Source organism: Cellulosilyticum sp. (genome assembly GCF_982396655.1).
In genome coordinates, this window is sequence record NZ_CEVXFV010000020.1 from 1 (window position 1) to 57,671 (window position 57,671).

Annotated in this window: 59 protein-coding genes, 1 pseudogene, 2 riboswitches and 1 other annotated feature; of the genes and pseudogenes, 9 read left to right on the top strand and 51 right to left on the bottom strand. The window is 34.9% G+C overall.

Going from position 1 to position 57,671, the window contains the following annotated elements:
• Nucleotides 1–79: 79 nt before the first annotated feature.
• The 39 genes from yhbY to AC1VAQ_RS10310 form a co-directional block, all read right to left on the bottom strand.
• A complete protein-coding gene (gene yhbY / locus AC1VAQ_RS10120; RefSeq protein ID WP_479903876.1) occupies nt 80–364 on the bottom strand; it encodes a ribosome assembly RNA-binding protein YhbY in 285 nt (94 codons plus the stop codon).
• A 23-nt stretch (nt 365–387) separates the two neighbouring features.
• On the bottom strand, nt 388–1,665 hold the full coding sequence (gene obgE, locus AC1VAQ_RS10125; RefSeq protein WP_302599288.1) for a GTPase ObgE: 1,278 nt from the start codon (nt 1,663–1,665) through the stop codon (nt 388–390).
• A 171-nt stretch (nt 1,666–1,836) separates the two neighbouring features.
• On the bottom strand, nt 1,837–2,127 hold the full coding sequence (gene rpmA / locus AC1VAQ_RS10130; RefSeq protein ID WP_054742381.1) for a 50S ribosomal protein L27: 291 nt from the start codon (nt 2,125–2,127) through the stop codon (nt 1,837–1,839).
• 12 nt (nt 2,128–2,139) lie between these two features.
• On the bottom strand, nt 2,140–2,475 hold the full coding sequence (locus AC1VAQ_RS10135) for a ribosomal-processing cysteine protease Prp (protein ID WP_302599291.1): 336 nt from the start codon (nt 2,473–2,475) through the stop codon (nt 2,140–2,142).
• A 9-nt stretch (nt 2,476–2,484) separates the two neighbouring features.
• On the bottom strand, nt 2,485–2,796 hold the full coding sequence (gene rplU, locus AC1VAQ_RS10140; RefSeq protein ID WP_054742383.1) for a 50S ribosomal protein L21: 312 nt from the start codon (nt 2,794–2,796) through the stop codon (nt 2,485–2,487).
• A gap of 117 nt (nt 2,797–2,913) precedes the next feature.
• Entirely contained in the window at nt 2,914–4,350 is a 1,437-nt protein-coding gene (locus tag AC1VAQ_RS10145) for a ribonuclease E/G (RefSeq protein WP_302599292.1), read from the bottom strand.
• Nucleotides 4,350–5,030 (bottom strand): TIGR03936 family radical SAM-associated protein, encoded by a 681-nt coding sequence (locus AC1VAQ_RS10150; protein ID WP_302599294.1) that lies wholly within the window; start codon nt 5,028–5,030, stop codon nt 4,350–4,352. The genes AC1VAQ_RS10145 and AC1VAQ_RS10150 overlap by 1 nt, the downstream gene beginning before the upstream one ends.
• Entirely contained in the window at nt 5,020–6,867 is a 1,848-nt protein-coding gene (locus tag AC1VAQ_RS10155) for a TIGR03960 family B12-binding radical SAM protein (protein WP_302599296.1), read from the bottom strand. Before AC1VAQ_RS10155 ends, AC1VAQ_RS10150 begins: the two co-directional genes overlap by 11 nt.
• A gap of 24 nt (nt 6,868–6,891) precedes the next feature.
• The gene (locus AC1VAQ_RS10160) at nt 6,892–7,350 is read right to left on the bottom strand and encodes a hypothetical protein (protein ID WP_302599297.1); all 459 of its coding nucleotides are present in this window, start codon (nt 7,348–7,350) and stop codon (nt 6,892–6,894) included.
• A 159-nt stretch (nt 7,351–7,509) separates the two neighbouring features.
• A complete protein-coding gene (gene mgsA / locus AC1VAQ_RS10165; RefSeq protein WP_054742393.1) occupies nt 7,510–7,905 on the bottom strand; it encodes a methylglyoxal synthase in 396 nt (131 codons plus the stop codon).
• A gap of 13 nt (nt 7,906–7,918) precedes the next feature.
• Complete coding sequence (gene rodA, locus AC1VAQ_RS10170) at nt 7,919–9,037, bottom strand: rod shape-determining protein RodA (protein ID WP_479903867.1); 1,119 nt, start codon at nt 9,035–9,037, stop codon at nt 7,919–7,921.
• 43 nt (nt 9,038–9,080) lie between these two features.
• A complete protein-coding gene (gene minE, locus AC1VAQ_RS10175; protein ID WP_302599300.1) occupies nt 9,081–9,368 on the bottom strand; it encodes a cell division topological specificity factor MinE in 288 nt (95 codons plus the stop codon).
• Between the two features lie 18 nt (nt 9,369–9,386).
• Nucleotides 9,387–10,184 carry a septum site-determining protein MinD gene (gene minD / locus AC1VAQ_RS10180; RefSeq protein WP_302599301.1) on the bottom strand — a complete coding sequence of 266 codons (798 nt, stop codon included), beginning with the start codon at nt 10,182–10,184 and terminating at the stop codon, nt 9,387–9,389.
• A gap of 27 nt (nt 10,185–10,211) precedes the next feature.
• Nucleotides 10,212–10,904 (bottom strand): septum site-determining protein MinC, encoded by a 693-nt coding sequence (locus AC1VAQ_RS10185; RefSeq protein WP_302599302.1) that lies wholly within the window; start codon nt 10,902–10,904, stop codon nt 10,212–10,214.
• A gap of 10 nt (nt 10,905–10,914) precedes the next feature.
• Nucleotides 10,915–14,007 (bottom strand): penicillin-binding transpeptidase domain-containing protein, encoded by a 3,093-nt coding sequence (locus AC1VAQ_RS10190; protein ID WP_303244130.1) that lies wholly within the window; start codon nt 14,005–14,007, stop codon nt 10,915–10,917.
• 14 nt (nt 14,008–14,021) lie between these two features.
• Complete coding sequence (mreD, locus tag AC1VAQ_RS10195) at nt 14,022–14,531, bottom strand: rod shape-determining protein MreD (RefSeq protein ID WP_302599305.1); 510 nt, start codon at nt 14,529–14,531, stop codon at nt 14,022–14,024.
• Between the two features lie 3 nt (nt 14,532–14,534).
• Nucleotides 14,535–15,380, bottom strand: coding sequence for a rod shape-determining protein MreC (gene mreC / locus AC1VAQ_RS10200; RefSeq protein ID WP_302599306.1), 846 nt, complete (start codon nt 15,378–15,380; stop codon nt 14,535–14,537).
• Nucleotides 15,381–15,397: 17 nt separating this feature from the next.
• Nucleotides 15,398–16,408 carry a rod shape-determining protein gene (locus tag AC1VAQ_RS10205; protein ID WP_302599307.1) on the bottom strand — a complete coding sequence of 337 codons (1,011 nt, stop codon included), beginning with the start codon at nt 16,406–16,408 and terminating at the stop codon, nt 15,398–15,400.
• A gap of 99 nt (nt 16,409–16,507) precedes the next feature.
• On the bottom strand, nt 16,508–17,209 hold the full coding sequence (radC, locus tag AC1VAQ_RS10210; RefSeq protein ID WP_302599308.1) for a RadC family protein: 702 nt from the start codon (nt 17,207–17,209) through the stop codon (nt 16,508–16,510).
• A 213-nt stretch (nt 17,210–17,422) separates the two neighbouring features.
• Complete coding sequence (locus AC1VAQ_RS10215; RefSeq protein WP_302599309.1) at nt 17,423–17,980, bottom strand: Maf family protein; 558 nt, start codon at nt 17,978–17,980, stop codon at nt 17,423–17,425.
• A gap of 11 nt (nt 17,981–17,991) precedes the next feature.
• The gene (locus AC1VAQ_RS10220; protein WP_302599310.1) at nt 17,992–18,255 is read right to left on the bottom strand and encodes a DUF4321 domain-containing protein; all 264 of its coding nucleotides are present in this window, start codon (nt 18,253–18,255) and stop codon (nt 17,992–17,994) included.
• Between the two features lie 326 nt (nt 18,256–18,581).
• Entirely contained in the window at nt 18,582–19,439 is an 858-nt protein-coding gene (locus tag AC1VAQ_RS10225) for an RnfABCDGE type electron transport complex subunit B (RefSeq protein WP_302599490.1), read from the bottom strand.
• A 12-nt stretch (nt 19,440–19,451) separates the two neighbouring features.
• A complete protein-coding gene (gene rsxA / locus AC1VAQ_RS10230; protein WP_302599489.1) occupies nt 19,452–20,027 on the bottom strand; it encodes an electron transport complex subunit RsxA in 576 nt (191 codons plus the stop codon).
• 11 nt (nt 20,028–20,038) lie between these two features.
• Complete coding sequence (gene rsxE / locus AC1VAQ_RS10235; protein WP_302599486.1) at nt 20,039–20,635, bottom strand: electron transport complex subunit RsxE; 597 nt, start codon at nt 20,633–20,635, stop codon at nt 20,039–20,041.
• Nucleotides 20,635–21,195: an RnfABCDGE type electron transport complex subunit G gene (locus AC1VAQ_RS10240; RefSeq protein ID WP_302599484.1), complete on the bottom strand. Its 561-nt coding sequence runs from the start codon at nt 21,193–21,195 to the stop codon at nt 20,635–20,637. The genes rsxE and AC1VAQ_RS10240 overlap by 1 nt, the downstream gene beginning before the upstream one ends.
• Nucleotides 21,192–22,148 carry an RnfABCDGE type electron transport complex subunit D gene (locus tag AC1VAQ_RS10245; RefSeq protein WP_302599482.1) on the bottom strand — a complete coding sequence of 319 codons (957 nt, stop codon included), beginning with the start codon at nt 22,146–22,148 and terminating at the stop codon, nt 21,192–21,194. The genes AC1VAQ_RS10240 and AC1VAQ_RS10245 overlap by 4 nt, the downstream gene beginning before the upstream one ends.
• 15 nt (nt 22,149–22,163) lie before the next feature.
• A complete protein-coding gene (rsxC, locus tag AC1VAQ_RS10250) occupies nt 22,164–23,483 on the bottom strand; it encodes an electron transport complex subunit RsxC (protein WP_302599481.1) in 1,320 nt (439 codons plus the stop codon).
• Between the two features lie 140 nt (nt 23,484–23,623).
• Entirely contained in the window at nt 23,624–24,178 is a 555-nt protein-coding gene (locus AC1VAQ_RS10255) for an ATP-binding protein (protein WP_302599480.1), read from the bottom strand.
• Nucleotides 24,179–24,273: 95 nt separating this feature from the next.
• Nucleotides 24,274–25,431: a phosphoglycerate dehydrogenase gene (locus AC1VAQ_RS10260; protein ID WP_302599479.1), complete on the bottom strand. Its 1,158-nt coding sequence runs from the start codon at nt 25,429–25,431 to the stop codon at nt 24,274–24,276.
• A gap of 3 nt (nt 25,432–25,434) precedes the next feature.
• The gene (gene serC / locus AC1VAQ_RS10265) at nt 25,435–26,523 is read right to left on the bottom strand and encodes a 3-phosphoserine/phosphohydroxythreonine transaminase (protein ID WP_479903868.1); all 1,089 of its coding nucleotides are present in this window, start codon (nt 26,521–26,523) and stop codon (nt 25,435–25,437) included.
• Between the two features lie 128 nt (nt 26,524–26,651).
• Nucleotides 26,652–27,587, bottom strand: a complete 936-nt coding sequence (gene argF / locus AC1VAQ_RS10270) for an ornithine carbamoyltransferase (protein WP_302599477.1) — start codon at nt 27,585–27,587, stop codon at nt 26,652–26,654.
• A 456-nt stretch (nt 27,588–28,043) separates the two neighbouring features.
• Entirely contained in the window at nt 28,044–28,535 is a 492-nt protein-coding gene (locus AC1VAQ_RS10275) for a GNAT family N-acetyltransferase (RefSeq protein ID WP_479903877.1), read from the bottom strand.
• A 140-nt stretch (nt 28,536–28,675) separates the two neighbouring features.
• The gene (locus AC1VAQ_RS10280; RefSeq protein WP_479903869.1) at nt 28,676–29,887 is read right to left on the bottom strand and encodes a YARHG domain-containing protein; all 1,212 of its coding nucleotides are present in this window, start codon (nt 29,885–29,887) and stop codon (nt 28,676–28,678) included.
• Between the two features lie 194 nt (nt 29,888–30,081).
• Complete coding sequence (locus tag AC1VAQ_RS10285; RefSeq protein ID WP_479903870.1) at nt 30,082–30,741, bottom strand: HAD family hydrolase; 660 nt, start codon at nt 30,739–30,741, stop codon at nt 30,082–30,084.
• 2 nt (nt 30,742–30,743) lie between these two features.
• On the bottom strand, nt 30,744–31,466 hold the full coding sequence (locus AC1VAQ_RS10290; RefSeq protein ID WP_302599471.1) for a 16S rRNA pseudouridine(516) synthase: 723 nt from the start codon (nt 31,464–31,466) through the stop codon (nt 30,744–30,746).
• Between the two features lie 35 nt (nt 31,467–31,501).
• Complete coding sequence (locus tag AC1VAQ_RS10295) at nt 31,502–32,872, bottom strand: RsmF rRNA methyltransferase first C-terminal domain-containing protein (protein ID WP_479903871.1); 1,371 nt, start codon at nt 32,870–32,872, stop codon at nt 31,502–31,504.
• Nucleotides 32,869–33,588 (bottom strand): metallophosphoesterase, encoded by a 720-nt coding sequence (locus tag AC1VAQ_RS10300; RefSeq protein ID WP_302599469.1) that lies wholly within the window; start codon nt 33,586–33,588, stop codon nt 32,869–32,871. The genes AC1VAQ_RS10295 and AC1VAQ_RS10300 overlap by 4 nt, the downstream gene beginning before the upstream one ends.
• A 48-nt stretch (nt 33,589–33,636) precedes the next feature.
• Nucleotides 33,637–34,593, bottom strand: coding sequence for a tRNA modification radical SAM protein MnmL/YtqA (gene mnmL, locus AC1VAQ_RS10305; RefSeq protein ID WP_302599468.1), 957 nt, complete (start codon nt 34,591–34,593; stop codon nt 33,637–33,639).
• On the bottom strand, nt 34,594–35,517 hold the full coding sequence (locus AC1VAQ_RS10310) for a M14 family metallopeptidase (protein WP_302599467.1): 924 nt from the start codon (nt 35,515–35,517) through the stop codon (nt 34,594–34,596).
• A 182-nt stretch (nt 35,518–35,699) separates the two neighbouring features.
• Here AC1VAQ_RS10310 and AC1VAQ_RS10315 point away from each other — a divergent pair, with 182 nt between their 5' ends.
• The 5 genes from AC1VAQ_RS10315 to AC1VAQ_RS10335 all read left to right on the top strand — a co-directional run bounded on the left by AC1VAQ_RS10315 (nt 35,700) and on the right by AC1VAQ_RS10335 (nt 37,977).
• The gene (locus AC1VAQ_RS10315; protein WP_302599466.1) at nt 35,700–35,921 is read left to right on the top strand and encodes a DUF378 domain-containing protein; all 222 of its coding nucleotides are present in this window, start codon (nt 35,700–35,702) and stop codon (nt 35,919–35,921) included.
• Between the two features lie 161 nt (nt 35,922–36,082).
• Nucleotides 36,083–36,496, top strand: coding sequence for a hypothetical protein (locus tag AC1VAQ_RS10320; RefSeq protein ID WP_302599965.1), 414 nt, complete (start codon nt 36,083–36,085; stop codon nt 36,494–36,496).
• A 162-nt stretch (nt 36,497–36,658) separates the two neighbouring features.
• Entirely contained in the window at nt 36,659–37,078 is a 420-nt protein-coding gene (locus tag AC1VAQ_RS10325) for an HTH domain-containing protein (protein WP_303244356.1), read from the top strand.
• 264 nt (nt 37,079–37,342) lie between these two features.
• A complete protein-coding gene (locus AC1VAQ_RS10330; RefSeq protein WP_479903872.1) occupies nt 37,343–37,726 on the top strand; it encodes a hypothetical protein in 384 nt (127 codons plus the stop codon).
• Nucleotides 37,727–37,749: 23 nt separating this feature from the next.
• Nucleotides 37,750–37,977 (top strand): IS3 family transposase, encoded by a 228-nt coding sequence (locus AC1VAQ_RS10335; protein ID WP_302599962.1) that lies wholly within the window; start codon nt 37,750–37,752, stop codon nt 37,975–37,977.
• On the opposite strand, the gene AC1VAQ_RS10340 is transcribed toward AC1VAQ_RS10335, so the two are convergent.
• Nucleotides 37,967–39,964: a glycogen debranching protein gene (locus tag AC1VAQ_RS10340; RefSeq protein WP_302599961.1), complete on the bottom strand. Its 1,998-nt coding sequence runs from the start codon at nt 39,962–39,964 to the stop codon at nt 37,967–37,969. The two genes, AC1VAQ_RS10335 and AC1VAQ_RS10340, sit on opposite strands and share 11 nt — an antisense overlap.
• Nucleotides 39,965–40,128: 164 nt before the next feature.
• Nucleotides 40,129–40,322 (top strand) — a binding site (T-box leader).
• A 62-nt stretch (nt 40,323–40,384) separates the two neighbouring features.
• On the opposite strand from AC1VAQ_RS10340, the gene tyrS reads away from it, so the two are divergent.
• Entirely contained in the window at nt 40,385–41,611 is a 1,227-nt protein-coding gene (tyrS, locus tag AC1VAQ_RS10345; protein ID WP_302599960.1) for a tyrosine--tRNA ligase, read from the top strand.
• Between the two features lie 199 nt (nt 41,612–41,810).
• Here the strand turns inward: tyrS and AC1VAQ_RS10350 are convergent, their stop codons facing one another.
• Complete coding sequence (locus AC1VAQ_RS10350) at nt 41,811–42,641, bottom strand: CvfB family protein (protein ID WP_479903873.1); 831 nt, start codon at nt 42,639–42,641, stop codon at nt 41,811–41,813.
• A gap of 151 nt (nt 42,642–42,792) precedes the next feature.
• On the opposite strand from AC1VAQ_RS10350, the gene AC1VAQ_RS10355 reads away from it, so the two are divergent.
• Entirely contained in the window at nt 42,793–44,514 is a 1,722-nt protein-coding gene (locus AC1VAQ_RS10355; RefSeq protein ID WP_302599957.1) for a putative bifunctional diguanylate cyclase/phosphodiesterase, read from the top strand.
• 45 nt (nt 44,515–44,559) lie between these two features.
• Here AC1VAQ_RS10355 and AC1VAQ_RS10360 read toward each other — a convergent pair whose 3' ends face one another.
• The 7 genes and pseudogenes from AC1VAQ_RS10360 to uppS form a co-directional block, all read right to left on the bottom strand.
• Complete coding sequence (locus AC1VAQ_RS10360) at nt 44,560–45,009, bottom strand: YaiI/YqxD family protein (RefSeq protein ID WP_302599956.1); 450 nt, start codon at nt 45,007–45,009, stop codon at nt 44,560–44,562.
• A 165-nt stretch (nt 45,010–45,174) separates the two neighbouring features.
• Entirely contained in the window at nt 45,175–46,188 is a 1,014-nt protein-coding gene (locus AC1VAQ_RS10365) for a PTS sugar transporter subunit IIC (RefSeq protein WP_302599955.1), read from the bottom strand.
• A 59-nt stretch (nt 46,189–46,247) separates the two neighbouring features.
• Nucleotides 46,248–47,129, bottom strand: a complete 882-nt coding sequence (gene sdaAA, locus AC1VAQ_RS10370; RefSeq protein WP_302599953.1) for an L-serine ammonia-lyase, iron-sulfur-dependent, subunit alpha — start codon at nt 47,127–47,129, stop codon at nt 46,248–46,250.
• Nucleotides 47,116–47,808: an L-serine ammonia-lyase, iron-sulfur-dependent subunit beta gene (gene sdaAB, locus AC1VAQ_RS10375; protein WP_302599952.1), complete on the bottom strand. Its 693-nt coding sequence runs from the start codon at nt 47,806–47,808 to the stop codon at nt 47,116–47,118. Before sdaAB ends, sdaAA begins: the two co-directional genes overlap by 14 nt.
• A gap of 245 nt (nt 47,809–48,053) precedes the next feature.
• Entirely contained in the window at nt 48,054–48,212 is a 159-nt protein-coding gene (locus AC1VAQ_RS10380) for a cation transporter dimerization domain-containing protein (protein ID WP_479903878.1), read from the bottom strand.
• Between the two features lie 15 nt (nt 48,213–48,227).
• Nucleotides 48,228–48,949: pseudogene (locus AC1VAQ_RS10385) on the bottom strand (cation diffusion facilitator family transporter).
• A 103-nt stretch (nt 48,950–49,052) separates the two neighbouring features.
• A riboswitch (NiCo riboswitch) is annotated at nt 49,053–49,156 on the bottom strand.
• Between the two features lie 114 nt (nt 49,157–49,270).
• Nucleotides 49,271–49,915, bottom strand: a complete 645-nt coding sequence (gene uppS / locus AC1VAQ_RS10390; RefSeq protein WP_302598756.1) for a polyprenyl diphosphate synthase — start codon at nt 49,913–49,915, stop codon at nt 49,271–49,273.
• A gap of 232 nt (nt 49,916–50,147) precedes the next feature.
• Between uppS and AC1VAQ_RS10395 the strand changes: the two genes are divergently transcribed.
• Entirely contained in the window at nt 50,148–52,064 is a 1,917-nt protein-coding gene (locus AC1VAQ_RS10395) for a pectate lyase family protein (RefSeq protein WP_302598755.1), read from the top strand.
• Between the two features lie 145 nt (nt 52,065–52,209).
• Here AC1VAQ_RS10395 and AC1VAQ_RS10400 read toward each other — a convergent pair whose 3' ends face one another.
• The gene (locus tag AC1VAQ_RS10400; protein ID WP_302598754.1) at nt 52,210–54,414 is read right to left on the bottom strand and encodes a PTS sugar transporter subunit IIABC; all 2,205 of its coding nucleotides are present in this window, start codon (nt 54,412–54,414) and stop codon (nt 52,210–52,212) included.
• A 526-nt stretch (nt 54,415–54,940) separates the two neighbouring features.
• Here AC1VAQ_RS10400 and AC1VAQ_RS10405 point away from each other — a divergent pair.
• On the top strand, nt 54,941–56,125 hold the full coding sequence (locus tag AC1VAQ_RS10405; RefSeq protein ID WP_302598753.1) for a chloride channel protein: 1,185 nt from the start codon (nt 54,941–54,943) through the stop codon (nt 56,123–56,125).
• An 8-nt stretch (nt 56,126–56,133) separates the two neighbouring features.
• Here the strand turns inward: AC1VAQ_RS10405 and AC1VAQ_RS10410 are convergent, their stop codons facing one another.
• Both AC1VAQ_RS10410 and AC1VAQ_RS10415 read right to left on the bottom strand, forming a co-directional pair.
• Nucleotides 56,134–57,312 carry a cation:proton antiporter gene (locus AC1VAQ_RS10410; protein WP_302598752.1) on the bottom strand — a complete coding sequence of 393 codons (1,179 nt, stop codon included), beginning with the start codon at nt 57,310–57,312 and terminating at the stop codon, nt 56,134–56,136.
• 50 nt (nt 57,313–57,362) lie between these two features.
• Nucleotides 57,363–57,445: riboswitch (Fluoride riboswitch) on the bottom strand.
• 34 nt (nt 57,446–57,479) lie between these two features.
• A complete protein-coding gene (locus AC1VAQ_RS10415; protein WP_302598750.1) occupies nt 57,480–57,641 on the bottom strand; it encodes a hypothetical protein in 162 nt (53 codons plus the stop codon).
• Nucleotides 57,642–57,671: the final 30 nt, after the last annotated feature.

The following is a 57,671-nucleotide window of genomic DNA, read 5'->3' on the forward strand; positions in this document are numbered from 1 at the left end:
AGTCAATTCTACTTATTATCTAGGAAAGTAGAACTTTCCTAGATAATAAAAAAAGGGGCTAGGCCCCTTTTCACTTTTATTAAAGTGTAATTTTTGGATTCTTTTTAGAAGGTCTATAAAGTACAATCTTTTTCCCAATAATTTGTACTGTGATAGATTTAGTACGTTCACTTAACATACCCGCCATATCTCTTGGGTCTTCTAAACAGTTTTGAAGCACACTGATTTTAACAATTTCTCTTGCTTCTAAAGCTAAGTCAATTGCTTCTGTAATTTCTGGTGTTAAACCATTTTTCCCAATTTGGAAGATTGGTTCAATTTTTTGAGCTAACGATTTTAAATAAGCTCTTTGTTTACTTGTAATGGTCATAAGTCCATTCCTTTCTGCTATTTATAATAGTCAAATTCAAGATCATAAATGTTAACTGTATCGCCTTCTGCAATACCAGCTTCTTCTAATGCATCAATAATGCCTTTTTCACGTAAGTATTTTTGGAAGAATGCAAATCCTTGTTCTGTATCCATAGCTGTGTAACCAAGCATACGCTGAATAGCTGTACCTTCTACAGTATAGTAACCATCAAAGAGTTTTTTAACTTCAAATGGACCATCTGGCATTGTACTTACTTCTTCAAACTCAGGTTCGAAGACAATATTCTGTTCTGGTACTGTTGCAAGGAGCTCTGCTACATCTTTTAATAAGTCTTGTAAGTTATCATTCGCAGCTGCTGAAATAGGAACAACTTTAATTCCTTGTGGTTCAAACTCTGCTTTTAGACGTGCAAGATTTTCTTCACATCCCCCTACATCAATTTTATTTGCCGCAATAATTTGTGGTTTATCTTCTAAAATACTTGGATTATAAAGCGCGATTTCTTTTTGAATAGTGTAAATATCTTCTACTGGATCTCTGCCTTCTGTTCCTGCTGCATCTACAACATGTAAAAGTACTTTTGTGCGTTCTACGTGTCTTAAGAAGTCATGTCCTAAACCAACACCTTCTGCAGCCCCTTCAATAAGTCCTGGAATATCTGCCATAACAAACTGTTTACCATATTGATTTGTGACAACACCAAGATTAGGTGCAAGTGTTGTAAAATGGTAGTTTGCAATTTTGGGTTGTGCATTACTTACCATAGATAAAAGTGTAGATTTTCCTACGTTTGGATAACCTACAAGTCCTACATCCGCAATCATCTTAAGTTCTAAAGTAATCCAGTATTCTTTAGCTGGCATTCCTTTTTCTGCATAACGAGGTGCTTGTCTTGTAGCTGTGGCAAAGTGTTGATTTCCTCTACCTCCACGACCACCTCTGAAAAGAATTTCTCTTTGTCCTGTGGCATGTAAGTCTGTAATAACGTGTCCTGTTTCAGCTTCTCGAATAACCGTTCCTTGTGGTACTTTTATCACAAGATCTTCTGCATCTTTACCATGACAACGTTTTTTACCACCTTCTTCACCATCTTTTGCTTTAAAGTGACGTTGGTGTCTAAATTTCATTAATGTATTTAACCCTGAATCTACTTCAAAAATAATGTGGCCACCACGACCACCATCGCCGCCATCTGGCCCCCCATTGGGTACATATTTCTCTCTTCTAAAAGAAACGTGTCCATCGCCGCCTTTTCCCGATCTAACAAATATCTTCACTTTATCTACAAACATTTATTTCACTCCCTTCATGATGATAGTTTGTACATTTTCTAGCTATTTCATCATGCCATGCCATGTATTCTTATGAAATAAAAATCTATATATATAGTTATATATAGATTTCAATATAAATATATAAAAAAGAAGGTTTCAAACCAATCGTTGAAACCTTCCTCTAGTCAATTATGCTTCTTGTGCAACTGGATATACAGAAACTTGTTTTTTGTCTCTGCCTTTGCGTTCGAACTTAACTGTACCATCAACTAATGCGAATAAAGTGTCGTCTCCGCCACGTCCTACATTAAGTCCTGGATGAATTTTAGTTCCTCTTTGACGGTATAAAATGTTACCAGCTTTAACAAATTGTCCATCTGCTCTTTTAGCACCAAGACGTTTTGATTCTGAGTCACGACCGTTTTTAGTAGATCCTACCCCTTTTTTATGAGCAAAGAACTGAAGGTCTAAACGTAACATATATTTCACCTCCTAGTGTTTTTGGATTTGAATGTATTTTTCTCCGTACATTTCTCTAACAGTCTCAAGACCGTTAATCATGCTTTTAATTAAAAGCTCAGCATCTGGGTTAAACTCTCCTGACTTACGCCCTGGGAATTCAATATCCATCAAACCTCGCTCATTATCTACCTGGCGTGCCTTAATAGGTTCGCTTGTAAATAGTTCTATTGAGTTGACTGTGTTTATGACGAGCATACTAACTGCTGCACAAACAATGTCCTCTCCATGTTCAGCATAACCTGCATGTCCATCAAGCATAATTCGATAAACATGTAAATCACGCTGATAAAGTTTCACCTTTATCATAGCTAGGAATTAAGCTTCAATAGCTGTGATTGTAACTTTTGTAAATGGTTGACGATGACCACGTTTTTTGTGGTAACCTTTTTTAGCTTTGTATTTGTAAACGATGATTTTTTTAGCTTTACCGTCACCTACAACGTCAGCTTTTACTGTTGCCCCATTAACGAATGGCGCACCAACTGTGAAAGAATCTTCTTTACCAACAGCTAAAACTTTGTCAAAAACAACTGTTTCACCAGCAGCAACGTTTAATTTTTCAACTACAACGCTGTCACCAACTTTAACATTATATTGTTTTCCACCTGTTTCAATAATTGCGTACATGTGTACACCTCCTTATTCCGAAAACTCGCCGAATACGGTACTGCAAGCAGTTTAAAACCTCTTCGTGCGGCTTAAGCACTTAAGTATTCTAACATGGGGCATACGGGTTGTCAACACCTATTTAGAATAAAATTGACATAAAAACATGTCTTTTGATATTTTTTCCATTTTTTCAAAGGTTAATTGAATATTATAAGCAGATTCCAACTTGTTTTTCAGGCTATATTTTCCTATTTCATGAAGGAGCTGACTTGTGCACTGAATCACCAATTGCTTTTGAATCGTATGCGTTACCACATGTTTAATCTGTTTCTCCATTAAGAAGAGCTCATACATCATATTATTTTGACTATAAGGATGTCCACATACATCGCATGGCGCTAAGAGCTTATGGTGCAAACTTGCATATTTACCTGTACGTGAAAATTGCAAAAGTCCTAATTCTGTAAGGGGATAAACCTTTGTACGGCTATCACCATACATTTTTAAAAGCTTCTTAGCCATTTCATAAACAGCTATTTTATCTTCTTCTTCCTTCATTTCTACTAAATCAATAATAATAATACCTGCTAAGTTTCTTCTTAAAATCTGTAAAACACTTTCTTTTGTCGCTAATAGATTAAGATCAAGCACTGCCTTTCGTGGATTTTTAGTTAAAACAGCTTTTGCACTATTTACATCAATAATCGTCATAGCTTCTGTATAGTCCACTACAAGATTTCCACCATTTTTAAGCCATATTTTACGGCTTGTTAAATGCGTCAACTGTTTTTGTATATCATAATTAATAAACATCTCATCCTTTTCGTCCACTAAAATCAGTTTCACCTGCTGCGTTACACCGTATTCTTCAAGTAAGCTTTCAATTTCTGTTAAAAGCTTTTGATGATTACAGACAATCTCAATTTCATCTTCACTGTTTAGCTCATCATTTATGACTTGTGCATATAATGGTGGTTCCTTATAAAGCACACTACCTCTTGAAAGAAAATCTTTGGTAGCCATAAACTGATTTGCCTTTTCTATCAGCTGTTTAGCATCGCGCTCTATTTGCTCTTTAGTGGCTTCCTGTGCCCCAGTGCGTACAATAAAACCATAATCAGACTTTTGAGCTTTACTGACTTCTCCTAAAACTTCTTTAAGCTGTGTTCTTTTAGCATTGTCTCTAATCTTTTTAGAAATATTGATACCTGTTTCAAAAGGGAGACACACAAGGAATCTCCCTTTCAAACTAATCTTACCTGTTAATTTATGGCCCTTTTTACCTACATTTTGTTTAACAACCTGTACAGGCAATCTACTGCCTGGGTGAAGTTTTGTATGATAACACTCTGGAATTTGTTTGATGTGTAAAAGTCCATTTTTATCACTGCCATAATTTACAAACACAGCTTTTAAATTTTTAACCACTTGTTCAATTTGTCCGATGACAACTTGATTTTGCATATCTTCTTCTAAATGAGATTCTACATAAAAGTTTGTCCACTCACCTTCTTGAAGCACTGCAATACGTGTCATTAAAAGTTGTTGTTCAATAAGTATCTGTTTTTTCATTACTCTCGCCCAAATGTATCAAGTGGAATGTAAGTATCGCCGTCTGCTGTATACATTTCCTTTCTTGTCACTCGTATTTCATACTCAGCTACTTCACCTTCTAAAAGTGCTTTTACGAAAAGATCTGGATTTAAGTTACTACTGCTTCCAGCTAAAACATGCATATCAATTAAGATACCTTCTTCTTTTTCACACACATTACACTCTAAAAGCATGGGTTTAAGATCTACAGGACGAATACCTGCTTTTCCTTTTTTCATGATTACAAGACTATCCGCTGCAAGTTTATTTTGAATAAGTTCTAAAGTAACTCCTTCTGTTTTTTGAATAAGTACTTCGTAATCTGCTGCTTGCACAAGGCTCATAAGTGAATCACTTTTATCTCCTATCTTAAAAGCATCTTCAATATGAATGCCATTAACAAGTACTGCATTAAGATTATCTTTCACTACTGTAGGGTCAACATCTATAGCTGTCACAATTTCCATATAATCTCCCATACTTTGTACACCAACACCAAGTGGTAATGCAAAGTATACTAGAGAGTGTGGGCTAAATCCTTGTGAGTAGGCTACAGGTACATTTGCTACCTTTACCGCTCTTTGGAATAAACGCATTGTATCTAAATGTCCTACAAACTTAACTGGACCTGTTTTGCTAAACTTTAATCTAATTCTCATGACAAATTCCCTTTCCAAATCGACTTGCGCCACAACCTGAACATTTTTCCGCACAGTTTGGTGTTGTTGCTGCTTGTTTTGCTAATTCGTTTTCACGCATTAAGAAACGTTTTGTAACACCAATATCAATGTGGTCCCAAGGCAATACTTCATCATAGCTACGTTCTCTTGCTGCATAAAAATCAAAGCTTACCCCTGTTTCACGAGCTGCTTCACACCATGCTTCATAGCTAAAATGTTCACTCCAGCTATCAAATGTACAACCTTTTTTAAAGGCACTATAAATAAAGTCACCTACACGTCTATCCCCTCTTGCAATAACAGCTTCTAATACACTTGTTTCTGCATCATGGTGATTGTATTTGATTTGTTTACGTTTGATCGTATTTTTGAGTAAGTTGTGTTTTCTCTTAAAGCTTTCTTCTGTATCTTGTGGTGCCCATTGGAATGGTGTAAATGGTTTTGGAACGAAGCAAGATGTACTTACCACAAGTTGAAGGCCACCTTGTCTCTTTTCTTTAGGTACTTCATAGTATGTTTGTGCAATTTTTTCCGCAAGTTCTGCAATAGCTGTTACATCACTATCCTCTTCATTAGGAAGTCCTAGCATAAAGTAAAGTTTTACACGGTTCCAACCACCTTCAAAGGCAAGTTTGCAACCATTTAAGATTTCTTCTTCTGTGATATTTTTATTAATTACATCACGCTGTTTTTGTGATCCTGCTTCTGGCGCAAATGTTAAACTGCTTTTACGTACTTCTTGTACTTTTTGCATTAAATCTACTGAGAAGGCATCAACACGTAGTGATGGTAACGATACGTTAACATACTCACTATTGCAAAGATCTAAAAGTTCATTTGAGAAGTTTTCTAAATCTTTATAATCACTTGTACTTAAAGAAGCTAATGAAATTTCTTCATAACCTGTTGATTTTAATAATTTTTTAGCATGTCCAATTAATACTTCTTTGCTTTTTTGTCTAACAGGTCGATAAATCATACCTGCTTGGCAGAAACGACATCCTCGAATGCATCCTCTAAACATTTCAAGTGTCACACGGTCATGTACCGCACGAATCCATGGTACTACTTGTGCACTTGGATAAAAAACATTATCTACATCTTCTACGATTACTTTTTTAATCGTTGCTGGTGCTTCTTGGTGAAGGCTTACGCGCTCTTTTATTGTACCGTCTTCGTTGTAAACAATATCATAGAATTTAGGTACATAAATCCCTGGCATTTTTAAGATTTCCACCAAGAATTCTTCTTTTGACTTGCCACTTGCACGCCATGCTTTATAACGGTCCATAAGTTCATCATACATTACTTCACCTTCCCCAATGTAGAAGATATCTACAAAAGGCGCTAATGGCTCTGGATTATACGCACAAGGACCACCGGCAATAATAAATGGATCTTCTTCTGTTCTATCTTTAGCAAATACAGGAATATTGCTAAGTTCTAACATATTTAAAATATTTGTATAGCTCATCTCATATTGAAGTGTGAACATAACAAAGTCAAACTCTTTTAATGGACTTTTAGACTCAAGGCCATAAAGCGGTATGTTTTTCTCACGCATGATTTTTTCCATATCAAGCCATGGTGCAAATACACGTTCACACCATAAGTCTTCACGTCTATTAAAGAAATGATATAAAATCTGCATACCTAAATGGCTCATCCCTACTTCATAAACATCTGGGAAGCAAAAAGCAATACGTACCATTTCTTCTGTCACTTCTTTATTATAACTATTAAGCTCACCACCAATATAACGGGCTGGCTTATCTACCTTATTTAATATTGAATCTGATAAATCTATTTTTGTCATTAGTTCCTCCGGTATTGCAAGCCCCTAAGGGGTTACATTTTTATATTTTTGCATCATGCTCTCTAAATTCTCTCCCACCTCTACAAGCTCCTCGGCAGTTAAGTCATGGCGAATCTCCTGACGCAATTTCAACTGTAATTCTTCTGTATTTTTGACATTTTGTATAATTAAAATACCTAATAATATAATCGCACAAAAAAAAGCTTCTATCCAAATATAACTGACTTGCCGTCTTTGTTTGCTTTCTGAGGTTGTATCTAACTTATCAGCTTCACTTAGTATCCCTTGTGCTTTGTCCTCTAAGCTTGCCTCCAAATATGGGCTTACATCTATTTCATCATTGTTACTATGGGCTTCATTATACCTACGTTCATCTTCTTCATGCCTTATACTTAGTTCTTCTTTATTATAATTCACAAGCGGCATCTCATAAGAATTACTCTCTTCTTGTGCCTGCTTATTTCTTATTTTCACATGTTCCATATTAATCACTCCATTATTCTTAGGGTATAGATTTTAATTTGATTAATTGTTTCTATAATATATGGGACAAGTTACTACTTTATGCCAAACTTACATAATGATTTTAAAAATTTAGATGCTTAACTTGCAAAATAAAAAAGACTTTTTAAAAAGTCTTTTTTATCTCATAACCTCACGCCAGCTTAAGTCACCACGTTCAAGAGCTTTAACTAATAGCTCTGCAGTTGCTAAGTTTGTAGCAATTGGTATATTATGAATATCACATAAACGTTCAATACTACCTAAATCAGGTTCATGTGGTTTTTGTGATACAGGATCTCTTAAGAAAATAACCATATCAATTTGGTTATGTGCAATTTGTGCACCAAGTTGCTGTGCACCGCCTAAATGACCTGCTAAATACTTATAAATATTTAAATTTGTAGCCTCTTCTACAAGTCGCCCTGTAGTTCCAGTAGCATATAAAGTATGTTTCGTTAAGATATGTCTATATGCTATTGTAAAATTTTCCATTAATTTTTTCTTTGCATCATGTGCAATTAATGCTACGTTCACTTTACAACCTCCCTTAAAACAAAGTTTCTTCTCTGCTCATCGCAACATTCAAAACTAGTCCCATTCCAATCATATTTGCCCATAAAGCGCTACCACCATAACTAATAAATGGAATAGGTACACCTGTATTTGGTAATAAGTCTGTTACAACGCCAATGTTTACAAAAGCCTGTACTGCAATCATTCCAAAATAACCTACTACAATAAATTTGCCTAAATCATCAGGTGCCCGCATTGCAATAAACAGTCCTCGTCCTATAAAGAGTAATAATAACGTAATTAAACCAAGGACTCCTATAAATCCAAACTCCTCGCCTATAACTGCCATAATAAAGTCATTATGTGATTCAGGTAAATAATTCAGCTGACTAATAGATCCATTATATAAACCTTTACCCTTAAGTCCTCCTGACCCTATAGCATGTACAGCACGGTCTGTTTGATAACTATCTGACTGACTGTCACCACCATTAACCATATTTACAATACGTTTACGTTGATAATCTTCAATAAGTTTCTGATCTGGATTATTTACAATATATACGAAAGCTGTTGTTACTACTAAGATGCCTACCACCACCGTTGTGGCAATATATTTGAAGTTTAACTTTGTTACAAATAATTGTATCACTAAAATAGCTAATATGACAAGACTAGTCGACAAATTTGGCTGCCTATTTACCAAAATAAATGGTACAAAAGCAACGCCTCCAATCACTAAAACTGGCCATAATAAATTAATACGTTTATTATACTTTGCAATAAGCTTTGCATTGCATAATATAACTGTAATCTTAGCAAACTCAGAGGGTTGAAGCTGAATAGGTCCAATTTTAATCCATCTTGCAGCCCCATTTACTTCATGTCCAAACAAAATAACTGCTAACAGTAAGACTATCGTTACACCATAAATAATCATATACCAATTACCTATAAAGTGATAGTCAAACGACATAACAATAATCATGAGGATGAACCCTACAGCAAAATATATAATTTGCATCCGCACAACATCTATATTTCCTGAATAGGCCGTGGCACTATTAATTGCTAAAATCCCTACGCCAACGAGAGACATCAGCAGCAAAATCAGATACCAATCTATTCTTTTAAACAGCTCTTTAATTTGCATTTTTAGTTAATGTTATCCTTTCTTTAAGCAAATAAGGCATCCCTTATTTAACCTTTTTAAGATTCTTAATTGGAATATTGGCAGATAAAATTGGTGCTTTCTTACCACCTTCTTCATATTCCATATTTGAAATCTGTATATTGAGTTCCTCTGTGTCAATATCCACATATTTAGAAATCACCTCTAAAATATCGGCACGCATCATTTCTAATAACTCTGTGGAACAGTTCATACGGTCATGGATTAAAACCAACTTTAGTCGGTCTTTTGCCACATCACTTGATTTATTATTCTTTTTTCCAAACAAACTACTCAAATCTAGCCTCCCCACTGCCTTCACCCTCTTTTTTTAGTTTCCAAATCCGAAAACTCTTTTGATTTTATCCACAAAGTTATGACTTGTATTTAAGTCAATATAAGCAACTTCTTCTCCTAAAACACGCCTTGCAATATTTCTAAAGGCTTTCCCGGCTAGTGATGTACCTTCAGCTGTAGCTGGTTCACCCTTATTAGTGGTAATAACAATATTTTCATCATCTGGCACAACGCCAATAAGCTCAATCGCTAGGAATCCGACAACATCTTCTACTGCCATCATATCTCCGCGTTTTACCATATGCATACGCACACGGTTAATAATAAGATGCATATGTGAAACACCATTAGATTCTAAAAGTCCAATAATACGGTCCGCATCTCTTACAGCTGATACCTCTGGTGTTGTTACAATAAGGGCACGATCTGCTCCTGCTATAGCATTTTTAAAACCTTGTTCAATACCTGCTGGGCAGTCTACTAAAATATAATCAAAATCTTCTCTTAAAGTATCACAGAGTTTTTTCATCTGTTCTGGACTTACTGCATTTTTATCTCTTGTTTGTGCAGCGGGTAATAAGTACAATCCATCAAAACGCTTATCTTTAATTAACGCTTGATTTAGTCTACATCTTCCTTCTACAACATCTACAAGATCACATACAATGCGATTTTCAAGTCCCATAACAACATCTAAATTTCTAAGCCCGATATCTGCATCAATTAATACTACACGTTTACCTTGTAATGCTAACGCTGTTCCAACATTGGCTGAGGTTGTCGTTTTTCCAACCCCGCCTTTACCTGAGGTAATTACAATTACTTCACTCATCTTAAGTCCCCCGTTACGTTTTTAATTTTATTTTAACATATGATTCAATGTTTTTGAATCTATTTGATTCATATAAATTTGATTATCTTGTAAATAAGCAATAAGCGGACCATTTTGGCCTTCTCTATAAAGATTTTCGATTTCACCTTCAGGTGCCTTTGCAATCACATCTCTTATGCCAATTTGAATAGGTGTCATTGCATTACTTACGATAAAAGGATGCGGTACCTTCTTGTCAAGTCCTGCACATACTTTGCCTTTAAGTGCACCAAGTATAATGACATTTCCACCTGCACTAATAAGCCCACCAGGGTTTACATCGCCCACAACAACTACATTGCCTTTATATTCAATATGATGTCCTGAACGTACAATACCATAATGGAAGTGTGTCATCGAGCCCTCAAAGCTTCGTAGCTGCTCCCTTACCCACATCATTTCTGTTTGTTCCTTTTCTTCCTCACCTTCAAAAGGGTGAATAAAAGAAATATGAATACTTTCTTGGCGCGTTAAAATACTTAAAAGTTGTTCTTGTTCTCGTTCATTTAACCTTCTTCCCTTGAAACGTATACTCACCTTTGAACCCTTAAAAAATCTCTTTGATTCTTCTAGTTTCATTATAAAATGTTGTAACACTGTTTCAAAGTCTGCTAAATGGTCAATATAAACGATAATACCATCTGCAGTTCCTTTAAAAACAACAAGATTTTCCTCCCTCATGTCTTCCCCCTCATTCCATCCATGTATTTGCTAAGGTGATACTCTCTTGTTTGTTTTGTAATCCAAAATAGCTAAGTAACATATCATTAGCAATTAGCGAACTATATCTACCTAGTCCATCTGCATTATAAATTGCCACAATGAGCGCAACCTCTGGTTTTTCATACGGTGCAAATGCCACGATATAACTATGCTCATGACTTCCTTCCTCTGCCGTTCCTGTTTTAGCAGCTACTTGCATTGGAAGATTATCAAATTGCCCTTTTGCGGTTCCCTTTTCACCGACTGTAACAGATAGCATACCTTCTTGCACAGCCTGAATATTAGAAGATGCAATGCCTAATGGCTCACCTTTTTTTGCAGTTTCATTTTTAACAACTTTAAGTGATTCCAACGTTTCGCCATTTCCTAATGCTGCTACATAACGTAGCACCTGTAATGGTGAAAAGGCATTATACCCTTGACCAATAGCTGTTCGAACAGTTATACCTTCTGTCCAATCTAATTCTACACCATTTAGTAAGTTACTGACAATTATATTTAACAATTTTTGTCTAAGTTTTAATAGAAGTTTTTCGCGCAGTTCATTTTCTTGACGATTTAGACTCTTTATTGTCTCATTTAGTCTATTTACCTCTTCACTTTTATCGCTCATTCGTATCATCTTACGATATGCCTTTGTCAATGCTTTTTCATATGCATCTAACAATGTATCGCTAGAAATTTTTGAAAGGCTCTCATTTAGTGCTATATCTAGATTTTTTCCCGTAGCTTCATCAATAATATTTAAAAACACAGCATTTGCCTTTTCTGCACGTTTTGTAAGGTCTTCTTCTCCTAAAATTTCTGAGATACATCTTTCACTTATTGCTGACCTCTCACTTCCAATATATTGAGACAAACTGGTATAAACTTCATTTAACAACGCTTCATCCTCTGCTTCCAAGATTTCTTGAATTACAGGTACTAAATCCTCATTTAAACTCTCCTCATAAGCCTTATTAACTTCTTCGGAAGAAGTTAGCTCTTCCTCACCTATTTGCAGCTGCTTTCTTAAGTTTATTATATCTTGTTCAACATATTGTCTCTTAGTCGTTTCATCTAATTGTGCTAAGTTATTTATAAGCCCACTTATTTTAGTTGTGACAACCACTTCTGGAATAGAGGCACAAGGCATTTCTTCTTCTAACTCAATACCCGTCTTTTCAGTAAGTCCTAATTTTTTCATATACTTACTAAGCAACACTATACCATCTGATGTATTTCCTAGTCGATGTGCTACTTCATAAAAATAATAATTACATGACATTCCTATAGCATCTACTAAGTTTAATGGACCATGTCCTACGCCATAATTTGTATAATACCAGCACTTAGGATAAGGTTTTCCTGCTTCCTTATAAATCCCTGTGTCTTCAATAATAGTATCCTTTGTAATACAACCTTCTTCTAAACCTGCTAATGCCGTTAACATCTTAAAAGTAGAACCTGGTGCTTTCAAAGTTTTAAGAGAACGTTGCCATAATAAACTTCTAGCATCATTACTTACTTCATTCCAGTAATCATTAAATCCTTGAACCATTTTATTGTTATCATAGGAAGGATAATCAACTAAACTTAATACCTCTCCGCTTTTTACATCTACCATAGCTGCCACTACACTAAATGGGTCTATCGCCATTTGACCTGGTGTAATCACACCCTCTTCAAGCTGATTGATAAATAGCTGCGTAAGATCCAATGTGCCTTCTTCTTCTAGCTGTTTCACAGTCTCTTCATTTAATTGCAGTACCCCTTGTTCCGCTAAAGCTAAAATTACTTCATGTATTACTTCATCTTCATTTGAAGCATCATTTAACCAGTCTACTAGCAATTCTTCTTCCTTGACCTTAGTACGCATTAGTGGATCTATCTCATTATATGCCTTTTGTAAACGTTGTTTAATTTTATTTAAATAAAGCGTTTGTTCACCTTGAAAATCCAAATCCAATCCGTGACATGTCACTAGCGATATTAAAAGATCTTTCCCACTAAGATTATAAGTGTCAGTACTTTCTAATTTATAGATTAGTGCCTCACTCAAGCGCGACGCAACTGCCTGATATATATCCTTTTGCAAACTAGCATCAATCGTTAGATAGACATCTTGTCCCTTTACACTCTCGGTTTCACTTATGGTACATATTTCACGTCCCATATTATCAACTTCTATTGTCCGAGTTCCATTTATTCCTCTAAGCTTTTCTTCAAGGCTTTTTTCAATACCCACTTGCCCCATAACATCAGATAAACCATAACCTTTATCTTTTAACGCTTTATACTGACTACCTGTTAAAGGTTTTGTATAACCTAAAATATTACTTGTTATACTTCCTAAAGGATAATAACGCTCAGGCTTAGTATACACAACTAAATTAGGTAAGCTTTCATCATTCTCTTTCAAAAAACTTATTGTTTGATCTGATAAGTTTCTTGCTAAAACAACATCTTCATATTGCTTATAGCTAGAGCTATAAATTTGGCTACGTAAAGCAATGAGTTGACGCACCTTAGTAGCTTTTAAATTACTTGGTATCTGAAAAGCTTCTTTCAAATAATTAATCAGTTCTTCTGCTGTATAAGTGAGTAGTACTTTACGCTCGGCTTCATTGGTATATGGAATTTGATAAGTATATTGATTTAAACTAGTTTGATCTTCTGTATATTCAAAGGGTTCATTTAAGGAAATAGGGACTTCGTCTACTAAAGTATCTCCATTTTTTTCAAGTAGGTCTATAAGTTGTAATAAAAGTGTATTCAGTTGCTTGTCACTAAGTTTAATGTTAGATGTGTAATATAAATTATTTGTCGTTTGATTCACCGCAAGCGGCTCACCATATCGGTCATAAACTTCTCCTCGCTGTGCAGTTGTTTCTATTGTGCGCTGCGTACTTGCCCGTACATTCTCTGCATACGTTTCATATTCAATAATTTGCAGCTTATAAAATCTAGCAATAAGTCCACCAAAACTTATCATGCAAACTATTCCAATGCCCAAAATTCGCAGGTTATTTCCTGCTCTTTGAGAGCAAAAAGGGAGTAGCTTGCTTAACTTATTATGCATGGCTACTCCTCCTTTTAAAATATATTTCTTGTTTTACGCTCGCTCATTTCTAGCTTTTCATTAATTAAGTATGTGATTTGATAAGCAATCAAAGATAAAGTAATTGTATAAATCATTTCTGGTATCGCAATAGACTTCATAAAGAAAATAATATTTAGTTTACCACGAAGCATTAAGGAAAATATGCAAGTTAAGCTATAAAATAAACTACTAAATAAAGTACAAACAAAAGGTAAAATGAAATTCTCACGATAAAAGTTTTTGTTAAATGTACCACACACATAACCAATAAGGCCATAAATTATAGCTGTTGGTCCTATGGACATACCAAAACTTAAATCGTGTAACAGTCCTGCTGCTATACCGATTACACTGCCTTCTTTGCTCCCTCTAAGTAAGGCAAAAGAAACGATAAGCATAATCATAAAATTAGGTGCAACATTGCCAATTTTTAAGTACTGAAATAACGTGGCACTTAAGGTATGTACCACAACAAGTAAGGTACCAATTACAAATGGACGCATAATCTACTCCCCTTGTTCATAGTTAATGACTAAAACATTTTTTAAATGTTTAAAATCTACATAAGGCTTGACATAAGCATATCTAGTTAAACCATTTTTACCGTCTACAACTTCTTCTACTGTTCCAATTGGAATACCTGGTGGATAAATAGAACTAAGATGTGAGGTCACAATTTGATCACCTTTAATAACTTCTGATTCCACATTAATTTCAAGTACACATAAACCTTCATTTACAAGTTCAATATCACCATTAACGATTCCTACATCACCTGTACGCACGACCTCGGCACTTACTGAACTACGGTCATCAATAATAGATAATACCTTAGCACTATTAGGTGTGGTACTTGCAGAAGTTAAATCTGAAGCCTCCCATACATGACCTACAAGGCCACCACTTGCTAAAATGACACTATTTTCCTTGACACCATCCTTTGTTCCTTTATCAATGGTAATCACTTTATACCAATTACTCGAATCTTTTCCAATGACATTAGCGCCGATTCCTTCGTAATCCTGGTATAAACTTTTCATTTCTAAAAGTTGTTTCAAGTTTTTGTTTTCTTCTTCATACTGAGATAAAATCGTATTCTCATAAAATAGCTTTTCATTAGTTTCTTTTAAGGTCTTATTTTCGGTGCGCAAGGTGTCAATTTCCTCAAAGTACTTAAAGAAATTAGTGGTTTTGTCAGAGACGAAAGTAATTCCTTTTTGAATAGGGATAAGTACATAGTTCACACCTGTACTTATCACTGGAATATGAAAGGTCTTGCCTACAATAAGCACTGCAATGACAACTCCACCTACGATGATTCCTACTTTTTTAACTTTTTTATCAAGTTTCAAGGCACTCTCTCCTTGTTTTATTTGTCATCAGCAAAAATAGCTGACCATTTTTCAATGTCCTCTAATGCGTAACCTGTTCCTTTAGCAACACAGTCAAGAGGATCTTCTGCAATTTTAACAGGCATACCTGTTTCAAGGCTAATAAGTGTATCAAGACCTGTTAAAAGTGCCCCACCACCTGTAAGCATAATACCGCTTTCCATAATATCTGCAGCAAGTTCTGGTGGTGTTTTTTCAAGTGTCATCTTAATCGCATCAATAATAGCGTTAACTGGCTCTTTGATAGCTTCTGTTACTTCTGTAGAAGTGATTGTTAACACTTTTGGAAGACCAGTTACGAGGTCACGTCCTCTGATTTCCATTGTTTCGTCTTCACCTGTTGGGTAAGCTGCACCAATATTAATTTTAATTTGCTCTGCTGTTCTTTCACCAATCATTAAGTTGTACTCACGTTTAATGTAAGACACAATATATTCATCAAATTCATCACCAGCAATACGAAGTGATTTACTTGCTACAATACCTCCGAGTGAAATAACTGCAACATCTGTTGTACCACCACCGATATCAACTACCATGTTACCCGTTGGTTCTTCAACACGAAGGTGTGCACCAATAGCAGCTGCCATAGGCTCTTCCATAATAAGTGCTTTTTTAGCCCCTGCTTTTTCTGTTGCTTCTTCAACGGCACGTTTTTCTACAGATGTAACTCCTGAAGGGACACAAACAATTACACGTGGCTTTGAAGAGAATAATGATTGTTTGTATGCTTTACCAATGAAGTAACGAAGCATCGCTGATGTTGTTGCAAAGTCTGCAATTACACCATCTTTAAGTGGTCTAATCGCTACAATGTTACCTGGTGTTCTACCGATCATTTGTTTGGCTTCATCACCTACTGCAAGTACCTCATTTGTTTTTTCTTTTATCGCAACAACAGATGGCTCGTTTACAACAATACCTTTTCCTTTAACAAAAACAAGCGTGTTGGCTGTTCCAAGGTCAATACCCATATCTTTTCCAAACATTATATAATCCTCCTACATTCAATCTATATCATAGTCTATGGTTTTTTAATAAAATCTCATATCTACCATCATAACCTTTTTTTGTTTCCTTTTCAACAATTACAGATAACTTTCTTCTTTTAAACTGCGATAAATCCCATCACCTATAATAATATGATCTAAAAGTGGAATGCCCATAATATCTCCTGCCTGTTTGAGCCGTTTTGTGATTTGAATATCTTCTTCGCTAGGTGATGGATCACCACTCGGATGATTATGAAGAGCTATAATGCTATGGGCTGATTTTTGTACCGCTTTTTTATATACTTCTCTTGGGTGAACAATAGATGCAGTTAGACTACCTGTAGAAACCACCTCATTTCCCAACATTCTGCACTTTGCATCTAAGAAAATAACCACAAAGCACTCCTCTCTTTTATGCCTAAGTTCTTCCATAAAATAATCTGCAATCATTTGAGGTGAATTTACCTTTTCACCTTCTGTATATTTAGCCTTTACCATACGTTTACACAAACTCACTAAAGCAAGTATTTGAATGGCTTTTACTTTGCCAATGCCCTCTATCTTCTGTAACTCTTCATAAGAGAATTGATAAAGCGTGAGCAATGAAGGATACCTTGCAACAATAGTATCCTCTTGAAAATGCGTTAAAAGTTCCCGTGATAATTCCATCACATTGCACTTAGCTGTTCCTGTTCGTAATAAAATTGCTAATAACTCTGTATCTGTTAACGCTTCACTACCATAGTGCTGAAATTTTTCATAGGGCCGTTCTTCAATTGGACAATCTCGCATCCTCATTTATGCTCATCCCCTCTATACATATTAACCAACTAGTCATTTCATAACTCATTTAAATACTTGCCTTACTTATTTAATTTTATACATTACTTTTGTCACATTATTTAAATTATTCCAAAACACCTTATAAACATTTCTGTAATAAATAGTATTTCCATCAATAAAAAAGCAATCCCATATATATGGTGATTGCTTTTTTATTCTTCCCATTTATTACTTTTTTATTTCACATAGTGTTTCATAAAGTTTGTGCACTGGTAATCCCATGACATTATAATAGTCTCCATTAATATGTGAAATATATAGAGCCCCCTTGCCTTGAATGCCATAACTTCCTGCCTTATCCATCGGCTCCTTCGTACTTACATAATAATCAATTTCTTCATCACTTAAATCTTTCATCGTCACATAAGTAATTTCAACGAAAGTTCTCTCAATGCCTTTACTCTTTCCAATCAACGCAACCCCTGTACAAACCTCATGCGTCTTGCCTGCTAGCTTTCTGAGCATCGCCTTTGCTTCTTCTTCATCTTTAGGTTTTCCCATAATATGCCCATCTAGACAAACAACTGTGTCTGCACCTATCACAATTTCATCTTCATGTGCCTCAGCTACTGACATAGCCTTTTTCCATGCCAAAGCCTGTACATTTTTCTGCGGAGAAGCTTTTTGATCAATCACTTCTTCTACTTCTTTTGTAATAATTTGAACATCATCTGTTACTAATTTAATTAATTCATGTCTTCTTGGAGACGCTGATGCTAATATCATATTTTACTCCTTTATAACTTACGGTAAATAAATACACCGCCTAATAATCCTAAAATAGATGCAATACTTATATTAAACTTAATCTGTAAAGAAAACCATATCACACCCAAATTCACTTGTACAGGTGTATCTAGTCCAAATTGTCCTGCATAATTCACCCAAGACAAGAACTGAATATCCTTACAAAGTTCACCAATAAAGTATCCTACAGTAAGACCTGATAATAAACACAAAATCATTACCCCAGTTCTTTCCACTGTTCTACTACCTGCCATATTATTAATCCCTCTTCCTCTTTTGTATACATTTCACATCTATGTTTCATAGGTATTCTTTATGTTTTGGTGATGCGAAATTATTCATTTGATTTATTTTTCTAACTTCTTACTTAAGTATACTATATTTCCCCTAATGCGTCATCCATTTTATCCTTTTGAAATGACTTTTATTGGAAATTATTTTTTCCCTAGTCTATAAAAATATGGGGATAGGTCGGTAAAATTGATGCGAAACATCACTTTTACCGACCTATCCCCATTTATTATTTATTTTTAAATACCTATTTTAGTGAAGTGTCCCTAGCACTTATTGCCTTTAACCTTTATAAAGAAACAGGTGCTTCTTGTGAAATATTGGGTTTAATAGGAGGTTCCTTAAAAGTTTCATCTAATAAGTTAGAAATTGCCCTCGTCGGACATTTGGCCATACATTTACCGCAACCTACACATTTTTCTGAATCAATGTATGCAACATTATTAACTACTGTAATAGCATCATGCTCACATTGTCTTGCGCAAAGACCACAACCAATACAACCCACTTGACAACCATCTTTTACAACCTTACCTTTATCTTTAGACACACAATTTACATGATAACTTGTAGAAATTGGCTGTATGTGAATGACTTGTCTTGGACACACTTTTTGGCAGGCTCCACATCCTACACAAATTTCTTTATCAATAACAGGTAACCCCTCTTCCATATGAATGGCCCCAAATGGACAGGCTGCCGCACAAGTCCCAAAGCCTAAGCAGCCATAGGCACAAACTTTAGGTCCACCACCTACTAAGTTGGCATCCTTGCAACTTTGAATACCTACATATTCAAACTTCACCTTTGCATACTCATGATTTCCTTTACACCTTACAACGGCAATCTTCTTTTCACCACTTTCTGCCGCTATGCCCATCACTTTACCAATTGCCGCCACCTGCTCGCTATTACAAACAGGACAGCCATTTATCGGACTTTCACCACTAGCAATTGCTTTAGCTAATGCATCGCACCCCGCCAAGCCACAGCCTCCACAATTTGCACCTGGCAAACATTCTCTTATAGCTTCTACACGTTCATCTACTGGCACAGCAAATTTCTTGGCCGCAATCCCAAGTATAATTCCAAATAGAAGACCTATGCCCCCAATAAAAAGTACAGGTGTTAAAATTCCTTGTAACATCTTGCCCCCTCCTTATTTAATTAGATTTGAAAATCCGGCAAAAGCAATTGCCATAAACCCTGCCGTCATCAGTGCAATAGGTAAACCTTTAAAACCAGATAATACATCGTTATCTTCAATACGTTCACGAATACCTGCCATGAGCACCATTACAAGAGTAAATCCAACGGCCCCACCTACACCATTGACAATAGATTCAATAAGTGAATAATTATTTTGCATATTTAAAATAGATACTCCCAGTACCGCACAGTTTGTTGTAATTAAAGGTAAAAACACTCCCAGTGCACTATAAAGGGATGGACTCATCTTTTGAATAACCATCTCTACAAACTGTACAAGAGAAGCAATTACTAAAATAAATGCTACAGTATATAAATACTCTAATTTAAACGGTACTAAAATAAATTTATAAACCAAATAAGTAAACATAGAGGCAAGACTCATAACAAAAGTTACGGCAGCCCCCATTCCAATAGCTGTATCAACTTTTTTAGATACACCTAAAAAGGCACAAATCCCTAAAAACTTAGAAAGTACAAAGTTATTTACAAGTGCCCCACCAATAAACAGCAATAACAAGTTCATTTTTATCCCTCCTAATGTTTTTTAGCCTTTAATGTATTTAAAATCGCCATTAAAATTGCTAAAGTGAAAAAAGCGCCTGGTGCTAAAATCATAATAATAGCTGGTGTATAACTTGCTGGCATTACACGCATACCAAAGAGTTCTCCCACACCTAAAACCTCCCTGATAATTCCAATAACTGTAAGAGATACTGTAAAGCCAAGCCCCATCCCAAGTCCATCAAATATAGAAGATATTGGACCATTCTTAAAAGCATACGCTTCTGCACGTCCTAAAATAATACAGTTTACAACAATAAGTGGAATAAAAAGGCCTAGTGTATTGTATAAATCTAGCATATAAGCCTTTAGTAAGAGCTCAATCATTGTTACAAAGCTAGCAATGATAACAATAAAAGCTGGAATTCTAATTTTAGATGGAATGATCTTTCTTAAAAGTGAAATTGCAAGATTCGAACAAATCAGCACTGCCGTCGTGGTAAGTCCCATGGCAAAACCATTCGTTGCACTTGTCGTAACTGCAAGTGTTGGACACATCCCTAATACCTGTACAAAAGTAGGATTATCTGTAAGAAGGCCTGCTTTTAATCTTTCAAGTAGTTTTTTCATTATAAATCCCCCCATTCTGTGCTATGTGCTTTAATATATGTGGCCGCAGCATTCACACCTTCAGTTACCGCTGTAGATGTAATCGTTGCACCTGTAATAGCCTGAACTTCATCATCATCTGGCGTCACTTTTGTTACACTAAGGGGTGCTTTTTTAGCTTTAAACTGTTCTGTAAAAGTAGGTTTTTCTGCATTGGCCCCAAAGCCTGGTGTTTCTGCGTGGCTTAAAATCTTAATGCCTTGTACTGTACACTGTGCATCAAAAGCTACTAAAAGCTCAATAGTACCACCATAACCTAATGGTGTCACTTTTGCCACATAACCCACCTGATTAGCACCTGCTTTTGCCACAAATATGGCTGCTACCAATTCTTCACTTGCTCCTTCTACTGCAACAAAATCATCAGCATCTGTTAAAAGCGCCTGCATAGCTGCCATTTGCGTCTTTGCATTATTTTCTTCAATAATAGGTTTTGTCACCTGATAAATTCCCCCTAAAAGTCCTGTGCAAATACCTGTTATAAGGAAAAGAATAATGCCTAGCCTTAAAATATCTTTCATGCCACTTTTCCTCCCCCAAAACGTTTTTGTTTAATATAACGATCAATAAGGGGTACTGTTAAGTTCATAAGTAAAATACTGTAACTTACCCCTTCTGGGTAGCCACCCCACAGACGAATGACAACAGTAATAATACCTGCACCTATAGCAAATATAATCTGCCCTTTGATTGTCATTGGTGTTGTCGTATAATCTGTTGCCATGAAGAAAGCCCCTAGCATCACACCGCCTAAGAACAGAGACATAAAGCTTATCGTAACGCCTACACCACCAAAAATAAGTGTCATTAAGAAGATTGTTCCTAAATAAAAGACTGGGATATGCCACTTAATCACACGGCGAACCAATAAATAAATACCGCCAATTAAAAGTGCTAACGCAGATGCTTCACCAATACAGCCCCCAATATTACCGACAAAAGCATCAAATAAGGTTGGCATTTGATCATATAATTCATTTTTCATGAGTTCTAAAGGCGTTGCGCCTGTCACAGCATCTGCTACAAACTTTCCCGGAATAGGTACTGTAAAAGTACGCATAGCTGTAGGATAAGCAGCAAGCAGCGCCGCCCGTCCTGCAAGTGCAGGGTTAACGAAGTTTTGACCCATTCCACCAAAAATTTGCTTTGCAAATATAATTGCTATAAACGCACCTACGACAATCGCATAAACAGGTACACCCACTGGCATATTAAAAGCAAGTAAAACACCTGTAACTACCGCACTTAAATCTCCTATAGTACTTGGTCTTTTAAAAATCTTTTCCCATCCCCATTCAAATACCACACAGCAAATCACACTTAACGTCGTTACAAGTAGTGCACGTATGCCATAAAAATAAATTCCTGCCACAAGCGTTGGCATCAATGCAATGATGACATCCAACATAATACTTTTCGTTGTATGCTTGGCTCTAACATGTGGTGAGGAAGATACAGTTAACATCTTTTCCATGGTTCATTCTCCTTTTTATTTTTTAGCACGAACAGCTGTTTTAGCTGTACGAATACTTTGAACAAGATCACGTTTTGCCGGACATGTATATGCGCAACACCCACATTCAATACAGTCCATTCCGTCATTTTCTAAGAATGTTTCATAACGTCCATTTAGTGCAGCTCTATGCAGCACGTTTGGTACGAGTGACATCGGACAGACATCTACACATTTACCGCAACGAATACAAGCTGTTGCCACTTCATTTTTCATCTCTTCATCAGTAAAACATAAAATTGCTGAAGTGCCTTTTACAACGGGTACATCTATGTCACTCATTGCAATTCCCATCATAGGGCCACCCGCAATAACTTTGACTGTACGTGCATCATCCCAGCCTGCTTTTTCAAGAAGCTGCCGATAAGAGCAGCCTATTTTCACTTCTAAGTTGCACGGATTTGTCACCCCACTGCCTGATACCGTTACAATGCGTCTCATAATTGGGCGTCCTTTAACAACTGCACGGTAAATCGCCACAATGGAATCAATATTATGCACAAGACAGCTTACTTCAATAGGAAGTTTCCCACTTGGTACTTCTCTGCCTGTTGTAGCATAAATCAAATGCTTCTCGGACCCTTGTGGGTATTTTGTATGTAAAGTAGCCACTTCAATGCGACTTTCATCTGCTACTAAACTTGTCAGTTTTGAGATAGCATCCATTTTATTATCTTCAATCCCAATAATTGCCTTAGCATCTTTAAAAACACTAAGCAGTACTTTAAGTCCTGCAATAATTTCTTCACTATTTTCTAACATAACACGGTGGTCAGATGTTAAATAAGGTTCGCACTCTGCTCCATTAATAATGATAAATTCAACTTTTTTATCTTTTGGTACAGAAAGTTTTACATGTGTTGGGAAAGTGGCTCCCCCCATCCCTACAAGACCTGCTTCTTGAACTAAGCTCACAAGCTCATCTTGTGTCAGCCTTTCGTAATCAGGTCTTGCTTTTTGAGCCATTTCTTCTGATTCTTCATACATTCCATCTTGGATAATAACTACACACATATCCTTTATGCCCCTATGGGTCATACGCTCTTCTATAACTTTAACAACGCCTGAAACACTACTATGCACTGGTGAAGATACAAAGCCATCTGCTTCTCCTATCTTTTGCCCTACCAGTACACGATCTCCTTTTTTTACAATAGGTTTAGCTGGTGTACCAATATGCTGAGACATAGGGAAAACCAATTCATCCAATGGCATTAAAACTTCAATTGCCTTGTTTTGAGTTTCAGCCTTATGGTAGCCTGGATGAATACCTTTTTTAAAGGTTAATTTACTCATATTAATCCCCCTTTATTTTATTTAATATTTTAAATTATATCATTTTATTACAAATAAATAAATATTTTTACTTTCATATTTGTATTCATCTTATATATTGTGAATTTTTATTCAATCACTCGTAGGGGTGATTTATATTTTTAGTTATTTTTTTCGTATAGTACTTGAATATTATCATTTACATACTCTTTAAGCCAAAGGATGACTTGTGTATTCTGAAGCATTGCCTTTTCTCCCAAAATTCCCTGTATTTCTAGGGTATCAAGCCTAAAAATTTTATCATCGTATTGATGCTGGTAAATATAGCGAATATGTGGATAGGCTATCATAAGTGTCATAAGGGTACTTCCTATATCACCTAAAGGTACCCGATCAATGTGGTTATAGCACATTTTAGCTATCACTATAGTTCCTTTACCTTCTTGACTATCAATTTTCAAATCTCCCACACAAAGCTCACAGCGTTGTGCTAGTAACGGTAATCCCATTCCTACTTTTCTTAATGTTCTACTTGTTACAAAAGGATTAGTCACCTCTTTTCGCATTGCCTCTGGCATCCCTTTACCATTATCTTGAACCTTAAAATAGAGCCAGTTCGCTTTCACATCTTCTGTAATGCTCATCATCACTTTTGTTGCACCTGCACGAATGCTATTTTCTGCAATATCTAAAAGATGTAATGACAAATCCTTCATAAATATCCCCCCATTAGAAATTCACAAAAAATAAGCTATCCTAATTTTTAGAATAGCTTATCCCTTATAAGTTCACCTTAGCATCTAGGTTTTACTTATTTTTTTAACACGCGTACCTTAATCATATTTTCAATACCTTGGATTTTTGCAACTTGCTCATCTGATACAGCGGTATCTGTATCAATTAAAGTATAAGCAAAATCACCACGGCTTCTGTTTGTCATATCTTGAATATTAATACCTGCCTGTGCAATGATATTTGTAATTTGACCAATCATGGCCGGTGTGTTTTTATGAATAAGTGCAAGACGATAGCTTGCAACCCATGCCATAGAACATGCTGGTAAGTTAACTGAATTTGTAATATTACCATTTTCTAAGTAATCTCTTACTTCTTTTACAGCCATCATCGCACAGTTATCTTCTGATTCTGTTGTTGAAGCACCTAAATGAGGAATTGTAATCACATGGTCATTATTCATCACTTCTTCTACTGGGAAATCTGTGACATATTTAGCCACTTTACCACTTTCAATAGCTGCAAATAAATCTTTGTTTTCAACAAGTGTATCTCTTGAGAAGTTAAGAATACGTACACCATCTTTCATCTTTCCAAAAGCATCTGCGTTTAACATATGTTTTGTAGAATCTAAAAGTGGCACGTGAATTGTAATATAATCTGATTGTGTAAGGAGTTCATCTAAGCTTTTAGCATGCACTACTTCTCTAGAAAGTCCCCAAGCTGCATCTACAGAAATATATGGATCATGCCCAATAACCTTCATACCAAGTGCAGCAGCTGCATTAGCCACCATGACACCAATCGCACCAAGACCAACAACACCAAGTGTTTTACCTAAAATTTCTTGGCCTGCAAAAGCACTTTTACCTTTTTCAACTTGTTTTGCTACATCTGCTTCTAATGTATGCGCCCAATTAATGCCACCGATAACATCACGAGAAGATAATAAAAGACCTGCAATAACTAACTCTTTTACGGCGTTAGCATTAGCGCCTGGTGTATTAAATACAGCAATCCCTTTTTCAGCGCATTCTGTAATTGGAATATTATTAACCCCAGCACCTGCTCTGGCAATAGCTTTAACACTTTCAGGAATTTCCATATCATGCATTTTAGCACTTCTTACTAAAATCGCATCAGCACCTTCTAATTGTTCGCTTACTGTATAGTTTTCATCTAATAGTGCTAAACCAGTTTTAGAAATCTTATTAAGTGTGTGAACTGTATACATTAATTATGCCTCCTTGTTTTCTGCTTCAAATTTTGTCATGAAATCTACAAGTTTTTGAACACCTTCAAGTGTCATGGCATTATAGATACTTGCACGCATGCCACCTACACTTCTATGACCTTTTAAGTTAACAAGACCAACTTCTGCTGCTTCTTTAACGAATTTTGCATCAAGATCTGGATTGCCTGTTACAAATGTTACATTCATTAATGAACGGTCTTCTTTAGCAGCTGTACCCTTAAAGAGTTCTGAGTTATCAAGATAATCATAAAGAAGCGCTGCTTTTTCACGATTTCTCGCTTCAAGTGCTTCTACGCCGCCTTGTGCTTCAATCCAGTCAAACATTAACCCTAACATATAGATACCATATGTTGGTGGTGTATTATACATAGAACCATTATCTGCCATTAGTTTATAATTAAGCATAGCAGGTACTTTCTCATCAGCATAACCAATAAGATCATTACGAATAATAACAAGTGTTACACCTGCAGGTCCTAAATTCTTTTGTGCTCCTGCATAAATAAGACCAAATTTAGAAACATCTATTTTTTCTGAAAGAATGCAAGAAGATAAATCTGCCACAAGTGGCACATCTCCTGTATCTGGGAATTCATTGAATTTTGTACCATAAATTGTGTTGTTACCACAAATATAGAAGTAATCAGCATCCTTTGTAAAGTTTGCTTTGTCTACTTTTGGAATATAGCTATAGCCATCAGCTTTAGATGAACCTACTACATTAATTTCCCCATATTTTTTAGCTTCTTTAAGTGCTTTAGATGCAAAAGCACCTGATTCAATATAATCTGCTTTCTTAGAATTTTTAAGTAGATTTAATGGAATCATTGCAAATTGTAGAGAAGCTCCACCTTGTAAAAAGAGTACTGTATAGTTATCTGGAATCCCCATTACCTTACGTAATTTAGCCTCTGCCGCTTCAATAATTGCTGCATAAGGTTTAGAGCGATGGCTCATCTCCATTACACTCATACCTGTATCTTTATACTCTACAAGCTCTTTTTGTGCTCTTTCTAATACTTCTAGTGGTAATGCTCCAGGTCCTGCTGAAAAATTAAATACGCGCATCACATTTGCCTCCTATATTTTTCTGTTTATTGTTGTATATTTTATTATATTTTGATATTAGTAAAATTATAGTTACTTTTTATAAATTAGTCAATATTTCACAAAACATTTTATTTAGATTTTGGGACAAATTATGACATGGTAGCTACCATAACTGCTTTAATCGTATGCATACGATTCTCCGCTTCGTCGAATACTACTGAATTTTTACTTTCGAACACGTCCTCTGTCACTTCATAACCTTTAATAGCTGGCAAGCAGTGCATAAAGAGTACATTGGGATTTTCTGTTTTGGCCATAAGCTGACTGTTTACTTGGTAAGGCTGCAGAAGGGTAATACGTTCTTTCGCCTTATCTTCTTCCCCCATTGAGAACCATACATCTGTATAAATAACATCTGCACCTTTTACTGCCTCTAAATCACTTGTAATCGTAACTGTGGCACCGCTCTCCTTAGCATAACCTTCACAAATAGCTACATGGTCCTTATCTGGCCATAACGCTTCTGGTGCTAAAATGACAATGTCTACACCCATTTTCGCACATCCAATAAGTAAACTATTAGCCATATTAAATCGCCCATCCCCTAAAAAAACAAACTTCTTACCTTTTAAACTTCCTAAATGCTCTTTCATTGTCATAAGATCTGCTAAAATTTGTGTAGGATGATAAAGATCTGTTAGGCCATTATAAACAGGTACCCCACTATATTTTGCAAGATCTGAAACAACTTCCTGTGAAAAACCACGAAATTCAATAGCATCAAAGAAACGGCCAAGTACACGTGCCGTATCAGCTACACTTTCTTTATGCCCCAGTTGAATATCATCTTTTCCTAAGTATTCAGGAAAGGCACCTTCGTCATTACAAGCTACCGTAAAAGCACAACGTGTACGTGTAGAAGGTTTCTCAAAAATAAGAGCTACATTTTTACCAGCTAAAAGATTACCCTTAATTCCCATTCTCTTCTTAGCTTTAAGCTCCTGCGCTAAATCTAATAAATATCCAATTTGTTCTGGTGTGAAATCATGTAATGTGAGTAATGATTTTCCTTTTAATCCAAACATAAGTTTACCTCCTGTATAATTATAAATTTACATGAATTTTTATTAATTATTATACAATTATACATGAGTAAAATATAAAAAACAATAATATTTCTTTATTTTTTATATTTTATTTAAAAACTCAAAACAGTAGTTCTAAATTCTAGAGTCCTACTGTTTTTCTATTCCCCTTTAAAATGCTTAAGACAAAATATTAAACCTACTAATCTTGCATCACAATATGTTCTATACAGCTTGACATATGTAATAGCTTATCTACAAAAAGTTATGCATAAAAACTAAATGGGCAATTTCATACTTTACCCCTATTTTTTAATAAACCTCTCTCATCACTGCTTATTCTGCTGTTTCTCCCATATGTACACCCCCACCTATAGAATAAAAAATATCTGCAAAAAAGCAGTAATGCATTTTTATACTAAAATACTTACTGCTTTTTTTCTTAGCCAAACTATATTATATTGTCAGTAGCATATCATACCAAACAGCTCCACCATGCACTGAAGCAGATACACCTAAATTTTTATAGCCAAATCGTTCATAGAAAGGAAGTAACGTCTCCTTACATGTTAAAATAACACCTTTTCGCTGATCATCTTTTCCTTTCGTAATCATTTGCTGCATGAGCAAACTTCCTATACCACAGTGACCATATGCTGGATGCACAGCTAAACTATAGATTGCCTGATAATGTCCAAGTGGGTTATGCAACCTAGCTTCTTCAAAAAGCTCATCATATATTCTTTCTTCATTAATAACTGCCCCATTAATGAAGCCAATTACTTCATCTTTATAAGTCGCTACAAAGAAATGTGTTTTGAAAGCTTCTATTCTTGTAGCAATAGCGCGCTTAGACGCTGCTTCTGCTGATGGAAAACATGTAGCTTCCACTGCTACTACTGCTTCTAAATCCGCCTCTCTGACTTGTCGTATAATGATTTCATTTATCTTTTTTGCATTATTCACGTTATGTCTCCTTATCCAAATATGTCTTTTTATTTTATATGAAAACACAAAATATTTAAACTCATTAAAATATTTCAATTATAAATTATACCATAGTTCCTTTTGCTTTCAAAAATGGTGTATTAATCATAGTATAATAAGCCTGAAAATGATTCCCCAACATTATAGGCCCAACCTATCTCACCTGATGACAATTGTAGCTTGTACCACCCGGTGTGATCTATGGCTAAAATTATTACACTTGTCGTTTCTGGACAAATCTGACTTTGACTACTAAAATCCTGTTTTTCATAAACAGTGATTGATGAATTTACAAATGCAGGCTTATGCATTTCATAATAAGGTGTTACCACCTTTTGAAGTTTATGTTTTTCATTTAAAATATAATCACAGTTATAGCAATCTGTTCCAACATCATCATTTCTTTCTAAAGCATGTAAAATACCATCCGAAATATAGTTACGTGCCCATGTATCATTAATATGACCTTCTACAGCCCCCATAAAAATGCCTTTTCCTTGATTATAGGTAAAAAAATAATCAACAGGGTCGCTACTTGATCCCATATCATAAATAACTAATTCTTTATACGCATCTTTCGGGTTAATATCTACAAGCCAAATTTGTGATACAAAAAAAACCTCTAATGTTTTAACTTTTTTGCCGTCAATCATCAATGTCATCTTATTATAATCTCCCCCGGCTTCTAATGGTTTACAAAAATACTTAATTTGCTCTACTTTGCCATCTCCATTTAAATCTATGCTAAAGGGACTATTAGCCTCATAAACTACAGTATCACAATAAAGTCTTTGTGCTGTACTTTGTACCTGCATCTGATCTTTTTCTTCTCTTAATACTTTTTCCCACCAATCAAGTAATGCTACATTATACTGCTCAGTCTCATTTAATTGAACCTGCGAAATCTCTTTATCTTTATTATACCATATCTTATTTTCAAAATATCTTGTATAGTTAGGGTCCGTTATTATCCCACCATGCCTTGCATAAATTTCATATTTTCCAATGCATGTCATTGTAATATTCCAATTTAACGCATAACTTTCTATCTTTTCTATATGACTATTAGGATACAAATAACTTGTTTTATCTTCAAGATAAATATTCGTTTCTTCTTCTTCCCATTTTTGATTTTCTATCTCTTCATTATATTTTTCTTCTTCTGCTATTTCTTGTGCTTGGGCTGCTGTAATAATTTTTCCCTGTTGATTCCAATTTGCAGCACCATATATATTCATGCCTAAAATTGAAATTCCCACTATTACGCCTAAACATATGGTCTGAATCCTTTTTAATCTGCACCACTTTTTCATTTCACATTCCCCCATTTGTTAAAATCATTAATATATATGATAGCTATTAATTATTCATTACCTCTATATTACAACTTTATTATAGAAAATCCCCAAAGTCTTTATATTATGCTTTTTAGTATCTACTCTTACTTAACTAAAAAACACCCAAGATATCCTCTAATATCCTAGGTGTTTTTTAGTTAAGCTATCTTCTAAAATGCTATACTTTTTTCAAATACTCTTCTAACCGACTTATAATCTTCAAAGTAAGCATCTGCTAAAACTTTTAATTTATTAATTGTTTCTTCTTTCGTACTATCTTGAATCGCCCAAACAGTCATGCCTGCTGCTTTCCCCGCCTTTACGCCATTTGGCATATCTTCTAAAACTAAGCAATTTTTAGGATTCATACCTAATCTTCTAGCCGTTTCAAGGTAAATAGCAGGATTAGGTTTTCCTACCTCCACCATGCATGAAGTGCAAATCACATCAAAATAACTTCTTATCCCTAAATGTAGTAAGGCCTTCTCAGTCATTTCTATACTATTACTTGTAGCAACTCCTATTTTTATATGTGCCTTAGAAAGCATTTCTAAAAATGCTAGTACATCTTCTTTAAGTCTTACTTGCTTTGTATAGAGTGCTTCACCCATAGCATTCCAAGTTGCTTTAATCTCTTCTACGGTCTGCGGCAAATGAAAACGTTCCTTGAAATACTTGGCAATTTCTGTAAAACTTTTGCCTTCTAATTCATCTAAATTATCGGGTACCTTTAATCCATATTGTCCAAGATAAGCGACTGTTACTTGTGGCCATACCCAGCTAGAATGAATTAAGGTACCATCTAGATCAAATAGGACTGCTTCAATCATGATTATACTTCTCCTTTAAGCTGCATCAACTCTTCTTTCGTAAGCTGACGATATTCTCCAAGTGCTAAATCTTCTGGCAAACTAAAGTTACCCATTTTAATACGTTTAAGGTATACGACTTCCTTGCCGATAGCTTGCACCATACGTTTAACCTGATGAAATTTGCCTTCTTTAATTGTCACATAAATCTCAGATTCTTCACCACTTGTAATGATTTCAAGTTTACCTGGTGCAAAAACTGTACCATCTTCTAAAGTCATGCCTGTTGCAAAAGCATCACAGTCTTCTGGCATAACCGCTCCTTTTACACGTGCATAATAAACTTTGTCCACATGCTTTTTAGGTGAAAGTAATTCATGGGTTGTTTTCCCATCATTAGTTAAGACTAAAAGACCTTCTGTATCTTTATCTAGCCTTCCTACTGGTGCTACATCCTTGTTACGGTCTTCTTCATCTAATAAATCCACTACTGTTGGCAGTTTTTTATCTTCTGTTGCTGTAATGTAACCTGCTGGTTTATGCAAAATAAAATAATAAAATTCCTGATAATCCATAATGCGCCCACCAATTTTAACGATAGCTTTTTCTGGATCAATACTTGTTTCTGGCTTTTGTACCACCACATCATCTACTTGTACTTTTTTACTTTTAATTAATTTTTGTACTGTACTTCTTGTGCCATATCCCACATGAACTAAGTACTTATCAAGTCTCATCTTTGCCATTTTTCGCTCCAATTAAAATATTTTTTTAACTTTCATTAGCCCATCATACGCCAAGATGCTGGATACTGATTCTTTAACATATTATTTTGTGCTTTTACCCAGCCTAAAGGATAACCTTGCATACATACAATATGCCATCCTTTTGTTGCTTCTATAAGCAATGTTTCCCCCTTTAAATAACGTTTCACCATTTCTTCATCTTCACCAATTTCAATAACTCTCTTAAACATCTCTTTAGGATAGGCTAAAACCATTGCCTGCGAAGGTTCAAAACGCTTACTTTTAATCTCACCTAGATAAAGTCCTGAACGTATTGCTCGAATCCCACTAAGATCTGGTGCTTCTTCTGGTAAAATATAAAGCTTTCCTTTTATTTCTTCCACTGAAGTATTTAAATCAATATACGTATGGGCCTCAATAAATTCTGCTGCTTCTTTATAATCCTTGATACATTTGCGACATTTAACCTGTGGCACACTTCCTTCACCTTCACCATGACGTTGAAGGAGACATACGAAATGTCCTTCACCTTCCATATGGTGTGGCCATAATCTAAGGGCACCTTTAAGTTCCTCTTTACCGCCACCTGGTACCCATTCTGGACATCCATTTGAAATACCACCTACACCTTTTAATGGTACAATACTAAAGTCCGGATTATTTTCTAAAAAGTTTTGAATCATACATTCGTCTTCCTCAGGTGAAAACGTACAGGTCGAATATAAAATCATCCCATTTGGCTTTAGCATTTTTACCACATTTTCTAAAATGCATTTTTGAAGATTACAGCAATGTTCTACGCCATGCGTTTCCCAGCTTTTAATAGCATCTTCACTTTTACGGAACATACCTTCTCCCGAACAAGGCGCATCAATTAAAATCTTATCAAAGTAATTCACCCACTTACTTGCAAGCTTCGGTGTATCTTCACTCGTTACAATAATATTTCTGGCTCCCCAGTTTTCTAGATTCTTAAGCAGTGCTCTCGCACGAGATGCACTAATATCATTGGATACAAGAACGCCGCTTTGACCCAGTTTAGCAGCAAGCTGTGTCGACTTCCCACCTGGTGCAGCACAAAGGTCTAGCACTTTATCCCCTTCTTCAATTGGCATATAGGCACCTGGTGACATGGCACTTGGTTCTTGAATGTAATAAAGCCCTGCATAATAATAAGGATGCTTTCCTGGTTTTTCATCACTGCCATAATAAAAACCTTCCTTACACCAAGGCACATTTTTCACTTCCTTAAAAGGATTGATTTTCTCCCATTCTTCTAAGCTAATCTTAAGGGTATTAATACGAAAACCTTGATATTTAGGCAAATCATAAGATGCCAAATAAGCATCGTATTCCTCTTTTAATAAGACTTTCATTTTATTTTCAAAGCTAACTGGTAATTTCATATTGTCTCTCCATTAATTTTACTGCTTGGTATTTGTGCAATTTCTACTGGTTTAAAGCCAATGTAATCTGCTGATACAAGTGTATACGTTATATTTTTGTAGTTTCCCTGCAATGCGTCCTGCCATGAGCTTTCATCATGTAAATGCCCATAAATCACCTTAGATACGCCATATTCTTCCAAAAGAGCAAGTAAAGGGGAATCTACAAATTTGTTATATGTAGGGGGATAGTGTAGCATCACCCAAATTTCTTTCATACCTCTTGCTACATTTAAGGAAAGCTTCAAGCGCTCTAACTCTCTTTGATAAAGCCTTTCATCTTCCATATCCCATTTCACCGTATTAGGGCTTATCCATCCTCTAGTGCCGCAAATTGCAAGTTCCCCTATAAAATAGGCTGTATTTTGAAGAAAATAAATAGATTCATACTGCCTATTTAATTTACCTGGACGGTCCCACCAATAATCATGATTGCCACGAATACATATTTTTTTGCCAGGAAGGTTTTCTAAAATATTTAAATCACTTTCTGCCTCAGCTAAACGCATAGCCCATGAAATATCACCGGGAATAAGTACATAATCTTCTTCTGTCACATATCTTTGCCAATTGGTTTTAAGTTGGGCCTCATGATCTCGCCACTTATCACCAAATATATCCATAGGCTTATGCATGCTACTGGATAAATGTAAATCTCCTATTGCAAATATTTTCATCTGTTTCTCCTCTAATCTCTATAGGCTCGCCTAATGTACTAAAAAATATTACTTATTACCGACAAACTTGTGTACAGCTTTTCCATTTAAATAATCACAAAGGTCACCTTGTACATAACCTTTTTCTGTCATTTCAGCTACAATATCATCATGGATTTTCCACCAACTTGTATTCCAATTAGCATATAAAGTATGTTCTTCTGGTGCACGCCCAATAATACGCTGAATAACAATATCTGGTGATAAATAACGCAAGAAAGTAATAACTCTTTCTTTATACGCTTCTAAGCTCACAAGTTCTAATTCACCTTTTTCATATTCTTTTGCTAGCTTTGTATTTTTCACAATATAAAGTGCATGGAGCTTTACATAATCCATACGCAGTGCACTCATACATTTAGCTGTTTCAATAACATCTGTCATATTATCCCAAGGTAAGTCTACAATAATATGTGTGCAAATCGTAAAGTGGGGGTAAGCTTTAATTTGCATCACAGCATCTAAATATTCCGCTAGACCATGCCCTCTATTAATAACCTCTAATGTTTTATAATTAATTGTTTGAAGTCCTAATTCAATGTTAACTGTCTTATTATATTTCCTAGACCATTCATCTAACGCCTCTAAATAAGCTTCATTAATACAATCAGGTCTTGTAGAAACTGCAATGCCTACTGCTTTTTCATGTGCTACTTGTTCTAAAACTTCTTCAAATGTTTCAAGTGGCATATAAGTATTGCTATAGTTCTGTAAATAGGGGATAAAGGCATTGGCCTTATACTTCTGACTAATTTTTTCAATATTAGCTTCTAATTGTATACGAATAAGTTCTTTATTGCTACGCATTTCATAACCTGCACCCACATCTCCACAAAATGTACATCCCCCATGTCCTGCACTTCCATCGCGGTTTGGACATGTTACAGGCAAATTAACTGGTATCTTATAGACCTTTTCTCCGTACTTTTCTTTTAAATAACTAGAGTATTTATGATAAACTTCCACTTAATGCTCCTCTTTTCTTATGTCTTTTGCAGCAAGTAATAAAATAGGTAAGGTACGTTCTATAATTTCATCACTTTGACTTATACTAATTGGATTTTCACCAAGACCACATTCAATTGTAAAACCAGGCTTCTTAAAAGTTTTTATAAACCAATCTTTATAACCACCCGATGCTGCTAGGGGATCTGGTTCTTCTAGTATATAACCACTAACCTCCTCAAACATTTTAGCATATTCCTTGGCAGTTGCAACATACTCATTGTCATAAGTCCAATAAATTACTTCACCTTGGGTATGATAAGCTAATACTAAATCATATTGTTGTCTCCTTGTCAGGTCTGCAAGAGCCTTACTTTCTGGCTCACTTTCTGGAAATGGTCCTTGATAATACGCAAAATAAGGCGTATGCACCTTTGTAATATGCTGATAGGCTAAAAAACCCGCATCATAATTGCGATTTAAATCAACACCTCTTGCATTTGCCTTCCACCTCGTGAAATCAGGATTTCCTTCATTCCACTTTAAATGTGCCTCGGTAAAATACTGACTTTTTTTACCTTCTAAAGCCAGCATTACACCATCTGGATTGACCATAGGTACAAAATCGTAGGTTACCCTTTGCAAAAGCGTTTTAACTTCCATACCATATAAGCTTTCCCCATTTTTTAACGCACTACACAATATTTCAATACATCGCATCAAAATAAATGTAGTAATCCATTCATTACCATGATGACTGGCATTAATATGTATCTTTCTAGGTCCACAACCTAATCTCAGAGCATAGAGCGGCAATTGATTGACACTCTTTCCAATCGTATAGATTTGTAAAAATGGATAACACTTATTAAGAGTAATCATTTGCCACTTTAACGAAATAAAGTCATAACGTTCACGCGTCAATTGTATAATTTTTTTTTTCATAGTGACCTCACTTAAATACTTTTACTCTAGTATATGATTTTTTCCTTAGATTATGTTTTCACTTCTTAAATGCTTATACTTATAATTTTATGATTTTATCGTGCATAAAAAAGAATAATCCACACATAATAAAGGTATCATCTTGCTTCGCTATAATAAAAGAAAGGGTGGTTACTTAGATTATGAAATCTAGAACTTGGGATTATATCGCAATTACACTCATCATTATTGGAGCAATTAACTGGGGGCTTGTTGGATTTTTCCAATTTGACCTCGTCGCCTTCTTATTTGGTGGTATGAGTTCATGGATTAGTCGTGTAATTTATGCTGTTATTGGTATCGCTGGCATTTATTGCTTCACACTCTATGGACGTGTTTACGATCAACCTTATTCTAATAACTAATCACATTAAAACCACTTTTTAAAAAGTGGTTTTTTTATTTTTAGTATCACCCCTCACTTCTTAATTATAATTTTTATAAATTTTTCATAAAAATTAAGTTATTTTCAAGCGTTACTTGAATAAATATAATAATAAAATAAAATTTTAAGAGGTGATGTGCTATGATAAAGATTATTACAGGACAAACAGGAGAAGGAAAAACAAAATTGATGATTGAAGAAGCTAATGCCACCGTAAATAGCTTAACTGGGCATGCCGTTTATATTGATAGCTGCAACAATCATCGTTTAGCACTTTCTCATCATATTCGCTTGGTAGAAACATGTAGTTTTGATCTTAAGTCACAACAACATTTCTTTGGTTTTTTATGTGGCCTTTTAGCATCTAACCATGATATTCAAGTTGTTTTTATTGATGAACTTATTAAAATCACCCACTCTAGTCTAGATGAGATAGCTAAAATATTTGAGCAAATAAAAGTGCTTTCTCATGAGTTTAATGTTGATTTTGTGATCGGAACTTCTTGTAGTAATGATGAATTACCTAGTCAAATGGCACCTTACCTCATCGCCTAAATAAATAACATAGATAATACTATGTTGTGCGTAAAGGCTTTCAATCTCCTTGCGCATATAAAAAGAAAGTGTACCCCGAAAGGTAGAGACTAAAAAAAGGTCTCTACCTTTTTTGATTTTCATGTTACTATATATCAGACTAATAACGGAGGTACATTATTTATGGCAGGAATACGCTTTACACGAGAACAAAGAAATTTATTATCAACAAACCCAAATATTAAAAAGGTAATAGATAAATCTATTACTTATGCAGAAACATTTAAATTACTCGCTATCGATGAATACGCTAAGGGTAAAATTCCTCATGAGATCTTTAAGAATGCCGGCATTGACCCTAGTATCATAGGTTCTAAGAATCCAGCACGATGTTTAGAACGTTGGCGTATATCATATTTTAAAGACGGTTCAAGGGGCCTTATGGGGGAGAAACGTGGCACTTCAAATTCAGGTAGGCCAGTTACATCTGAATTATCATTAGAAGAGAAATTAAAACTTGCTGAAGCTAAAATTGCATATTTAGAGATGGAAAATGAATTTCTAAAAAAGTTAGACGAACTAGAAAGGAGGATGAACAAGTAGTATTATTAAAACCATGCCATAAATATAACATTATCTTTCAACTTTATAATAAATATAACAATAGTAATCGTTTGAAAAGAGTCAACCAGAAAATAACTATAAAAGATCTTTGTATGTTAGCTGAGGTAAGTGAGTCTGGATATTATAAATGGCTAAAGAATGCTCAGTTACGTGATATACGACTTAAAAATGAATTAAGAGATTTTCTATTAATCAAAGAAATTTTCGAGAAAAAACGAAACTGCTAGATTTAGAACAATTATTATGGAACTTTTATATCAGCATGATATCATTATGAACCATAAAAAAGTAATTCGACTTATGAATAAGTATAACTTAAAATGTAAAATCAGAAAGACTAAAAAGTATGGAGGTACCTTTGAAAAAGACCGTATTCAAAATACCTTTAATAATCATGTTAACACAGTATTTGATAGCCAAATACCATCTCAAGTATTCCATACTGATATTACTTATATTAAATATGCACATGGTAGAAAAACTGCTTATTTATCAGCTATAAAAGACCAAGCAACACGTGAGATTCCAGCTTATGCAATTTCAGAATCCTTAGAATTAATGAAAATGCGATTATACACAGCGATCAAGGGTTTCATTATACAAGTAATTATTATAGAACAAAAATAGAAGAATTAGGTTTAATAGGTTCAATGTCACGAAGAGGGAAATGTGTAGATAATGCACCAATAGAAACATTTTTTGGACATATGAAAGATGAAATAGAATTTAAAAAGCTTGAAACATATGAAGAAGTAGTCAGAGCGATACAACAATATATTTATCATTATAATAATACAAGACCACAATGGACATTAAAAAAGATGACTCCGATACAATATCGAAATCATCTTTCTACTTTTTTGTACTCTACTTTATAGGGTACACTTTCCTTTCTAAAGACGATATAGATCTTTCTACTACTTCTTTAAAAATGCATATACTATACCCTACAACCTCATAATCTCTGCCAACTACAGGGATACCTTCTACATTTAAATCTTCACCTAATGGTAGGTGACTATCCACAATTCTTACCCAGTGATTTTCTCCTGGAGGTAGTTCAAACCTTAAATTTTCATGATATAAATTAGCTACTACATACAGAGATTCCTCTCCTTGAATATGCCATGCAATACTTCTAGAGTAATACGACCAATCTGGCTGTCCATAATGAATACCATGCCACGTCACTTTATATTTTCCTTGTGTTATGAAATATTTCAGTTGTTTTCTTACTTTAATAAGACCTTTTGTGAACGTATAAAGCTCTGCTTCAGAAATTAATTGGTCCCAATCCACCCACATACCTTCATGATTTTGGCAAAAAGCATTATTATTACCACCCTGACTTCTACCAATTTCATCGCCCATCAAAAGCATCGGTACACCTTTTCCCATAAGCAACAAACACATAGCATTTTTAGTTGCTACGAGGCGTCTTCTTAAAATTCCTTGGTCTGTTGTGGCACCTTCAGCCCCCCAGTTATAACTATAATTGGCATTATTACCATCCCGATTGCCTTCGCCATTTTCTAAATTGTGTTTATTGTTATAACTACATAAATCTCTTAAAGTAAAACCATCATGTGCTGTAATAAAATGCAGTGTATGTGTCTCACCTTTTTGCGGATCAGCAAAATAGATTTCTTTTCCTAACATACAGTCCGCCACAGACTTTACAATACCTTGGTCTCCCTTTATAAACTTACGCATTGTATCTCTAAAGTAATCACTCCATTCCCTAAAAGGATACGGCATACGCCCTACATCATAGCTTCCTTTGGCATCCCAACTTTCTGTTATCAGTTTCACATTTGATAAAATTGGGTCTGCTGCAATTTCATGTAAAAGTGACTCTTTCATCCATTTCCCTTCATAATCTTGCCCTAAGATTGATGCCAAATCAAATCTAAAACCATCTACTCCCATACAAATAACCCAATATTTCAAGCTATCTAAAATGAGCTTTTTAACTACAGGATGATTTGTATAAAAAGTATTTCCAGTACCCGAGCAATTTCGAAAATGACCCTGATGATCAAATTTATAATACGTATGAGGACTTAAAAGTTTATAACTACAAGGTTCACCATTTTCTCCGCCTTCACCTGTATGGTTATAAACCACATCTAATATAATCTCTAAATCCATTTCATGAGCTGCTTCTACTAACGCCTTAAATTCCTTATAGGCCGCATAGCCATCCTTTTCAACGCTATACCTTTCATCTACTGCAAAAAATCCTATTGTATTATACCCCCATCGGTCTTCTAATTTTTCTCCTGTATTTGGATTCGTGTTTTTAATTGTATAAGGAAACCATTTAAAGACCGGTAGTAACTCTAGCGTAGTAATCCCTAATGATTTCAAGTAAGGTAACTTTTTAATAAGCCCAACAAATGTGCCTTTTTCCTCTTCGGCAATACCTGATGATTGATGTCTTGTAAAGTGTCCCACATGCATTTCATAAACAATTGTATCCTTCCACGGAATATATGGTCTTGCACTTTCACTTGGTTTATAACCAATGACAATATTATAGTAACCATGTTCTTCACTAGTAATATTATTTGCACCATAGGCATAAGGATCCAGCAAAGCTTTTGAGACATGCCCGGACTCATCAATTATACGCCAAATATACCCCATTCCTTCTTGGACATCACTTACTTTTATATAAAAAATATGATTTTCCACATGCTCTTCGCGATTTAATATGACTTTTTTTACGCATAAACCCTGAGGCCCATTAGTATAGATCTCTAACTGCATTTTTGCAGCTACATCAGAGAATATACCAAAGTTGGCACCCATTCCATCCACAGTACATCCTAGTATAGGGCTCCCCTTACTTATTTCATACATTGTGTTGCCTCCCATATTAATATCTATCTAAATTTTCACTTTTTTCTATCACATTAACATTTTACATGATGAAAAGGCTTTTTTCTAGATGTTTTCTGATTTTTTATCTTAGGTCTTGAAATCATTCTACGCTTATGTTAATATAAAATCTAACTAAATAAACACAAAAAACGATGATAAAGGCTTAGTAGTAAATAAATAGTTTTTCAGAGAGTGTGTGGTTGGTGTGAACGCATATATATTTATTTTATGAATTACAACTTTGGAGTTGCGTGTCCGGCTTGCCCCGTTATCGGCATTGAGGCAAACCTTTTGGTTTGTAAATTAAGGTGGTACCACGGGTTAACTCGTCCTTAGGACTTGAGTTAACCCTTTTTTATGTGCAAATTTCACCTAAAGAAAAATATAGGAGGTTTCATAATGAGAAACGTATATGATGTTTTATTAGAACGTGGTTTTATTGAGCAAACCACACATGAAAATGAAATTCGTGAACTTTTAGGAAAGGAAAAAGTTACTTTCTATATCGGTTTTGACCCTACTGCTGATAGCTTACATGTAGGTCACTTTGTAACAGTTATGGCTATGAGTCATATGCAACAAGCTGGTCACCGTCCAATTGCACTTTTTGGTGGTGGTACAGCTATGGTTGGTGATCCAACTGGTAAAACAGATATGCGTAAAATGATGACAACTGAAATCATTGACCATAACGTAGAATGCTTCAAAAAACAAATGTCTCGTTTCATCTCTTTTGAAAATGACAAAGCCATTATGGTAAACAATGCAGATTGGCTTCGTAACTTAAATTACATTGAATTCTTAAGAGAAGTAGGTGTACACTTCTCAGTTAATCGTATGCTTACAGCAGAATGTTTCAAACAACGTCTTGAAAAAGGTTTATCTTTCTTAGAATTCAATTATATGCTTATGCAATCTTATGACTTCTTAGAACTTTACAGACGCTATAACTGTAAATTAGAACTTGGTGGTAATGATCAATGGTCTAATATTCTTGGAGGCGTTGAACTTGTAAGAAGACTTCATGGGGAACAATCATTTGGTATGACCTTCTCTCTTCTTACAAACAGTGAAGGTAAAAAAATGGGTAAAACAGAAAAAGGTGCTGTATGGCTTGATCCTGAAAAAACATCGCCTTATGAGTTCTATCAATATTGGCGTAACGTAGCAGATGCTGACGTTAAGCGCTGCTTATCACTTCTTACATTCATTCCAATGGATGAAGTAAATGCACTCACAAATGTTGAAGGTGCAGCAATCAATGCTGCTAAAGAAAGACTTGCCTTTGAAGTTACAAAAATCGTTCATGGCGAAGAAGAAGCTACTAAAGCACAAACTGCAGCTAAAGCTCTCTTCATGGGTGGTGCACACGGCGGTTCAATTCCATCAACTGAAATAGCACAAGCTGACTTTGCAGAAGGTATAGATATCTTAACGCTTCTTCAAAATACAAAACTTGTACCATCTCGTTCAGAAGGCCGCCGCCTTGTTACACAAAATGGTATTAAAGTAGAAGGTACACCTATTACAGATCCAGCTACCCTCATCACAGCTGATATGTTTAAAGACGGTGAACTCATGATTCAAAAAGGTAAAAAAGTATTCCACAAAGTAATCCTTGCCTAATCTAAAATACTTATCCAAAGCTGAGGTTGATTCCTCAGCTTTGGATAAGTATTTTTAATATTTTTATTACTCTTACCTCATCACCCTCATAAGAATATAGAAAGCACTTGCCAAGATATTACTTTCTACATTCTATGTAATATGAAAGTGGGATATTATACCGGAAACCTTCACCAGTACAATTCCCCACTTTCATGTTTTACCAAGTGCGATAAATTCCATCACCCTTCATTTCAATAACACCTTCTTTCATGAGCCTACCTGCTGCACGTTTAAATGCTGCTTTACTCATGTGTAGAAGAACTTTGATTTCTTCTGGTGAGCTTTTGTCATGTACCATGAGTTTACCATCATGTTTTTCAAGTTCTTCCATTAAAAACCTCACATCATCTTCCATTTGGAAATGAGCAGGTTTTCTCAAACTTAGTTCTAATTTACCATCTGCCTTTACTTCCTTCACACGAAGCTGTAATACTTCACCTTCATAATGTTTGCCATAAAGTTCTTTCGTAGGAATTAGTCCATGATAACGATTATCCACTGCAACAAAAGCACCAAAAGCTTCCTTAATACTATAAATTGTTCCCATTACCTCATCATTAGCTTTATATGGCGTATGACAACTTAAGGCTTCATATATTTTCATAGTCGCACAAAGCCTATCGCTTTTGTCAACATACATTGTTACGAAATGTGTTTCGTCCTTTTTAATTCTCCCTATCTGCTGCTTAAACGGCAAAAATAAATCTCTTTCCAATCCCCAATCTAAAAAGGCACCAATATGATTAACACTTATTACCTTTAAAGAAGCTACTTCACCTATTTGCAACTTAGGTTTTCTAAATGTTGCTACCTTCTGATCTTCTGAATTGCGATATACAAACACTTCAACAATGTCTCCTTCTCTTAACTTTTCATCTTTCTCATAAAGTAAGATATCCGCTTCAGTTACTTCATTTGGACTATTTAAATAAATACCGTCTGGCGTACATCGCTTAACTTGTAACCTTTGAATTTTACCAACTTCCATCATCTCTGTCTCCTTCATCTCTACATTGTCTAAGCCATTATACCTTACTTTTTCTTATTCGCCTAGCATCCTTTATTTTTTCCATAAAGTGTTATAGTTTCTAAGATTTATGTCGATGTATATAATATATTGCGTTTTGAAAGGATTTAATATGAAAGAGAAAAAACATTTTTTACAAAAGCCTATTTTTAAAACACTAGGTATTATTATAGGTATCATTCTATTTTTATTTTTTAACAGCTTGCTTATTAAGCTCAATCAAACAGATGCAGCCAATGTAGACTTAGGTTGGATTGTCTATAACCGATCTGCCTTATGTGGTATCATTGCCCAGCTTCAAGTTGTTACTTTAGTAGGTTTAGTTGTTCTTTTTGATAAACTTGGTTATATCACCTGTGTGACACTATGCATTGGTGCTAGTCTTTATAACTTAATTCCTATTATCTTTATGGGAAAGTTAAACTCGCTTACAGGTATTATTATCTTAGTAGGTACACTTACAAGCACGAGTATTATTTATAAATACGGCAAACAATTTAAGCTCAAAGTACTAGAAACAGTCATGCAAAAAGAAGCGCTTCATAAAATGGCTTTTTATGATTCTTTAACAGGTCTTGCTAATCGTCGAAAAGTTCTAGATACACTTAAAACTATGACAACCCTAGATGATACAAAACATGCCCATTTTGCTGTTGTTTTTATTGACATTGACAACTTTAAAAAAATTAATGATGCAGCTGGTCATCAAAAAGGTGATGAAATCTTAAAGTTAGTTACAGGATGCTTGAAAAATTCAATTCACCCTGATGACTTATTAGGTCGTTTAGGTGGTGATGAATTTGCACTTATTGTCAGAAGCAAACAAGACGAACGTGAACTTTTAAATTATGTTGAAGCATTAAAAGATACTGTTATAGAAGAAATGAATACCTATAATAATCCATTTTTTGTTTCAGCTAGCTTTGGAATCTCTTTATATCCTAAAGATGCCAAATCAGCGGATCAGCTTCTTAAATATGCTGATACAGCTATGTATGTCGCTAAATCAGCTGGTAAAAATCAAGTACAGTGCTTTAACCAAAAAATGCATGATGAACTTATACACAAAATCACACTAGAAAATCATCTCAAGAATGCTACTAAAAATAATGAACTTTCTCTTGTGTATCAACCACAATATACAAGTGGTCATAAACAGCTTCGTGGTTTCGAAACACTTATTCGTTGGCATTCACCTGAGCTAGGTTTTATATCACCTGCAGAATTCATTCCTATTGCTGAAGATACAGGACTTATTGTTCCTATCGGTGAATGGGTACTACGTACTGCATGTACAACTTTTAAACAATTAATGGACACATATCATTTTAGTGCTGTACTCTCCATTAATATTTCAGTTAATCAAATGATTGATCCTAACTTTATAAAAATGTTTGAGACAGTTTTAGAGGAAACACAATTTCCACCACACTGCTTAGAAATTGAAATCACTGAATCAATTTTCATTTCTTCTAAAGAACATATTATTAGCTTACTTAATCAGCTTAAACAAATGGGCATTCATATTGCCTTAGATGACTTTGGTACAAATTATGCTTCCTTAAGTTACTTGCAAGAACTCCCACTGGATATTATAAAAATCGATAAATCTTTCGTAGATCCAATTGTAGATTCGAAAAAGCAAGAACATCTTGTAGAAGCCATTATCTCTATTGCACAAAGGCTAGATTATAAAGTTGTAGCCGAAGGTATTGAAGATGACGAGCAACTTAACCTCCTTAAATCACACGGTTGTGACTACATTCAAGGTTATTTATGGGGACGTCCTCTACCACTTGACCAAATCACTGAACTTTTACAACAACTTAAATAATAAAAAGAAGGTATCACAAAATTGAGTGATACCTTCTTTTTATTATTATCCTAGTAATTGTGCAATAACACCTCTCAATTTATCTTCAAACTGTCTATCCATTTCAGGTGTGCGCTTGTGAGGTTCTTTTCCACTTATGCGTTTACCGCTTCTTCTAGCTTTCTTACGTAAGTGCCTTTCAAATAACATTTGATCAATATTATCCCTTGTATATTCTTTGCCATTTTGATGAAGTGCTCTTGCCTTCTTCCCTAATGCCATAGCTGCTACACCATAATCCTGTGTAATAATAATATCACCTTGTTTTAATGCACTAATTATTGCAAAATCTACTGCATCCACTCCTGGTGTAATTCGAATCACCTGTCCGTAGCTCACATGCATTTCATGGTTCATATCACAATAAAACACTACTTCTATCCCTATCTCTTCAGCTACTTTTCCCACAATATTTGAAACAGGACATCCATCTGCATCTACTAAAATTCTAAACATTTCATTACACTCCATATTCTCATTCTGCTTATATAACATACTTGTTTATATTACTTATTTTTTATATTGTAATAGATTAATATATTTTATACAACAAGAAAGGTGTCACTAGACTAACTCCTCTCATTTAGTCTAATAACACCTTATATGATTTAAATTTTACAACTATCCTCTGATTTCATCAGCTGTACGAATTTTAAAGTTTTTAAAGATGAAGTATCCTAAGAAACCTGCAAATACACTTACTGCAATACAACCTGCTGCTGCAATAAGTACTTGCATTGGTGGGTTGTAAGCAAACATTACTGCAAAACCTGCAATAGGTGTTGCTGTACCTGGTGTCATATTTGTAAGACCCATAAGCGCGATGATAATACCACTTAATGCACCACCAATGAAGTTAGTTACATAAACCGGAATTGGATTTGCACTAATTAAGTCTGCCTGTGTTAAAGGTTCGATTGCTACGGCAATTGTATCTTTTTTAGAACCAAATTTCATTTTGTGGAAGAATACAAAGTTCATAAATGAAGAACCAAATACTGCAAGGGCACCGATTGCCATTGGTACACCTGTTAACCCAAGCATTGCTGTTAAAGCCATTGAACTAAGTGGTGCTGTTGCTACTACAGTCATAATACCACCCAAAATAATTCCCATTACAATTGGACTTGCTTCTGCTGAAGAAATTAGTACTTGCCCGATGTTTAATAATGTTGCGTTTACAACTGGTGTCATGCCTTGTGCAATTAAACGTGCAAGTGGTGCTGCCACTAAGATAATTACGATAAGATCAAGACCTGCTGGAATTTTTTTCTCAAGGAATTTAACAACGTAAGAAATTAAATAACCTGCAATAAAGCCTGGTAAAATACCAAAACCAGAAACTGCAAGACCAGTTAATACTGCATATACTGGTGATACACCAAGTGCAAGTGGTACTAAGATAGCTGCTGCCACACCACCTAAGCTACCATTAGCATCTCCTACACTTTGTAAGAAACCAAGATTTAATACACCACCAAAGAATGCTGAATGAAATGCCTCTACTAAGAAGCTTGCACAAGCTGCATTTGCTAAAGCCCCCATGGCCTTCATCCCATTCGGCGCTTTATAACTAAATAATGTAAATAACCCTAATACTACAAGCAACAATGCTGTTCCAACTAAAATATCCATTTTTATGCCTCCACTATGCTGTCTAAGTTGTGTTTTTTTATCTATATACTATAGTTCTATTAATTACTACCAAATACTTTATTCTTAAGTTTGATACCTGTTGGTGTAATGGCCACACCACCTAAAGCTGTTTCACGTAATTCTTCTGGTAAACCTTTTCCTACTTTATACATTGCTGATAACGCATCATCAAAAGGAATATGTGATCCTACACCTGCCATAACTAAATCAGCAGTTGCTAATGCACTTACGGCACCTGACGCATTACGCTTTGCACAAGGAATTTCTACAAGTCCTGCTACTGGGTCACATACTAAACCAAGTACATTTTTAAATACAATAGCCCCTGCTTCGAAGCTCATTTGTGGTGTGCCACCCATTAATTCTACAACTGCACCTGCTGCCATAGCTGCTGCCGAACCACATTCAGCCTGACATCCACCTTCTGCACCTGCAAAAGTAGCATTTTGACCAATAATTAAACCAATTGCTGCTGCTGCAAAAAGTCCCATGATGAGTTCATCATCTGTTTTATTAAGTTGTTCACCTGCTGTTAAAATAACGGCTGGCAAGATTCCGCATGAACCAGCTGTTGGACATGCTACAATTTTTCCCATTGCCCCATTTACTTCTGATGAAGATAATGCCATTGCCATTGCTTTGATAATACCATCACCCATTAAGCTTTTACCTGAAGAAAGGTAGTTTTGAAGCTTAAAAGCATCCCCACCGATAAGTCCACTTAAAGAGTAAACTGCTTTTTCTCTCCCAAGTGTTGCCCCTTCACGCATAGCTTCAAGTGTTAATTTCATTTGTGCCATTAAGGTTTCTCTTGAAACATTCTTATCTTCCATTTCTCTTTGAATAGCATATTCACTAAGTGTAATATTGTGTTCTGCACAGATTTGAACCATTTCTTCTGCTGATCTAGCAATCTTCATTTTGAGCCCCTCCTAATGGATTAATAAGAATAACGCGTTTAACGCCTTCAATTTGTCTAATATTTTCAATAATGTTTGATGAGATATGCCCATCAACTTCTACTGTCATTGTAGCACCTTGACCTTTTTGACTACGTACAAGTTTCATAAATGCAATGTTGATTTTATCTTCATAGAATAAAGATGAAACTTTTGCAACAGTTCCTGGTCTATCTTCGTGGCAAGTAATAAGTGTTGCATACTCACCTGTGATTTGTACTTGATTACCATTGATTTCATTGATTTCAATAAGCCCTCCACCAATCGAAGAACCTAATACTTCCCACTCTACATCCATTTCATCTTTAATTAAAAATTTAACTGTATTTGGGTGAACTTGTCCTAAATCAGCTGGTGTAAATTCTATTTGAATGCCTTCTTTTTCTGCGATACTTAATGCATCCCTAAGTCTCACATCATCTGGATTCATTCCTAAAATACCCGCTACTAACGCACGGTCTGTCCCATGCCCTCTATAAGTTTCTCTAAAAGAACCATGTAATAAGAAGTTAACCTCTTTAATTTGTCTACCGACAATAGTTCTTGCCATTTTACCTAATCTTGCTGCTCCTGCTGTATGAGAGGAAGATGGCCCAATCATAATAGGTCCTAAAACATCAAATACGCCAACATTAGCCATTTGTAAATCCCCTTTCAAAGAAAATATTATAAGCACTTATAGTATGATACTACCCGTACTTCTTTTTATAATTTTTATGTCAACCTTTTCACAACTTGATTATATCTCATGTTTTACCATTTGTACAGCTTTTTTTCAAAAAAATGTATTTCTCATCATGCTTTTTTAATTTTTATTGTGCATATTACACATAAAAAAGATGCGGAAATTTTTAAAAAAACAGATTATTAAATATATATGAATCTTCAAACTCTGTATACATTGTTAACTTTATAACATTGTATTAATTCAATCGCATCATGAACTGCTTCTGCAATCTTATGCGCTTCATCTAAACTTTGACTACCCTCTGCAGTAATTTCAATACCAACATGTATTTTACCACCAACTAACCACGATTTAATTGGGTCGACTCCTTCTTATGCCTTAATAATTATTTTCATTTGCTCAACAACTGTTTTATCACAAAATCTATCGACCAACTTATTGATAGCATCTTTAAAAATATCAAAAGCTGCCGTTCCAATAAACATACAGATTACCACGCTAGCTATAGGCTCTAATATCAAAAATCCCATACGTGCTTCTAATATACCAACAAATGCACTAATCGACGATAAGGCATCTGAACGATGGTGCCAAGCATCCGCCATAAGTGCCCTAGAATTAATCTTTTTAGCAACTGTTCTTGTAACCAATACATCCATTCTTTTACTACAATAGATACAATTGCAGCAATCAATGCCAAATTTCCTGGTATCTCAAACTTACCGTATTGTCCGCCTATAATCTTTTCTACATCTCCAATAGCTATTCCAATACCAGTAACACATAATACCACTGCCAGAATAATTAATGCTACATATTCTGTACGCTCATGCCCATATTGATGCTCTTCATCTAACTTTTTAGCTGCAATATTTACACCCACAATTACAATCAATGTACTAAATATATCTGAAGCTGAATGAACTGCATCTGAAAGCATAGCACCCGATTTAGCTACTATACCTGCTAATAACTTAAACAAAGATAAAATAAGTTTAACAATAATACCCGCTGCTGAGACCCTCATAACAATCCTTTTGCCTTCTGAGGTTGTCGACACTTTTGGTCGTCCTTTTTGATTTGTTTCTTCCATACTAAGTTACCTCCATAAAATAAATTTGCGTAGATAGCTCTATGGCACTTACAAAGTCTCTTTAATAGGTATAAAAAAACACCTATGAGACAATAAAGTAAACTACTGTCCCACAGATGTCCTAATTTTCATCTCTGCCACATATTGCGGCTCAACCCCATGAATTAAAATTGACTTTCAATCCATCGCCTGCTCAGCTTGTACTGTAGATTTATATGCAGTGCAAAGAGTAATTTTATATTATACTATATAAAATCACTTTAACAAATAATATAAATACGCAAAGTTTTTAATTGTACCTTAGTATTTTAAAATATATTCTCATCCACCTAATGTAACATCTTGATGCCTATACCATTTAAGAGCTGCCTCAAACTGACTTTTTTCAAATTCTGGCCACATCTTATCAATCGTATAAAAATCTGCATAAACAGCTTGCACAGGCAAAAGTCCCGAAAGTCGTGTGTGCCCTCCCCATCTTACCACAAGATCTATCCTAGAAATATCATGCGAATGAATCATTTGATGAATATCTTTATTCTCTTGATTTGTTTCTAATATACCACTTAAATCCCATTCCCACCCATAATTTACCAAAAAATTAACTCTTATCTGCTCTTCACCTAAAGATGTCCTTTCTTTTGTATAAGGTATTAATTCTTCAGGGAACATTGGAGATTTTGTATTTCCTACAACTAATAAACCTACGTTTTCCTTTTGAATCATTTTTACAGCCTCTACACAAGCTTTAGTAAAACTTATAACCTGTTCTTTAGGCCTTTTGCAGTTGTCCATTGTAAATCCATAATATGTTATTTCTGAAATGCCATAACTTTTTGCAAGACGTAGTACTTCTACACCAGGATTTAATCCATGATTATAACCCGCGTGTTTCTCATAGCCTTGTTCTTTTGCCCAACGTCTATTACCATCTGGAATAATGGCCACATGCCTAGGAACTCTCATATTATCACTCTCCTACTGCAGTATTATGAGCAATAATAATTCTTCTTAAACATCCTGCTAAGTTTATCCAATCTTTCTTGTTTTTGTATTAATATCATAATTCAAAAATTTAATTTTACATTCTAAGAAAAATATACTATAATGAATAAATATATTAATATTTATGTCATCTTAGCTTAATATTTATTAATATATTCTTAATTTTTTATTTCAACTAAGGAGATTTTACATCATGTTAAAACATCTTAAACGCTGTCTAAGCTACATAATTTGCTTAGCTATGATCTTAGGGATATTTAGTTTAATCCCTACGCCTCTTTCGGCAACTTCTAGACTTACACTTACAGATAGTGGAGCATGGTTTGAAACTGCTTATGCTCAGTGGTCTAAATATAATGGTGCTTCTAGCTATAATGTCTACTACAAATTAAGTTCATCAAACACTTATACAAAAGTTGATGCTGAACTTGTAAGGGGAACACGTGTAGATATTCCAGGTCTTAAAGGAAATACCAATTATACGATTAAAATTGTACCTGTTGTCTCTAATAAAGAAGTAACAAGCGCTGCAGCAAGCTTCACTGTAACACCTGCTGCACATGACCGCTCAGGGTACGCTTTCTTTAATGGTAAAACTACAGGTGGCTATAATGCTGATGGTAGCGTACCTAGTAATGCCAATATTATTTATGTTACAGAACAAACTAAAGATACAGTTAAACTAAATGGTTATACTGGTATTGCTAATATTTTTTCTGAAGCTGCTAGAAAAAATGATACAACACCTTTGATTGTACGTTTCATTGGTTCTGTAAGTGTTCCTAAAGGTGCAACTGCTTATCCAGATAATATGCTCAAAATCAAAGCGGCAACTAATGTCACTTTAGAAGGTATTGGGCCTGACGCCAATATTGCAGCATGGGGGTTATGGTTCCAAAAGTGTAGCAATATTGAAATCAGAAACTTAGATTTTTATTGGTATCCTGAAGATGCCATCGGTTTTGAAGCAGATTCTTCAAGAGTATGGATTCATAACAATAATATTCGTATCGGTCATCAAGATAATCCTCGTGAATCTGATAAGGCCCATGGTGATGGTGGTACAGACTTTAAATATACTGACTATGTAACTGTTTCCTATAATCACTACCAAGGTGCAAAAAAAACCTCGCTTTGTGGTTTAAAGGAAAATAAGACCTATCGTCTAACATTCCACCATAATTATTTTGATCAAACAGGTTCAAGAACACCTCGTGTACGTTACTTCGACATCCATATGTACAATAATTACTATAATGGTATTTCAACTTATGGTATTGGTGCTTCTGTGAATTCCAATATCTTCTCCGAAAATAATTACTTTGAAAACACTAATCGTCCAATGGTTATTTCAATGCAAGGTAATGGTGGTACAACCTTCTCCAGTGAAAATGGTGGTACAATTAAAGCTTATGGTAATAAAATCGTTAACTGTACAAATTACAAACCTGGTGTTGATTATTATGAAGCTTCTTCTAGGGATGAAATTATCAAATTCTCTGCTAACAAAGGAGGTTCAACTTATAACAACTTCGACACAAATGCTTCTAAATTCTATAAAAATAACTATATTTTACATACTGCAGATGAAGCAAAACAACTTGTACTGAAATATGCTGGGCGCATGAAAGGTAAGGTTGTAGATTCAATTATTACACCTGGTGATAACAATTCTGATGGCAATACTGGCTCTAATGATAATAATTCTAGTGACAATACTGGCTCTGATAATAATAATGACTCGTCTGCACTTAATAGTGTCAAAATGGGAACTTATCCTTTAAATAACAAGACTATTCCTTCTAAAATTTGTACAGTTTCTAATATGCAATTTAATGTTAGAAGTGTAGAATCAGATAATGTTAAACTTAGAAGTTCTAATCAAATTACTTTTAAAATTAGTTCAAGCTGCACACTACAAACAACTGCAGAAAAAGCAAATCTTAAACTTACAACAGCTAATGGAAGTATTACTTATAATAATAAAACTTCTACATCTGCCACAATTGCTACTGGTATCCAATCTATGACACTTACAGCCGGTACTTATACTATCCAAGGTGCCGAATCTGGAAGCAATTCATTATTAAGTAAATTGGTATTCGAATAATATTCTAAATCACATATTTGAAAATCGGCATTTCTAAACTAAAGATGCCGATTTTCATTATTCTATTTTTACAATTTAAGTACAATAAAAGAGGGTAGATGATTTTCTTTTTCGTGAAAATCATCTACCCTTTAAAAATGACTACTTATTTAATTGTAATCTTTCCTTTTTCTCCAGCTTTTACTTGACCTTTTTGAATAATAATTTCTTCTTCATCTTTAAGGTTTGTAAATACAACTGGTGTATTAAGTGAAGGTACTTTATCTTTAATAGCTTCTGTATCTACTGTTAATAGTAAATCACCAGCTTTTACTTTTTGTCCGACTTCTACATGTGCTGTGAAACCTTCACCTTTAAGAAGTGTTGTATCAAGACCAAAGTGAATTAAGATTTCGTGACCTTTTGTTGTTTGCATTGCAATAGCATGTTTTGTTGGGAATACTGTTAAGATTTCACCATCTGCTAAAGCAACTACTTTACCTTCTTGTGGTACAATACCAAATCCTCTTCCCATCATACCTGTTGAGAATACTGGATCTGGAATTTCTGAAAGTTCAATAAGCTCTCCTGGAATTGGTGCTAAAAGTTCTTCTACTGTACCTTTAGCTTCTATTTTTACTTCTTCCTTTGTTGCTTGTGCAGATGCTGCATTAACACCATCTTCTGCAAGTGCTTTTTCTAATTCTTCTGGTTTAACACGACCTTCTGTGATATCTAAAATATCATTTTTGATATTATCAGATTTACCACCAAAGATAACTTGAACGTTGTCACCAACTTCCATAACACCTGCTGCACCTAAACCTTTAAGTGCTTCTTTGTTTACCTTTTTGATATCTACAAGACCTACACGAAGACGTGTGATACATGCATCAAGGTTAGTAATATTCTCTTTACCACCTAAGTAACCAAGTACTTTATAAGCAAATGCAAGATTGTTGCTTGTTTTTGTGCCATCTGCTGTTACTTCTTCTTCATCTTCACGGCCTGGTGTTTTAAGATTGAATTTACGGATACAGAAGTCAAATACAAAGTAGTAAACTGCAAAGAATACAACTCCTACGATTAATACATAAATCCAGTTTGTTTGTACGCCTGCTCCTGCTGGAAGAAGCCCAAATAATGTGAAGTCAATAAGACCACCCGAGAATGTCATACCAATGAATACATTGAGCATTCCCATAATCATGTATGAAAGACCTGCAATCACACAGTGTGCTGCATAAAGAACTGGTGCTACGAATAAGAATGTGAATTCAAGTGGTTCTGTAATACCAGTAATCGCTGCTGTAAGTGCTGCTGATAAAAGAAGACCACCTACCATTTTTTTCTTTTCTGGGCGTGCATTTTTGTACATTGCAAGTGCTGCACCACCAAGACCTAACATCATCATTGGGAATTTACCTGCCATAAAAGCAGTTGTTCCACTAACAAGTTCTTTCATTGTTGCTGCATCTGCACCAACAATAGCTGACATATTAGATAATTGTGCAAAGTAAGCTGTGTTTGCACCATCTACAATCATTGTTGCACCATTTGCTAAGTGAACGTTTGCTTCTACGAAACCTGTATACCAGAATGGTGTATAGAATACATGGTGTAAACCTACTGGAATTAATGCTCTTTCAATAAGACCATATAAAAATACCCCAATAGAACCTGTACCTTGTACAAAGTCTGCAATTACTGCAATACCATTTTGTACAACTGGCCATATAAATGAAAGGATAACCCCTACGATTAACATTGTGAAAGCTGTTACGATTGGTACGAAACGTGCGCCCCCAAAGAAACCGATAATCTGTGGTAATTGAATTTTGTGGTATTTGTTATGAAGTGCTGCTGCAATCATCCCTGCAATCATCCCACCAAATACAGAAAGGTTTAATGTAAAAATCCCTAATGTATTTGTAACATATGCACTATACTCTGATGGAATGTTATCTGGTGTTACAACACCAAGTGATGTTGCACCAAGTGCAAGCATTGTTGAAATTGCTGTATGCATGATTAAGAATCCAACTGCCCCTGCAAGACCAGCTGTTCCTTTATCTGATTTTGCAAGACCTACTGCAATACCAATAGCAAAGAGTAATGGTAAGTTACCAAATACAACATTTCCTACTTCATTCATTACAGTTAAAACAGCTGTTACAGCTGGAATGTTAATAAATTGAATTAATCCCTCGTAAATAGCTGGGGGATTATCTAATTTGGCAATACTTAAAAACGCGCCACCTACACCAAGCAGAATACCTGCTGCTGGTAAAAGAGCAATTGGTAACATAAACGCTTTACCAACACGTTGTAAAAGACCAAATAGATTACTAAATACTTTCTTGTCTTTCATAATTTCCTCCTTAAAGTTAAAAATCTTTACAGCTTTCTAACATCTGTAAAAACCTCATGTAATAGTGTAACCGGTTCCACAGTTTATGTCAACATTCTGCACTTATCTTTTCTCCTTTTTGTTTATTTTGTATATTTTTTTCATCTCTCTTTATTATATTTCACGATTGATTTGAATTTATTCAACGTATTTTACTCATTTTATTTATTTATTGCTCTTGTATTATTTTATATTTTTCATTTTTTTATACATTATAATAGCCTAAAAGTGCTACCATAAATTAGTTAATTTTAACAAAATAATATGAGATTGTTTAAAATTTTATTTTTTTATATAATCACACGTCTTTTCAATATTTATTATGAATTATTTTTATATTTTTATTCATTTTAATAGCTCAAAGTTATAGTTTTCACAGCTATAACTTTGAGCTATTCATTGTTTTTTTAATTGTTTTTATAAAAATAGACTTGTTTTTAGACATTTTGTGCATATTACTATGGAATACTCTTTAGGAGGAGCTACCTTGAAGCATTGGCAAATTATTAAACTCATTTTAATTTCAATACTTATTGGTCTTTTATCCGGCCTTGCAATTTATGTCTTTTTAACTCTTTTAATGACTGCTATTTCACTTAATCTAACCTATAAAGGGCTTATTTTCATATTACCCTTTTCTGGAATGCTTATGTGTTTGCTCTATAATTGTCATCCCACTACATCTCAAGGTAATAACCTAATTATAGCAACCATTAACGAGAAAAATTTTTCAAAGTGTAAAATTCCTTTTAGTATGGCCCCCCTTGTTTTCTTGGGCACTATTCTAACCCATTTGTTTGGTGGTTCTGTGGGCCGAGAAGGTTCAGGTGTTCAAATTGGTGGTGTTTTAGGCTTTTGGATTGGTAAAATTTTTCATCTTAGTGATTACGAACGCAAAATTCTACTTATAAGCGGCGTAGCAGCTGGATTTTCTGCCGTCTTTGGTACCCCCTTAGCGGGTACCTTATTTGCAATTGAAATTGCAGCCATTGGTATACTAAGTTATAATGCCATGTTACCTTCGTTAACATCAGCTGTTACCAGTGATCTTATTGTCCGTATTTTAGGTGTACATCATACGTCTTTCCCACAACCACCTGACCTCAGTCTTTCAAACATTTTATTTATAATTATCGCTGGCATTGCCTTTGGTCTAGCTAGTTATGCCTTTGTTTTCTTTACGCATTACTTCAAGATACTACTTAACAAATACTTTTCTAATCTTTATCTCAAAATATTTATAGGCGGAAACCTTATGGTAATCGCCACTCTTTGTTTAAACACACGCCTTTATAACAACCTAAGCTTACAACTTTTACAGATGGCTTTTACAGGGAAAGCACCATTTGGGGCCTTCATCATCAAACTACTCCTTACCACACTTTGTTTAGCTTCTGGTTATCAAGGGGGTGAAGTAACCCCTTTATTTGTAGTGGGTGCTACATTAGGTGCTAACTTCGCTCTCTTATTTCATCTACCAGCAACTGCACTTGCAGCTCTAGGATTAGTTGGTGTCTTCGCTGGTGCAACTAATGCGCCTATTGCTTCTTTCATCCTTTATCTCGAACTTTTTGGACCACACAACTTAATTTTTGCCATGCTTGTTTGTATGCTTAGTATTTTTATTTCTGGTCGAAAAGGTATTTATAGTACACAACTCTGGATTGATTAATTATCTTTTTAACTTTTGCTGAGTAGTTTTCTATAACTATTATCTACGCAAATTGCACCAAATGGTGCTGTTATTAAAATGGCAACTACTGCTACAGTTAAGACTGTTTGTCCACATTCAAGGCCCATTGTTAATGGAATGCTTCCTATAGCTGCTTGTACTGTTGCCTTAGGTGTATAAGCCATCATACAAAAAAGACGTTCTCGTGTAGTTAGCTTTGTTTTTAGTAAACATACAAAAACACCTACCATACGAATCAACAAGGCGCCTATAACAATTACTAGTGCCTTGCCACCTGCCATAAGCGCATAATTAATATCTACTGTTGCACCTACTAGTACAAAAAGTAGTACCTCTGCTGCTACCCAAAGTTTATTATATTTCATACTTATACGCTGCGCTAATACATTATATGTGCGTTTGAGCATAATACCCATACTCATAATTGCCAATAAACCTGACACTGGTATAATGCCTTCAAGCCTTGTTTCTATTTCTAATAATAAAAATGATACACTTAAGATTACCAAAATCTTTACAGAATCTCGCATATGTATCTTTTTAAAGAATAGCGTTAATATGCCGCCACTCATAATTCCTAATAAAATGCCCAGTAAAATTGCAATAGGAATTTGAATAAAACTACCCGCTGATATACGATTTCCTGCTGCAAGCCCTGTAAATGCAGTAAATAGAACGATAACAAAAACATCATCCACTGAAGCACCTGCTAAAATGAGTTGTGGGATACTCTTGTCTTTACCATAACCTTCTTCTATAAGGCGAATCATCCTTGGTACAATAACTGCTGGTGAAACTGCCGCAATGACACTTCCCATAATAGCTGCATCTAATAAATTCATATTAAAAATAAATGTGCCAATTAATATAACACCTAAAATCTCAAAACAGGCTGGTACAAAGCACATTAAGATTGCAGGTCTACCTACCTTTTTTAAATCGCTGATATCTAATGAGAGTCCTGCTCTCGTAAGAATAATAACTAGTGCAATTTGTCGTAGCTCAGGTGCTATTGCTAATAATTTATCATCCAATAAATTAAGCGCATATGGACTTAGTATTACCCCTGTAAAAATCATTCCTAATAAACTAGGTAATTTAAATCTAGTAAAAATCCCACCTAAAACTAATCCTAATAAAAATATAAGTGCTAAACTCGTTAACATATTTTTCCTCCTTAATATATAATCCACGCAAAAAAAGCCAATAACCCTGTGAAATCACAGAAGTCATTAGCTTAATAAGCGGTTTAAGTAGCCTTAAAGGCATCTTAGGGAGTACTTCATTCCCTTTACTAATATCAGTTTAGCATACTTCTCCTAAATTGCAAACCTTAACTTTCATCTTTTGCTGGCATTAAAATTTCGATTAGCATCGTAAATATGCCAAATAACACCCCCAACATAGTCCATATTCCCTTATTAAGTCCCTTCTTTGCTGCAAGCTTATAACAGATAAAACCCATTAAAAACCATATCATTACAACAAATATCATAGTATATTTCCCCTTTATCCTAGACTTTTG

Coding starts and splice junctions, on each gene's coding strand:
- AC1VAQ_RS10350 (WP_479903873.1), bottom strand. CDS start 42,641: ATGGAAGTTGGTAAAATTCAAAGGTTACAAGTTAAGCGATGTACGCCA.
- AC1VAQ_RS10160 (WP_302599297.1), bottom strand. CDS start 7,350: ATGGAACATGTGAAAATAAGAAATAAGCAGGCACAAGAAGAGAGTAAT.
- AC1VAQ_RS10155 (WP_302599296.1), bottom strand. CDS start 6,867: ATGACAAAAATAGATTTATCAGATTCAATATTAAATAAGGTAGATAAG.
- AC1VAQ_RS10255 (WP_302599480.1), bottom strand. CDS start 24,178: ATGAAGGATTTGTCATTACATCTTTTAGATATTGCAGAAAATAGCATT.
- AC1VAQ_RS10285 (WP_479903870.1), bottom strand. CDS start 30,741: ATGATTGAAGCAGTCCTATTTGATCTAGATGGTACCTTAATTCATTCT.
- sdaAB (WP_302599952.1), bottom strand. CDS start 47,808: ATGGCTAATGTTGGCGTATTTGATGTTTTAGGACCTATTATGATTGGG.
- AC1VAQ_RS10365 (WP_302599955.1), bottom strand. CDS start 46,188: ATGGATATTTTAGTTGGAACAGCATTGTTGCTTGTAGTATTAGGGTTA.
- AC1VAQ_RS10400 (WP_302598754.1), bottom strand. CDS start 54,414: ATGAAAGACAAGAAAGTATTTAGTAATCTATTTGGTCTTTTACAACGT.
- AC1VAQ_RS10220 (WP_302599310.1), bottom strand. CDS start 18,255: ATGGCAGGTAGTAGAACAGTGGAAAGAACTGGGGTAATGATTTTGTGT.
- AC1VAQ_RS10335 (WP_302599962.1), top strand. CDS start 37,750: ATGTCACGAAGAGGGAAATGTGTAGATAATGCACCAATAGAAACATTT.
- AC1VAQ_RS10240 (WP_302599484.1), bottom strand. CDS start 21,195: ATGAAAGATATTTTAAGGCTAGGCATTATTCTTTTCCTTATAACAGGT.
- tyrS (WP_302599960.1), top strand. CDS start 40,385: ATGAGAAACGTATATGATGTTTTATTAGAACGTGGTTTTATTGAGCAA.
- AC1VAQ_RS10340 (WP_302599961.1), bottom strand. CDS start 39,964: ATGTATGAAATAAGTAAGGGGAGCCCTATACTAGGATGTACTGTGGAT.
- rpmA (WP_054742381.1), bottom strand. CDS start 2,127: ATGTTACGTTTAGACCTTCAGTTCTTTGCTCATAAAAAAGGGGTAGGA.
- AC1VAQ_RS10225 (WP_302599490.1), bottom strand. CDS start 19,439: ATGTTACAAGGAATTTTAACACCTGTACTTTTTATTGGGGGCATAGGT.
- AC1VAQ_RS10135 (WP_302599291.1), bottom strand. CDS start 2,475: ATGATAAAGGTGAAACTTTATCAGCGTGATTTACATGTTTATCGAATT.
- AC1VAQ_RS10185 (WP_302599302.1), bottom strand. CDS start 10,904: ATGAGGGAGGAAAATCTTGTTGTTTTTAAAGGAACTGCAGATGGTATT.
- AC1VAQ_RS10415 (WP_302598750.1), bottom strand. CDS start 57,641: ATGATATTTGTTGTAATGATATGGTTTTTAATGGGTTTTATCTGTTAT.
- AC1VAQ_RS10280 (WP_479903869.1), bottom strand. CDS start 29,887: ATGAAAAAGTGGTGCAGATTAAAAAGGATTCAGACCATATGTTTAGGC.
- AC1VAQ_RS10360 (WP_302599956.1), bottom strand. CDS start 45,009: ATGTTTAGAATTTTAGTAGATGCAGATGGATGTCCTGTTTCAAATATT.
- argF (WP_302599477.1), bottom strand. CDS start 27,587: ATGTTTGGATTAAAAGGAAAATCATTACTCACATTACATGATTTCACA.
- AC1VAQ_RS10215 (WP_302599309.1), bottom strand. CDS start 17,980: ATGATATTAGCATCAGCGTCTCCAAGAAGACATGAATTAATTAAATTA.
- AC1VAQ_RS10310 (WP_302599467.1), bottom strand. CDS start 35,517: ATGAAAAAAAAAATTATACAATTGACGCGTGAACGTTATGACTTTATT.
- AC1VAQ_RS10300 (WP_302599469.1), bottom strand. CDS start 33,588: ATGAAAATATTTGCAATAGGAGATTTACATTTATCCAGTAGCATGCAT.
- AC1VAQ_RS10395 (WP_302598755.1), top strand. CDS start 50,148: ATGTTAAAACATCTTAAACGCTGTCTAAGCTACATAATTTGCTTAGCT.
- AC1VAQ_RS10355 (WP_302599957.1), top strand. CDS start 42,793: ATGAAAGAGAAAAAACATTTTTTACAAAAGCCTATTTTTAAAACACTA.
- AC1VAQ_RS10190 (WP_303244130.1), bottom strand. CDS start 14,007: ATGCATAATAAGTTAAGCAAGCTACTCCCTTTTTGCTCTCAAAGAGCA.
- mreD (WP_302599305.1), bottom strand. CDS start 14,531: ATGCGTCCATTTGTAATTGGTACCTTACTTGTTGTGGTACATACCTTA.
- minD (WP_302599301.1), bottom strand. CDS start 10,184: ATGAGTGAAGTAATTGTAATTACCTCAGGTAAAGGCGGGGTTGGAAAA.
- AC1VAQ_RS10245 (WP_302599482.1), bottom strand. CDS start 22,148: ATGGAAAAGATGTTAACTGTATCTTCCTCACCACATGTTAGAGCCAAG.
- AC1VAQ_RS10410 (WP_302598752.1), bottom strand. CDS start 57,312: ATGTTAACGAGTTTAGCACTTATATTTTTATTAGGATTAGTTTTAGGT.
- obgE (WP_302599288.1), bottom strand. CDS start 1,665: ATGTTTGTAGATAAAGTGAAGATATTTGTTAGATCGGGAAAAGGCGGC.
- AC1VAQ_RS10150 (WP_302599294.1), bottom strand. CDS start 5,030: ATGAGAATTAGATTAAAGTTTAGCAAAACAGGTCCAGTTAAGTTTGTA.
- AC1VAQ_RS10145 (WP_302599292.1), bottom strand. CDS start 4,350: ATGAAAAAACAGATACTTATTGAACAACAACTTTTAATGACACGTATT.
- radC (WP_302599308.1), bottom strand. CDS start 17,209: ATGAGGATGCGAGATTGTCCAATTGAAGAACGGCCCTATGAAAAATTT.
- rsxE (WP_302599486.1), bottom strand. CDS start 20,635: ATGAAAAAACTACTTGAAAGATTAAAAGCAGGCCTTCTTACAGATAAT.
- AC1VAQ_RS10325 (WP_303244356.1), top strand. CDS start 36,659: ATGGCAGGAATACGCTTTACACGAGAACAAAGAAATTTATTATCAACA.
- AC1VAQ_RS10290 (WP_302599471.1), bottom strand. CDS start 31,466: ATGGCAAAGATGAGACTTGATAAGTACTTAGTTCATGTGGGATATGGC.
- AC1VAQ_RS10260 (WP_302599479.1), bottom strand. CDS start 25,431: ATGTATACAGTTCACACACTTAATAAGATTTCTAAAACTGGTTTAGCA.
- AC1VAQ_RS10295 (WP_479903871.1), bottom strand. CDS start 32,872: ATGAAATTACCAGTTAGCTTTGAAAATAAAATGAAAGTCTTATTAAAA.
- AC1VAQ_RS10205 (WP_302599307.1), bottom strand. CDS start 16,408: ATGTTTGGAAAAGATATGGGTATTGACCTTGGAACAGCCAACACGCTT.
- rplU (WP_054742383.1), bottom strand. CDS start 2,796: ATGTACGCAATTATTGAAACAGGTGGAAAACAATATAATGTTAAAGTT.
- rsxC (WP_302599481.1), bottom strand. CDS start 23,483: ATGAGTAAATTAACCTTTAAAAAAGGTATTCATCCAGGCTACCATAAG.
- AC1VAQ_RS10330 (WP_479903872.1), top strand. CDS start 37,343: ATGGAACTTTTATATCAGCATGATATCATTATGAACCATAAAAAAGTA.
- sdaAA (WP_302599953.1), bottom strand. CDS start 47,129: ATGAAGATTGCTAGATCAGCAGAAGAAATGGTTCAAATCTGTGCAGAA.
- AC1VAQ_RS10315 (WP_302599466.1), top strand. CDS start 35,700: ATGAAATCTAGAACTTGGGATTATATCGCAATTACACTCATCATTATT.
- rodA (WP_479903867.1), bottom strand. CDS start 9,037: ATGCAAATTAAAGAGCTGTTTAAAAGAATAGATTGGTATCTGATTTTG.
- AC1VAQ_RS10320 (WP_302599965.1), top strand. CDS start 36,083: ATGATAAAGATTATTACAGGACAAACAGGAGAAGGAAAAACAAAATTG.
- rsxA (WP_302599489.1), bottom strand. CDS start 20,027: ATGAACTTGTTATTGCTGTTTATTGGTGGGGCACTTGTAAATAACTTT.
- uppS (WP_302598756.1), bottom strand. CDS start 49,915: ATGAGAGTTCCTAGGCATGTGGCCATTATTCCAGATGGTAATAGACGT.